We start from the raw sequence: 55,704 nt of genomic DNA, 5'->3' as shown, positions 1-55,704 counted from the left end.
GCTCACGGTTGTGAAGTGGAGCGTGGCCAGGGTGAAGCTGGAGCCCTGTAGTGCATCCAGTTCCAGATTGGTGAGAAAAGAGATCTCTTCGATGTAGAGTGTGCTTGGCGATCCGGCTAGGCCGCTCTCATCGACAAAGAAGTCGGCCTCAAACAGCAGTGGGTCGGTGCTGCCCAGGAACGCCCCGAAGTCGACCGAGTCGTAGCCGAGGATGCTAGAGCCGAAGGCGAGATCCATGGAGAAGGCGCCAAGGGAGTCAGGTCCACCGGCAGTGAGCCCAGAAACAGTGATGTCGAGGCTGATCGGGATGCCAAGTTGTCGGGTCTCCGTGTATGAGGGTTCGACGGAGATGGTGACCGCCGCAGCCGGCGCGCCGAATAGACCGATCAGTAGGGTAAGCAGCAGATATTGAAGGTGCTTGTTCACGTTACCTCCTCCCATTTGCAGTGGTTATTTGCAGGGTGCTCCCCGTGCATTGGTGAATTGAGTGACCAGGAAGCGTGCATCGGCAATATTCACTGAGCCGTCTCCGTTTAGGTCATAGTCGGGAGTTGGTTCGGTGGCGGCGTGGCTGCGGATATAGCTCTGAATGATTCTTAGGTCACTTCGGTCAACACAGCTGTTGTTATCCAGATCTCCGGCAAGAGCAGTGGAGCTGAGCAGCAAAAGCTCAAGCATCGGAGTAATTGCCTGCCGCCATCTTGATGGGTTGTCAGGAAAGGCGTCTTCACCATCTGGCACAAAATCCCCATCGCTATCCGGATACCAGGTTGAGGTCAGTGCCGCTGGCGTGCCCTGGTCCAGGTAGTTTTTGTTGTTGTAAGTGACGTGGGAGAGGTTGCGCCCAAACAGGCCCAGGATATGCCCAGTATGCGCGACCCTGGCGAACAGGAGCTCGGCGTCGGTGGTTATATCACTGTTGTCGATATCAGGTTGCAGATCAGGCACATCGTAGCGGGTTGCGCCTGGATGGCCAGGCTGCCTGGCGATGAAGATGTCTGCATAGTCACCAAAGTCGACTCGAATGCCCGTGTGGCTGCTGCCATCGCTGAAGGATGCGGTGACAGGTAGCGCTTCACTTGAAACGGATGGAAAGAGCAGGGCGAGGTAGTTGAGATTGGCGCTCGACACCTCATGTGCGGCTATTCGGGTGTGCTTCAGGGCCTGTGCGGGATCATTGCTCCAGGCGTTGAAGTGAAGTGCATCAGGATCGGCAGTTACTGTGCTAGCGCCATCGCTACTGCTGTTGGTGAGGTGCAGCAGCAGTTGTCGTTGGTTGGCTGTTGTCCAGAGGTGGCGCTCGCCGGCTGAGCTGTATATGCCATTGCCGTGCAACAGCCAGTCGTATTGATGCGGAGCAGTGGCGCGCAGCTCATCCATCAAGACAAAATAACGGTCGTCGATAAAGAGGGCATTTCTGGTGATATCTGCCCCACCGTATGCAATCGTGACCTCAGCAAAGTCGAGCTGTTCGCTATCGAATGTCTTTTCTACAAAGGCGTCGCTTGTGGGAGTTGGGCCCAGATTATCCACCAAGATCAGATTGTGGTTGCCAGCCTTGTTGACTAAATCCCGCACAGCAAAGCTGCCATAACCACTATCTAGTGCCAACGGCTCGCCAAAAGCATAGAGCATGAAGCTGGTGTTGTCCTCTTGCTGATGCTTGGGGAAGCGAAGCCCGCCGATTGCCTGCTCAACCGACCATTTGCGATCGGCCAGTAGATGCAGGTAGATCGCATCTTCGGTCCATCGATTGCGGAATGCTAGGTTGCCCGTCTCGGCGTTGAGACGACTTGGTGAGGGGAAGAGTGTCTCCGGTGATTGCGCTGCTAGTGTAGGATCAAAGGCGACAAACGTGTCAACAAGACGCCGCCCCAACTGGCTGTGTCGGGAGAAGTCCCAGGCCCAGAGTGCCCTTTGGTCGGTGTCAGAGGCTTTTGCGTTGGCGAGCAGACCACTATAGAAGGCGGCGTAGTTGCCATCTTTGATGTTGGGGCGCAGGCCGTTTGGCATGGAGAGCTCGAGTGACCATTGGTGGATATTTCTGGCGCGCTCGCTGGTGATCAGGTTGGGGATGATGATGGCATTCTGCCGAACCCAGTCATTATTGATGAAAGTTTGATCGGGGGCTGTGCCAAGTAGATTATTATAGGCCCACATGAAGGGCAGGTAGAGATCGGCAGCATAGCTGAGATAGTTTGGACCCTCAGAATAGCCGCTGCCCTCTGTCTCTTTGCTGAAGGTCAAGAAGTCGTTGATCGGTTGGCTTGCCGAGATGCCCAGGCGCTTCCAGATCACCGACATCGCTAGACTGATATTTTCGTAGGCATCCGGGGCCTGGTTGAACAGGAGTGCGGAGATGCCAAGGGCGCCGGCATTGCGCATCGAGATGTTCGGGCTTTCAGCCAGATCCCAGATGTGTGTATGCAGATAGGTCAGATCGCGCAGTCGCTTGAGCTTTCCGTCGATCCGTCTTTTTAGCAGATCTCTTGCACTCTGGGTGTTGCCGATGGAGATGAAGAGGTTGGCGCGCCACCAATCCCAGAATGGCAGTGCAAACTCATTTGCCAGGATCTCGTCTGCCGAGATGTTGTTGGGAAAATTTGTGCCTAACAGCAGATCATAGGCTTGGCTCAAGGTCGTTAATATCTCTGCGGTATGCAGGCTCTTATGTCCCCAGGTCTCGGTAAATAGCCCATCACCAATCTGGTCATGGAAGTTAAAGAGAACCTTGAGCGCATTGTTTCTGAATGCTTTGGCAGAGGGACCTTCCAGGTCGTAGACAAGTGTTGCGCTTAATGCAATATGGGCATTATTAATCTCCATCGGCCAGCCTACGGCCTCATCAACGATGCCCTCGGCGTTTTGTGTGGCGAACTGAGGTGTCTCGCCGGCCTTGGTGTGGATGCTGGTGTACCAATCAACAAGGCCGTCGTTCTTCTTTTGTACGATGGATGCCCTCTCGGTGGCCGAATAGAGCAGGCGGGGGTGGGCTGCCCACTCGGGATGCCAGGCGCCGGTAATGGGGGAGCCGAAGGTAAGCTCAACAATAGGCGTGTCATCCTCGATGGTCAGGCTGTAGGTAATTTTGTTTTGAGCGGTGAGGTGTGTGTAGATCGGGTAGATCAACGGCCCCGATGGTAGTGCGTCGCTGGGGAGTTGTGACGCCAGGTCAAAACTTTCATCGAGGTCTGGCACATTGTTGTGATTTGCATCGTGGCTTAATAGTGCGGTTCTGATCTTTGGCTCCATGATGGCATCAAGCCCGAGCTCTACCAGGTAATCCGCTGCTCGCCAGGTAAAAGGGATGCCAAGGATGGAGTAGTCGATGCTGTTGTTTGTAGAGGTGTTGGCATTTACCCTGAGGTTTTTCAGGGAGAGGGTGTAGTGACCGTTGGTTTCCAGTCTTATGTCGCCGGCTAGGGTGATCTCTGTCGCCAAGTCTGCGTCTGCATTCAGTGTTCCCAGTGAGGCGCGCACATTCAGCTTCCAATAGACAGGTATCTTTACCTCAAATGCCCAGGTGTTTGGTGAGGTGTGGAGGCCAATAGTGGCTGTTGGCAGGTCGGGGAGTGATACGCTTTTGACGCTGTGTTTGATGGAGTAGCTGAAAATCACCACATCAAAGACAGTCCATCGAATCAGCGCTGTTGTATAAGAGCCTGCCGCCTTCCATTGGGCTTCAATGGCGGGTTTCTGGGCGTTCCAGCTCTCTCTGACCTTGGCAACTAATGCATTTTTTGAGCTGAAATCCTGGCCGCGAACCCGAAAAACAAATTCGTCGTCCGCCACGGCATGAGCGATGCCACTCTCCATAAACAGCGTGGGTGTGAGCAGTAGCAGTAAAAACACAAAGGCATTTAACAGACTTAAGACTAAGCCTGTTCCAGTTGGCAGATAGCACATGCTCTTGATTGGATCTGACATGGTGTACCTTCCTGTGGAATATGGGATTTCAGTTGGCTTCGGTTATTGAGTGGTTGGTACTGGCCGGCTGCCCGCTTCGCTTTCAGTGCCTTTCACTCTGCTGCGCCATTCAACAAACCCTGTTCCCTAATGAGAGTGCCTGCCGAGGCTATTTAATAGAGATCGAGACAACCTCACCTTCGAATAGGCCTGTGTTTGGGTCAGGGATTGAGGTTGGCCTATAGTTGATAGCCACCTTTTGGTTCATGCTCTTTGCAGAAAGGAGTGTCGCTAGGAGGCGATTGATGTATGTCTCGGTATTGCCGCGAACGATGAAATAGCTGATCTCTGCTGGCTGGTTGTCGGTATAGAAGAAGAAACCGCCGCGATTTGGGTTCTGCCAGAGCTGGCCCATCACAATAACGGAGGTGACATGCCCATAGTCGGATGCTCGTATTTCATCTGAAGCTCGCACACTGGCTGATGTGACAAGGAGCATCAGGATTAAGATAAAGACGCTATTTTTCATGGCTGACTCCACAGTTCGATGCTGAGCTAGTTCATTGTGTTAGGTCAGAATGATTGGTTGCCTCACTATTTGCAGGCCTTGCCCCGTTTTTTGGTGAACTGGTGGACCAGGAAGCGGAAGTCGGCGACATTGAATGCGCCATCGCGGTTCAAATCGTAGCGGTTCGCTGGTTCTGTTTGGTTGCGCAGGGCGCTGCGCAGCAGCTTGAAGTCATGGCGGTCGACACAGCAGTCGTCGTTGAGGTCGGCGCGTGGGGTCCCTTCGGTGAAGCCTGCGGCGGTGTAGGCATCGAACAACACTCGCTTGTAGGTGGGGATAAGAGAGCACTCTCGCCGCCACCGTTTCAGATTGCTGTTCCAACGCCAGTAGCAGCGGGTTTTGGCATAGTTAGTTGCTTTTATAGCGAGTACATTTTCACCCAGCATGATCAGATTGGAAAAGTCGACCTTGTCGACTTTGTCGGCATTGCCGCCGTCGCTATTGATGTGCGCTGAGACGCCATTGACGAAAAACTCGTAGTCATCGTCGCCGACGATCTTGGCGATCGCCTTAGCCGGGGGATCGTCGGGGGCCGGATTGTAGTTGAAGGTGTAACGGAGGTAGACGGTCTCATCGCCGCTGATGCCGTTGGAATCACCTGCCGGGTCGTGCCACATGTGCTGGGCGGTGGTGCCGGGGATCAGTTCGGTGGGCGGTTTCGGATTGGGGAATGGGGCGCGTGCCGGTGACCAGGCGGAATCGTCGAAGCCGCTCAGGGTCCAGCCCTCTTCCGGGGTGGCGCTGGAGCGCCAGCGGCTGCTGCTGACTACGCGCACACCGGGTGGGCGGGTGAAGCAGAGGAAATTGTCACCCAATTCATCGAATTCAACCACTGAGATGCCGTAGCTGTCGCCGGCGTTTTCGTCGTGGTTGAAGTCGTGCCAGAGATCATTGCCGGTGCCGGGTGGGGTGCCGCTCCCCCAGTTGATCAGCATCCGTAATACATCTTCGTTGCCGACCGGGTTGTTGGGGTTGTTGCCGGGCTCCGGTGGTTGCAGGAAAGTGTAGGACCACTGGCTGTAGATGTCGCCCATCTCCTCGCCGGTGACCCAGGCCCAGTAGCCAGCGGGTTCAATGTCGAACGAGTATTGGAATCCGCCAATCCAGAGCTTGAGCCAGTTGCGGGTCATGTAGGTGGTGGAGATGAAGTCCTGCTCCGGCTGGCTGCTGATGGTGACGAGATGCCCGGGCAGGATGCGACCGTCGGGCAGTTCGAGGCGCTGCTGAGCGGCAACCGCTTGGGCCTGTGCCCAAGTCAGGCCCGCTTCGGGCCAGAGATAGTAGTAGTGCCCATCAAACTCCAGGGTATCGGCAAGCTCAATGCTGGTGGCCGGAATGGTAGTGAAGAGTAGCGCGCAGAACAGCGCGATTCGGATAACTGCTTGTGACGCGGAAGATTTCATCGTGATCCCCCCCAGGAGAGCCTGACGAATTTTCAATCCATACCCGCCGTGGGACGGGTGCCCCTGTTGTTATTATCCTTAGAAAAATTGTAGTTAATGCCGATCAAAAAACAACGTGGATTCTTGGCCGGGCAGGAGCTGCTCATAACTGGTGGAGAGAAAGAAACGGCGGTTTTATGCGATAATCCGCGCTCTTTTTTCGCCCGGGGTGAGCAGTGTCAGGTTCCCGCGACAATACGGTAGTCGAACCCAACTGGTCTGGCTGGAACCGCCAGCGGTTGACGCAGGTGCCTGCCGGGGTGCTGCCCTGGCTGCGCGACGAAGGCTCTTTGACGCGGCGGGTAGTGGCGGCCTGCAGTGGCCGGTTTCGGGTGCGGCTGCTGCGCCAGGCTTGGGGGACGCCGTTCTACAGCGAGGCACAGTTGCTGCGCATGCGTCGCGGCGAGATGGCGCTGGTACGGGAGGTGGAGCTGCTCTGTGATGAGGTCCCCTGGGTCTTCGCTCGCACCCTGATCCCCGCCTCTACACTGCGAGGGGCGGCCCGGCGCCTGACCCTGTTGGGAGATAAGCCGCTGGGCGCGGTGCTCTTCTCTGACTCGCGGATCAAACGAGGCAGAACCCAGGTGGCACGCCTGCAGCCACGACACCGCCTGTTTAGCGCCGCGAGTGTTGATCTGCAGCCTGTGCCGGATGAACTGTGGGGGCGGCGTACCCTGTTCCACGTCTCAGGTCGGCCGCTGCTGGTGAATGAGATCTTCCTGCCCAGGATACCGATGGAGAAAACCTCATGAGTGCGCCAGAGCTGAAGTTGGATTCGTTACAGTCGGGGGCTGTCTCTTGGGGTGAGCGGCTGCGTCGCTACGCCCTGCTGGTGCGGCTCAATCGACCGATCGGTATCCTGCTGCTGCTCTGGCCGACGCTCTGGGCGCTGTGGATGGCGGGGGAGGGGCGGCCATCCTGGAGGGTGGTGCTGGTGTTTATCTGCGGCGTGACGCTAATGCGCTCCGCCGGTTGTGCCATCAACGACTTTGCCGATCGTCACATCGATGGCCGTGTCGAGCGCACCAAGCTGCGCCCGATCGCCGCCGGGTTGGTCAGCCCAAAGGAGGCGTTGGGGGTGTTTGCGGCACTCTCCCTGAGCGCTTTCGCGCTACTCTTCTTTCTCAACCATGAGACCAAGGCGCTGTCACTGGTGGCGCTGCTGCTGGCGGCGGTCTATCCATTCATGAAGCGCTACACTCACCTGCCTCAGGTGGTGCTGGGGGCCGCCTTCGGCTGGGCGGTGCCGATGGCCTTCATGGCGATTCAGCAGCAGTTGCCGCCAGTCAGTTGGGTGCTGTTCAGCGCGACGCTGCTGTGGGCGCTGATCTACGATACCCAGTACGCGATGGTGGATCGGGAGGACGATCTGAAGATCGGTGTTAAATCCACCGCGATCCTGTTTGGCCGGCACGATCTGCTGATCATCGGCCTGCTGCAGCTCCTGATGCTCGGGCTACTGGGGCTGGCCGGTGCGATGGCGGGGCGCGGCTGGATTTTCTTCCTTGGGGTGGCTGCTGGGGCTGGGTTCTTTGTCTACCAGCAGTGGATCACCCGCGACCGCGAGCCGAAGGCCTGCTTCGAGGCATTTCTCAACAACAACAACTTCGGTCTGGTGGTGTTTGTCGGGTTGTTGCTCGACTATCTGCTGCTGGGGTGAGCGAAGCGAGCCGCATCTGTCGGAAAATCATGTGATTGATGCGGTTTGCGGGCTCATCACATCCTACAGGCGCAAGGTTCTGAATCGCACATCCACCGTCACTGCTATCTGCTGCAGTGCCTCTGCGGCGGCCTTGCCCTCCCGGCTGGTGCGGAAGAGGTGCGGTGTCATCAGCAGCAGGTCGGCGATCTGCTCGGCTCCCAGGGGGGCGGTTGCGAACTGTAGCTCTCTGCTGTCGGTCAGCCGGAATCCGGCCGCCTCGGCCTGCTCCAGCCCGGGCGGCGGGCGGCGTTTCAGGGTCGGGTAGATGATCCGGCGCAGCTCGATCAGGTGCTCCGGTCCTGGGTCGACCAGGATGATCCGTCCGTCCGGGCTGAGGCAGCGGCGAAAACTCTCATAAAGTGGAAACCCGAATAGGCAGAGGATCAGCTCCAGGCTCTCCGGCTGCAGCGGTGGGGTCCGGTTGCTGCCCACCAGCCAGCGGATCTGGCGGCTGCGGCGGGCGGCGGCCTGTACCGCCCACTTTGAGATGTCGAGGCCAACTAGGGCCGCAGTGCCTTTGCGGGGCCGAGCCTCCAGTTGCATCATCAGCTGCTCCAGATAGTAGCCCTCACCACAGCCAGCATCGAGGATCCGGGCGCTTTGCGTCTCTGCCAGCTCGGTGATGACCCGCTCGCCCAGGGTGGCGGCGATGGGCGCGTAGACGCCGCTCTGCAGAAAACGGCCTCGTGCGGTAATCATCTCTTTGCTGTCGCCTGGATTCCGGGAACGCTTCTGCTGCACCGGCAGCAGGTTGACATGGCCTTGACGGGCGATGTCGAAGCTGTGTCCGTCGGGGCAGAGCCAGCGTCTGTCATCTTGTCTCAGGGGTTGGCCATCCAGTGGGCAGGCAAGGTTGTCGGCGGGGATGATCTGCATGGTCTGTCTGGCCTGTTGCTGTGATTGAAAAGGCAAGGGAAGTTTACGAGAATGACCGACGTGCGGGAATGGCGTCTGTTGCCATCCTGCTTGACCCGCCAATAAAGAAGAATGACCGAAACCTCTCCATCCACATCGCTTGCCGCTGATTTTTCGCCTGCGGGAACGGCATGGGCGCTCGCGATTTTGTGATCTGGGTTGGGGTTTTTCGGCGGCGGTTTCACCGGGCGAATGGTACGCTTTGCCCGCTAATCCAATAGGAACAAAGAGGATCGGTGATGGCTGAATCAGCAGTGGATAACGTAAGGGCGGTGATTCTGGCGGGCGGCAAGGGGATGCGCCTCAGGCCTCTAACTACGGTGCTGCCGAAACCCCTGGTGCCGCTCGGCAACAAGCCGATCCTTGAGGTACTGATGCGCCGCCTCGGCTCCTTCGGCCTGAAGGATATCTCCATCTGTACCGGCTATCTGGCCGAGATCATCATGGCGGTTTGCGGAGACGGTTCCAAATACGATGCCAGGATCAGCTACTCAGGTGAGGAGAAGCCACTGGGCACCGCCGCACCGCTGGCGCGCATCCCTGATCTGCCAGAGACGGTGATCGTGATGAACGGCGATCTGCTCACCACCCTCGACTTCGGCAAGATGATCGAGTTCCACAAGGCGCAGCAGGCCGACTTCACCATCGGTGTCTACAAGCGCGATGTGAAGATCGACTTTGGGGTGGTGCAGAGTGACGATGACGGCCTGTTCACGGGCTTTATCGAGAAGCCCACCTACCACTATGAGGTGAGCATGGGGGTCAACGTGATCAACCGCGAGGTGATCGCCGGCATCGACCCCGACGAATACCTCGACATGCCTGATCTGATCCAGCGGGTGCACGACCAGGGCGGCAAGGTGGCCCTCTACCGGGAGGATTGCTACTGGCTCGACATCGGCCGCATGGACGACTACGCCACCGCCCAGGAGGAGTTCGCTGGGATGGAGGATCAGTTCCTCGGGATCAAGAAATGAGTCAGACGGTCTGGGTGACTGGCGTGGCTGGCTTTACCGGCCGCCATCTGGTGGCGTTTCTGCGCCAGCTGCCGGAGCCGCCGCGCATCGTCGGCCTGGGGCTGGGGGCGGTCGATGGGGTCGAGCTGGATGCCCACTTCCCCCTCGATGTGACCGACCCGGGCCAGATTGAGGCGGCAATTGCGCAGGAGCGCCCCGATATCGTCTTCCACCTGGCGGCGGTGATGCCGCCCTGTGACGATGCGCTGCTCTGGCATGTAAATGTGGGTGGCACCAACAACCTGTTGCGGGCGCTGGCCAAGGCCGGTTGCCAGCAGACCCGGATCCTGCTGGTGGGGTCCGCCGCCGAGTATCAGATGCGTGAGGATGGTCTGCTCAACGAGGACGATCCGGTCGCTGGCGAGACCCACTACGGCCAGAGCAAGTCGGCACAGATCGAGTGGGCGCGGCAGATCGCCGGGCTGTTCGGGCTGTCGTTGGTGGTGGCGCGACCGTTCAACCTGATCGGCCCTGGCCTGCCGGAGCGCTGGGTGGCTGCGATGCTCTGCGCCCAGTTCGCCGACCCCGGTACCGCCACCATTACCGTCGGCAACACCGCCTCTGAGCGTGACTTCGTCGACGTGCGCGACTGTGTTCAGGCCTATTGGGAGTTGGCGCTGAAAGGCACCCCCGGCGAGGCCTACAATGTCTGCTCCAACCACCCCACCGGGATCGGTGAGCTGATCGATATTCTGCAGGCGCTAACCGATGGCCGCCATTCGGTCGAAGTGGATCGCTCGCGCTTTCGCAGTGTCGATCTCGACCGAGTCTACGGCACCAACCACAAGATCCGCGAGGCGATCGGCTGGCAGCCACAGATCAGCCTGAAGCAGTCGCTGCTCGACATGCTGGATGAGCATCGCGATGGCGAATGATTTCGATATCTGCATCGTTGGCCTGAAGTGCTACGATTTGCTCGCCGGCGAGTCGGTGCCGCGCTATCTGGGCGGCATCGAGAAGGTACTGGTCTCCCTCGCCAAAGGGTTGGCTCAGGAGGAGCTGAAGGTCGCTTTCATCACCTACGACCACGGCCAGCCGGATGCCATCGAGATCGATGGTGTCACCATCTTTAAGAGCTTCGGGCCGGACGAGGGGTTGCCAGTGGTGCGCTTTGTGCATCCGCGCATGACCAAAGTTTGGTCCACCATGCGCCGGGTTGGAGCGAAGATCTACCTGCAGATGGGCGGCGCCAGCGAGACCGGTGTGGTCGGTCTGGGATGCGACTTGGTGCCGGGCAGGCCGAGTTTTATCTTCAATATCGCCAGCGATGGTGACTGTGTGCCGGAGCTGCCGTTTCTTCATCTCGGGCGTGAGATCTGGCTCTACAAGCAGGGTCTCAGCCGGGCCGACCTGGTGATCTCCCAGACCCGCAAGCAGCTGCAGCTGATGAGCGAGAACTTTTCCATCAACTCCACCACTGTGCCGCTGCCGGTGATCGGACCGGGCAATGATTTCAAGCCGCCTGCGCCTCCCGAGTCGGGCCATGCACGGGTATTGTGGATGGGGCGTATCGTCGAGACCAAGCGGCTGGAGTGGTTGTTTGATATCGCTGAGGCTTGTCCCGAGGTCAGCTTCGATGTGGTCGGCACGCCCAACGAAGAGTCCGACTACGCCAACGGACTGATGCAGCGCGGTGAGTCGCTGATCAATGTCACTATGCATGGTCGGGTGGCGGAAGAGGCGTTGCCCGGGCTGTTCAAAAGCGCCTCACTCTTCTGCAGCACCTCCACTCTGGAGGGCTTTCCCACCACCTTTCTCGAAGCCTGGAGCTATGGCGTGCCGGTGGTTACCACCTTCGACCCCGACAACCTGGTAGCCAACAATCGGCTTGGCAGCGTGGTCACCACCCTGCAGGAACAGATCGGTGAGATCCGCTTCCTGCTTGATTCGGATGTGGCCTGGAAGGCAGCCTCGCAGCGGGTGCGACGCTTCTATCTGGAGAGTTTCACCCTGAAGGCGATCGCCTGGCGCTATGTGGAGCTGATCAAGAAACTGGCCTGAAACAGCCGCATTCCAGCTTGATTTCGTTCTGAGTGAATGGCGTTTGTGGGATTGAGCTGGGATCGGTGGACTGCTGGGCGGGGTAACGCCCCTCCAGAGCGGAGGGGCGGCGACTGGCTCAGATGTTGTAGAGCCAGGACTTGTAGCCGGCGATGTTCTTGGGATCTCTGAACCACTCGACGGTCTCGGCGAGGCCGGCGCGCAGGTCGTATTTCGGCTCCCACTCGGTGAGTGACTTGACCTTGTCGGCGGAGCCAAGCAGGCGCTCAACCTCCGACTTGCCGGGGCGGATGCGCTCGTCGTCGGTGATGATCTGGGCGTTGGGGTTGATCAGCTCGATCATGGTCTTGGCGAGCTTGCCGATGGAGACTTCGACCCCGGTGGCGAGGTTGATCTCTTCGCCGATCACATTGTCGGACTTGGCGATCTCGACAAAACCCATCGCCGAATCCTTGACGAAGTTGAAGTCGCGGGTCGGGCTGAGGCTGCCGAGCTTGATCTCTTCGGCGCCGTTCAGCAGCTGGGTGATGATGGTCGGGATCACTGCGCGGGCCGACTGACGCGGACCGTAGGTGTTGAATGGGCGCACGATGGTCACCGGCAGGTCGAAGGAGCGGTAGAATGACTCCGCCAGCCGGTCGGCGCCGATCTTGGTGGCGCTGTAGGGTGATTGCCCCTGGTAGGGGTGGTTCTCATCGATCGGCACATACTGGGCGGTGCCGTAGACCTCGGAGGTGGAGGTTACCAGCACCTTCTCGGTGCCCAGCTTGCGCGCCGCCTGCAGCACGTTGAGGGTGCCCTTGATGTTGGTGTCAACGTAGGAGTCGGGTGAGTGGTAGGAGAAGGGGATGGCGATCAGCGCCGCCAGATGGAATACCACATCGACCCCTTGCATCGCAGTCTCGACACCGTTTGGATCGCGAATGTCGCCGGCGAAGATGTCGAGCTGCTGTTGCTTCTCCCTGGGCAGGGAGTCGAGCCAACCCCAGGAGTTGAATGAGTTGTAGTAGACAAATGCTCTTACGTCGCAACCGAGATCCATCAGGGTCTCGGTCAAGTGGCTGCCGATAAAGCCGTCGGCGCCGGTAACGAGTACTTTCTTACCTTTTATTTCCATGGTTGGCTCTTGGTGATTTTGGGGAGTGAATAAAGAGGCAAGTCATGGTTTTTTCTGGGAAAACCCTATATTTGCCTCGATTTTAAGACGCCGCAGTATAAGATGCCCGGTAAACGGCGCGCAAGATCCAGTCGAAATAGTGGGAAACAGTGCAATTTCTAGGGCTGCGGGGCTTGCGGTGGTTGCCAATCAGGGGCTTGAGTCGGTGCACTTCAACGCTCTGTGCAACAGCAGTAGTCCGGCAATCAGGGTCAGGTTGGCCTGCTGCCCCAGCTGCTCTAGCAGCCGCTGTAGGCGTCGCTCGAATTCGTCACTCTTGGTCGGAGTATCTGGGCTGGCGAGTTCGAAGGGGAGCAGGCGCAGATGCTCCCGGCGGTCCTCAGCTTGTCGGGTTGCGCTGAGGATCTGCGCGAATTTCAGCTCACTGCGCAGATAAAAGTAGAGTTCCGGCTTACCGCCGCGCAGAAACTCCCGCGTCAGGCCGAGACAACGAATTCTCTCTGGCGTGATGCCTAGCTCCTCCCTGACCTCCCTTCGCAGTCCGGCGAGTATGCCGTGCCAGCCATCGCTGGAGTGGCGCAGGTCGTCCCAGTCGAGCGCCCCGGAGACCGAACTGCTGAGGCTGTGGCGACGGTTGGCGACCCGGCCGCTGCGCTGTGGCACCAGCAGTTGACCGTCGGCCGATTCGATCAACCCCACCAGCCCCAGATGGTTGAGCAGTCCGCTGTCGGAAAACCCTCCGAGCCGACCCGATTCGGCGGAGAGGGCCTCGCGCAGTGTCTGCTTCTCCCCTTCCGGTCGGTAGTCCATGGCAAAGTTGCTGGTCAGGCCGTCGAAGTAGTTGCCCCGGCTGAGGCTGAGGCGGGGCTGACTGCTGCTGGTATCGAGCCTGGCTAGGCGGGTTACCTGGCCGTTGTGCAGCTCCGTCCGTTTTTCGCCAGACAGCTGGCGGAGCAGCGGGGCCTGGAAGCGCTCTATGTCGTACCCGATCGGATCACTGGCTGCCTCGATCTCTACCGCTGGTTGCTGCAGCGCCTCGCCGGAGAGCGCAAGGCTCATCGGCAAGCGGTACTTTGTGCCCGCGATCTGTGCGGAGATGGGCGGCTCCCGATGGTAGAAGTCGAGCAGCTGTTGGGCGTCGAGGTGCAGACGGGCCTCCTGACGACTGGCTTCGCCACTCAGTGGTTCGCAGAAGAGTCTGCAACTCTCCTTGTCGGTGGACAACCAAGGCATGCGGGGCTCCTACTTAGGCGCTATGAATAGTTTCGCCACCATACCAGCAGCAGCCGAGAGGTGATGAAGAAGATGGCCAGGGAGATGGCGATAAAACCGATCCCAAACAGCCACTGTGGCTAGCCCAGCAGTGCCACCGACTTGACCTGCATATGCACTGCCTTGCCAGGCTCCAGCCCGAGCAGGTTGGCCGACTTGTGGGTGATGCGGGCGAGCAGGGCGGTGCCGCCGGCGTTGAGCCGCACCGTCATCTGTGAGGGGCTCTCCGGGTAGAGCTCGACCACCTGCGCCGGGAAGATGTTGAGGATGCTGGTGTCGTGCTGGTGTGCCAGGGTCAGGCTCACATCCCGCGCCAGTACCCGCAGCCGTACTGCCTGGCCGACCTCGATCTCGCTGCGGGCGAGGGTGAAGCGGCCGCCGGAGAAGGCGACGGAGGTGAGATGGAAGCGGTCGTCGTGGCCCACCACTCGACCTTCAATAATTGCCTCCGCATCGCTGCCGTGGGCCAGCGGCAGGTCGCTGCGGGTGAAGATCTCAGCGATCGGCCCGCTGGCGCGAATCTTTCCCGCCTCCATCAGCAAAATATGGTCGGCCAGCCGTGCCACCTCCTCGGGGGCGTGGCTGACATAGAGGATTGGGATTGCTAGCTCCGCATGCAGCCGCTCGAGAAAGGGCAGGATCTCCGCCTTGCTCTGCAGGTCGAGGGCGGCCAGGGGTTCGTCCATTAGCAGCAGTTGCGGACTGGTCAGCAGCGCGCGGGCGATGGCGACGCGCTGCCGTTCGCCGCCGGAGAGCCCGTTGGGACGGCGTGCTAGCAGCGGCTCCAGACCGAGCAGGGCGATCGCCTGGTCGAAGTCGACATGGCGCTCTCCCGCTGGCAGCCGTTTCAGGCCGTATTCCAGATTGCCGCGTACCCTGAGGTGGGGAAACAGGCTCGCCTCCTGGAACACGTAGCCGAGCCGGCGGCGGTGGGTGGGCACAAAGTGGCGGCGATCCTGCCAGAGGGTGTCGCCGATCTTGAGGTAGCCATCCCGGCAGCGTTCCAACCCGGCGATCGCCCGCAGCAGGGTCGTCTTGCCGCAACCGGATGGGCCGAAGATGGCGCTCACCCCGCTCGCTGGCAGCGTGAATTCGGTGCTCAGCTGGAACTCACCTCGCTCGATCTGGATGCGTGCCTGGATGCTCATCGCATGCCCACCGCAAAACGTCGGTTGAGGCTGAACACCGCCAGCAGCATCAGGAAGGAGAGCAGCAGCAGCCCGCCGGCAAGCCAGTGGGCCTGAGCATATTCGAGCGCCTCGACATGATCATAGATGGCGATTGAGAGCACTTGGGTCTCGCCGGGGATGTTGCCGCCGATCATCAGCACCACACCAAACTCCCCCACGGTGTGGGCAAAGCCAAGCACCGCGGCGGTGAGAAAACCGGGCCGGGCCAGCGGCAGTGCGATGCTCCAGAAACGGTCGAACGGGGTGGCGCGCAGGGTGGCGGCCACCTCCAGCGGGCGTCGGCCAATGGCGCTGAAGGCGTTCTGCAGCGGCTGTACCACGAAGGGGAGGGAGTAGAAGACCGAGCCGACCACCAGCCCGCTGAAGCTGAAGGCGAGGGGGCGGCCGCCGAGGGACTCCAGCAGCTTGCCGATGGGGCCGTGGGGGCCGAGGGCGATCAGCAGGTAGAAGCCGAGCACGGTGGGGGGCAGCACCAGCGGCAGGGCGATGATCGCCTCGGCAATCACCTTCAGGCGGCAGCGGGTGCGGCTCAGCCACCAAGCCAGGGGGGTGCCGAGCAGTAGCAGGATCAGGGTGGTCAGGCCGGCTAGCTTGAGGGTGATCCAGAGTGCGGCGAGATCGGCCTCATCCAGCATCTGGGGTTCCGTAGCCATAGCCCTGGATGGTGGCCTTTGCCCTGTCACTCTGAAAGAAGTTGTAGAAGGCGCGGCTTGCGGCTGTCTCTCGCAGCAATACCGCTTGTTGTTCGATCGGGGTGTGCAGCGACCCTGGCACCAGCCAGTAAGAGCCGGGGATCGGTTGCCCCGGGCGCTGGATCTGCGATAGGGCGACAAGGCCCAGCTCGGCGCTGCCGCTCTTCACAAACTGGAACGCCTGGCCGATATTTTCGCCGCGCACCATCCGCGACTGCAACGCCTGCCAGAGGCCGTGTTTTTGCAGCAGCTGTTGGGCCGCCCGACCGTAGGGGGCGAGTTTGGGATTGGCGATGGCCAAGTGGCGGAAGCTGCCCTTCTTCAGCACCTCTCCAGCCGGATCGACCTGAGTTGCGTCTGGACTCCACAGGGCGAGGCGCCCCACTGCGTAGGTGAAGCGGCTGTCTGGGACCATCAATCCCTGCTGATCTAACATCTCGGGGCGTCGCCTGTCTGCGGCAAAAAAGGCATCGAAAGGGGCACCGTTGCGGATCTGCGCATAGTGTTTGCCGGTGGAGCCGACCACCAGCACCAGTTTGTGTTCGCTGTTCTCTTCGAACTGTTTGGCGATGCTGCGCAGGGTCTCGGCAAAGTTGGCGGCGACCGCGATCCGCAGCGTCTCTGCCTGGATGATGCTTGAGAAGAGCAGGCAGCTCGCGTAGATCAGTAGGGTTGCCAGTCTACTTGGGTGGGTCATCGCTACTCCTGATAGATCGACGCTGGGTGAACGATATACAAAAACGCCAGTGGATTCATCAACTGGCTGGGGTATGCCGGTTGGCGGGGAGGGTGAGGCTGTGTGACAGCGTCGCCTGGGTAAGTTTCCAGGTTCGCTGTCATGATGGTTCGATTGCTATTCAGTAGAGAAGAAAGGGCTTGGGCTGAGCTCAACCTTTCGACATTTCAGGCCAAGGCCGCGGAAACTGTCATCCTGGGAGTAGATCTGCAGGCCGGTGGCAATATAGCCGTTGGGGCAGCCTACATATTGATGCCATTTTCTGCAGTTGGTGTGTTGCACCTTCTCTGCTGCGGCATTGATGCTGCGCACCAGCGGTGGGCTGGTGGAGAGCGTGGCGGCATAGAGCGCAATCCCCTTCAAGCGGTTTTTGCTACTCTGTTTTTTGTTGGTGGTGCAGACACTGATGCCGTGTACATACTGGCCGGCAGGTAGGCTGACCACTTTTTTGTTACCCGCGCTGCCGGTGCAGATGTTCTTTGACTTAGACGAAGGCTGCTTTTTTACGCTAGCCTTGTTCAGCGCCCGCGGGGTGGCCTTGATGTCGCAGGGTTTGTCGTGATTCTCTTGCCAGCTGACGTCGGTAATGCCGGCATGGGAGTGACGAAGGCGTGTCTCTTCTGAGCCATAGTCTCTGCTAGGTAGCGAGAGTGGCTCTTCATAGCTGAACTCCCCTACGTTGAGGCGTGTGAGTGTACCGGAATAGCCTGAGATCTTGCTGGGTATGTTGGCGTTGCCGAGCTTGAAGTAGGCCTGGTCAGCATAGACCGTAGACCAGGCAGCGAATGCCATGAGGCTTGCAGCGATGATGCGGGTTATTGCCCGCACTATTTTCCCCTGCTCTAGTAAGCGAGGTGAAGCTGCTCAGCCCTTTGGCTTCGTCGCTGTGTTTGGCGCGGGCGCCCATCACCTGATGGGTGTCTTCTCTGCCGAGCGCCCCGCCACATAGCCGCCCAGGCCGATCTGCAGCAGCGTCCAGGCTTCGTCCGCCAATGGGTTGGCGAGCCAGCCGAAGCTGTCGAATACTACCAGTGCGAGAAAGGTCAACATGGTGACCGGCCGCCAGCTGCGCTGCAGCCAGGACTGCCCGGTCGTCTCCGCCTTGATGATTGAGGCCTGGCTCTCCATCAGCTTGGTTTCGTAGTCGAGCACCTTGCCGAGGAACTCGTTTTCGATCTGCTTGACCTGACGCTACATCTCCATCTCCTCAGGTGTTGTTGTTCTGTGGTGGTTGGTTGGTGTTATCTGGGCGCTATCTGCTTTAAGGCGTCGTAGTGCTGTTTTATCCAGCTGCCGTATTTCTGTTTCTGGCCGCTGCCGTTGTAGAGCCCGGCAAAGCTGCTGAAGTCCTGGCGCTGTAACCTCTGAACCATGGTGCGGGAGAAGAAGTCGAAAAAGCCGCGGATCTGGGCTTCGATGTCGTTGCTGAAGGCGTCGAACATGGCCTCTGCCGAGGGGTAGCCGATCTGCTCGTGATGGAAGCCCATGATCTGTGGCGCACCCATGCTGATCGACTTCAGGGCCGCTTCGTTGTCGATGCTGCGGGCAAATTTCAGCACCTCCCACTCGGCGCGCTGGCTGCCGTGAAACTTGTGCCACTCTTCGCCCTGTGTGGCTCGCCACTGGTGCCCCTTCCAAGTCTGGCTCGTCTTGTAGCGGAAGTGGTTGTGAAAGTCATCGGCATGCTGTCGCCCCCAGAACTTCCAGAGTTTGTGGTTCTCAAAACGGATGATCATGCGCCCCTGGTTGCTCTCTTCAAAGCCTTTGCCGGAACTCTCCACGCAGAGCACCGCCACCGCGCAGGCCACGTCGAGCTGTTTTTCGTCACTCAGTCGGGATAACAGGCCGCCGTAGCGGTTCCAGGTGGTTGCTACCTTGCGCGCCTGTGAGCTGCCGCTGATGGGTAGACGTTGCAAGGGCGGGAGTCGGGAGGCCTCGTCAGCTGGTTGTGCTGGTGCCAGTGAGGAGTCCTCCTCTTCCTCCTCATTCTCGGCGATTGGACCGCTCAGCAGCTCCGCCTCCTGCAGGGTCCGGATGTAGGTTGCGGCGACATAGCCACGGCTACTGCCGAAGGGGATCTCGAACCAGTCGCCAAGGCGGCTCTCGATCACCACCCGGCTGCCTGCGGCCAACTGGCCGAGGCTGCTGGCCTGACGTGAGGCCTGACTGCGGACGTGCAGCAGATTCGCATCGACCACGCCCTGCTGGGGCGCCTCGCGCGGGTGCAAATCGACATATTCGCGGGCGACATAGGCGTTGCCCTGATTGAACTCGACCTCCAGCCAGCCCTCCAGCTGGGCGAGCAGCTCGACCCGGTTGCCCGCCGTCAGGGTGCCGAGTATGGCGCTGTTGCTGTCAGGCTGCTGGCGCACGTTGAGCAGGTTGGCGGTGACACGGCCGATGAGGCGCGATGGTTGCTCGACCAGATCGACATAATCGGCATGTAAAAATGCTGGTTGGCCCTGGTAGAGGACCTCGAACCAACCCAACCGTTCGCCGGTGATGTCGATCAGAGTGCCCAGGGAGTACTCGCCCAGCTTTCTCCCCTGCTGGCTGGGTTGGGCGCGGATATTCAGCCGTGAAGCGGTAATGGTACCGATCATGGAGCGCTCCTTTGTTGTGGCCCGGCGAGCGGGTGGTCCTAGTGGATAGGATTGCGGGCGGAGTGGCCGATCGTTGCGGTGAGGCTGGGTGCAGCGGACCCTTCATGATGTTTTTGTTCTCTATTATTGAATAGCCAAGAGGCGGCTATCTTGCAAGTCTTGGAGGCGTGTCTAAAACAGCTCGATGCCCGAATCATCCTCCGACTGCTCGGTCGATTCGGATGCCTGGCTGCTGATGAACGCCTGCACCAGGCTCTCTTGGTTGCTGATGACGCTCTTCAGATTGTGGTTGATAGTGTAGAAGACTTCGCTGATCTCTTGCCCGGCATCCATCTGCTGCATCGCCTCTTCGATGGCGCTGTCGATGCGGTGGAGCAGATACTCCTCCTGATCCTCCTCCAGCCCCATGCGCATCATGTCGTAGCTGATGTCGTGGACCAGATCCTGCAGCAGCTTGTTGCTGTGGTCGCGGTTGACCAGGATAGTTTTGGCCAGGTGATAGAGGCTGCCGCGGATCTGGCTGAATGAGCGTAGCAGTTCATGGTTTTGCTGAGTCAGCGCTGCCTGGGTGGCGAGTACATTGATCTTGGTGTTGACCGCCGAGAGCAGGATCGGGAACAGATCTTTCAAACGCCCGTAGCGATCCATATCCTCCAGCGGCATGTTTTTGACGAGTAGGCTGGCCTGAGGGAAGTTGATGATGGTGCGGGCGCCAAAATCGAAAAAGCGACTATCCTTGTCGTTCATCTCGATCAGCTCTTTTTCCAGCGGACTGATGCTGCCTTGGGAGGAGAACCAGTGCAGCTCATCATTGGCGCTGATCAGTAGTACGCACTCCAGTGAGAAACGAGTGGTGGTGTTGAACAGCCCTTGGGCGATCTCATCGAAGTTGGAGTAGCTGAGGCTCTTCTCCAGAAAATGCATCGCCTGAGCCAGTTCGCTGGTGCCGGTGATGGCGATGATGGCGGTCTGCTGCGCCTGCTGGTAGCGTTGGCTCAGTTCTTTGCGTTCGGCGCCGTAGCGCATCAGCACATTGATGCGGGCCAGCAGGTGTTCTGCCTCGAAGGGTTTGACCAGATAGTCATCAGCGCCGACCTCGTAGCCCTGCAGGCGTTCCCTGAGCGTGCCGTGGGAGGAGAGGAAGACCACAGGGATATCCTGGGTCTCCGGCAGACTGCGCAGTCGGTCGCAGACCTCATAGCCGTTGATGCCCGGCATCTCCACATCGAGCAGGATGAGATCCGGCTGCTCTTGCTGGGCGATCGCGATGCCCGACTCGCCGTCATCCGCCGTTCTGGTCGACAGCCCGCTTGCCGCCAGGGTCTTGCTGATCAGTTTCTGGACGAATCTGTCGTCGTCGATGATGAGGACATTGATCTTGTCTGACATGCTTGTCTTTCTTCGGCAAATAAGGGGCCGGATCCGGTTTGAAGCACCTCGCTCTGTAGATGGGTAGCGGTTGATCCGCCCAAGACTTGACCTGACCGTGCCCCTTGAGTCGGGGCGAACTAGATCAGCGCATAATCGGTTGCAGCCGGATGGTTTCCGGCGGCAGACAGACCTCGTCGCTGCAGGCCTGCAGCTGAAGCTCCAGATCCAATAGCGTGGCACCGCCGTTCCCCGGCGTGCGCTTGTGCTCCAGCGTCGCCTGGAGTTGGATATTGCCTTCATAGACCAGCAGAGGGTCGTGCTGGAAGGTGAGCTTTTGCTGCACTGGCGAGGGATAGGTGACCGGGGCCATGTGCCACTCGTGCTGGTTGTTGGCCAGGCGCAGCTCAGTGGGGATCAGTGACTCGCCGAGGGGGTGGTGGGCATTGATATGCCAGCCTTCGGGGATCTGGATAGCCAGCTCGAGCAGCTGTTTGTTGTCACTCATGGGTTTGAGCCCAGCCTCAAGGCGGATGCCGCCGAGGGCAGCGTAGCCGCGATGGGTGCGTTCGCCCTGGTTGAGATTGTCGACCGCGCTGAGCATGTAAGTGTAGCCGTTGGGTTGCCGTTCGATGTTGGCGGCGAAGTAGGCGATCAGGCTCTCTGCGGCGGTTTTATAATCTAGGTGGCCGCTGCGTAGCCAGAGCCGCTGCAGCAGATGCAGCGCCACCGAACTGCCAGAGGCGATGGCGTTGTCGGAGCCGCCGTCGCGCGGTCGGCCCATGGCGTTAAAATGGTCTTCCCCTGCCTCGCTCATGTAGAAACCACCATCCTTCTCCTGAAAGCGGGCGAGCATCGCATCGGCCAGCTCGCGGCTTCGGCTCAGCCATTTTGGGTCGCCGGTCAGGTCGTAGAGATAGCTCAGTCCCTCGCCGAGGTAGGCGTAGTCCTCCTGGTTGGCGGAGATGGAGGATTTGCCGTCGAGATGGACCCGCCAGAGCTGGCCGGCGCCTTTGCGATTGTGCTGCCAGAGGAATTCGGCGGCCCGTTCGGCGGCCTGGCGGTAGCTGTCTGAATCGAGCAGATCGGCGGCTTGGGCGAAGGCAGTGATCATCATGCCGTTCCAGGCGGTGACGATTTTGTCATCGCGTAGCGGGTGCTCGCGCTGTTCGCGGATCTGTCTCAGCACCTGATTGATATGGTCGATGCGCTGGTGTAGCGCTTCGAGGTTCATCGACTTGGTCTCGGCGTACTCCTCCAAGCTCTGTGGCAGATGCAGGATGTTGCGCCCCTCGAAGTTGCCGCGCTCGCTGATGGCGTAGAGTTCGATCGCCAGGCCAGCATCGCGGGGCTCTAGGGCATCGCGGATCTCCGCCGGGATCCAGGTGAAAAACAGCCCCTCTTCGCCGGCGCTGTCGGCATCCGTAGCAGAATAGAAACCACCGCTGGGGGCGGTCATTTCGCGCAGCACATAGTCGAGGGTCTGGGTCACCACCCGGCGATATTGCTCTTTGCCGGTGAGGCGCCAGGCGAGCAGATAGATCCGCGCCAGCTGCGCCTGATTGTAGAGCATCTTCTCGAAGTGGGGCACCAGCCACTCGTTGTCGGTGGAGTAGCGGTGGAAGCCGCCGCCGGCCTGGTCATAGATGCCGCCGCGGGCCATCGCGTCGAGGGTGACCTCGAGCGCCTGCAGCGCCTCTGGATGAGGCTGGCGCTGCAGCTGGTCGAGCAGCAGGAAGAGCCAGGGTTCATGGGGGAATTTGGGGGCCTGGCTGAAGCCGCCCTGTAGCTCGTCGAAGCTGCGCAGCATTTGCGCCACCGCCTTGTCGGCGGCCTGGGAGTCGAGCGCCTTGGCCTTGCCGCGCTGGCTGTTGGCTGCCTCGACTGCCTTGGCAACCCGCTCGGCCTGCTGGCGGGTGTCTTCGGGGCGCTCTTCCCAGATGGTCTGTATCTGCTGCAGGACGCTGGCAAACTGCTGCGGCGGGAAGTAGGTGCCGCCGAAGAAGGGTTTGCCCTCGGGGGTCAGCAGGCTCGACATCGGCCAGCCGCCGGATCCGGTCATCAGCATCACCGCGGTCATGTAGGTCTCGTCGATATCGGGGTGGCTTTCGCGGTCCACTTTGATGGCGATGAAGTGCTCGTTGAGGAAGCGGGCGATCGACTCATTCTCGAAGCTCTCCCGTTCCATCACATGGCACCAGTGGCAGGTGGAGTAGCCGATGGAGAGGAAGATTGGTTTGTTCTCCCGCTTCGCCTTGGCGAAGGCCGCTTCGCCCCAGGGGTACCAGTCGACCGGGTTGTGGGCGTGTTGCAACAGGTAGGGGGAGTCTTCGAGGATCAGGCGGTTGAGGTAGCGTGGTGAGCCGTCCGCTTCGAGGTGCTCTGTGCGTGGGCGGTAGCCGACTCCCTTGGCGAGGTAGGCGGCTTCGAGTTGTTGTTGGATCTGCATTGGGCGTGTCACCTGGTAGTGGGTTGGGCGCCCCTCCGCGCCGAACGCCTGCCAGGAAAGGGTGAGCAGTAGTGCGGCGAGGAGTTTGGTATGCATCGGTTTAGGCTCCCTCTGCCAGCAGTCTATCGATCAACTGCTCGCCCATCACCGGACTAAAACTGCCGAATTTCTGCAGCCGTATGATGCCCTGCTGGTCGATGATCGCCATCTCCGGGGTGCCGCGGGTCTGGAATCGCTTCATGGTCTCGGGGATCTCTCCTTGCCGGGTTGGTGATGGTCGATGCCGATCAGATGGTGGATCTCTTTCTCTTTGAGATAGCGGCGTAGGCGCTCTGGGGGGTGGTAATTGTGGCCCTCGAACACGGTGTGGATGCCGATCAGTACGGTTCGATCTGGTGCCGGTACTTCTCTCCCCAGCGCCGCATCAGCGGCCCAGAGAAGCTGTTGCAGCCGGGGCACCAGAACTGGAAGAAGTCGATCACCACCACCTTGCCGCGTAGCTCAGCCAGGCTGGTGCCCTCGCCGTTGATCCACTCGCTGATCTGCCATTCAGGGGTGGGCTTGCCACTGCCAAGGGCGCTGCCGGCCATAATTAAAAACAGCAGGCCGAGCAGCGGGTAGAGGGGGGCTGCCGCATCGCACGCCACCTTTAGAATTCGAGCTGGACTTTCTGTTCCATCGGCAGGTTGGCATCTTTGGCCCATTCGGCGGTGGAACCGTCGTAGAGCTGGGCTTCTTCGTTGCCTAGCAGTTCATGGGAGACGAACCAGCCCAGTGCGGCGCGGTGTCCAGTGTGGCAGTAGTTGATCTGTTTGCCCTGCAGCGGCACACCGGCGGCGGCGTAGATCTTCTTCAGGTTGTCGAGGCTCTGGAACTGGCCGCCGCCGTTGACGGTGAGCCAGTCGTAGGCGAGATGGACGGCCTGCGGCAGGCTGCCCGGGCGCTCTTTGTCGCCGCCCCGGTAGATGCCGAGATACTCGGCACGGCTGCGGTTGTCTACCGCCAGCGCACCATTTTCCAGGGCCGCCTTGACGGTCTGGCTATCAGGCCGGAACGCCGTGCGCAGTTTTGCTTTGAAGGCCTTTGGCTTGGGTTGGTTGAGCCCCTTCTGCAGTGGATAGACGCGCTTGTTGGCATAGTTGATCAGGCCGCCGTCGAGGATCGAAACTTGGTCGTGGCCGAGGGCCTTGAAGGTCCAGTAGATGCGGGTGGCGCTGGCCATGTCGCCGGCCCCGGAACCCATCACTACCAGCACCACCTGGCTGTCGTTGTCGATGCCGAGGCTGCCGATCAACTGCTCCAGCCGGGCTGGTGGCGTCATTAGCTGGGGCGTGCCTTTGGGTGATGTCTGACGCCAGTCGCCATAGTTGCTATTGACCGCGCCGGGTACGTGGTAGCGCTGGTAGCTGTTGCGGTCCTGCAGGTCGAGCACCACCAGGTTTTCATCCTTGAGGTGGGCATTGAGCCATTCGGCATCCACCAGGGGGGTGGCGAACAGCGGTGTGAGGGTGAACGCAAGCAGCAGGCCGGTCAGCAGTCGGATTTTCATTGGTGTTTTTTTCTTCTGGGTTGGAGGGAGTGAGGATGAGACACCGAGGGGAACCACCAGGTTCCCCTCGGAGCGGACTCAGGAGCTGATGCTGATACCGCCGATGCCGCTGGCGTTCATCTGCATCATGCGATGTTTGCCGGCGGCTTTTTGCGCCACGGCCATCAGGAACTCATCGACGTTTTCGTACTCCATCTTGTTGGCGAATTCCAGCAGTGTATCGACCAGCTGGCCGGTGGCCGCGATCTCCTCGTGGCTGCGGCCACAGCCCTGGCAGTGGGTGCCGTCCTGGGTGCAGTTGTTGCCGCCTTGGCAGGGATTGAATTTCATGGAAGCCTCCGGTGTCGTGGGAAAGTGAGGCGCTATTCTGACAGCCGAGGCGAGTGGGATAAACACCCTGCAAGCGGTAGGTAGGGAGGGGCGGCTTTTCTTGCATCGCATTGAAAAGCAGTGAATATCCTTATACCGTGCAGCGCACACGGGGGCGCTGTTGGGCCGCCTGTGTGACATAATAGACTCAAAATCTGAAGGGGTTTGTGATGCTCAAGCGAACAGCGGTATTTCTGATGTTGTTGGTCCTGGTGCTGGTGCCACTGGGGGCGGCGGCAGAGCAGGATGCCTTTGACGAGGCGGAGGCGGCGTTGTTGGCTGGGGATTATGATAAGGCGTTCAGGAAGTATCTGCGGTTGGCGCGGGACGGCAGCCCCAAGGCCCAGTATGAGCTGGGGCTGCTCTATCTGCATGGCAAGGGCGTCCGCAAGAAGGTCGACCGCGGGGTGGAATGGCTCAAGGAGGCGGCCAACAATGGCTCCTACCTAGCGGCCAATGAGCTGGGCAATATGTATATCTCTGGAAAGGATGTGCTGCGGGACGAAAAGCAGGCGATCCACTGGCTGCAGCAGGCCGAGAAGATCAATGAATCGACCAATGAGGCCGATGTCGAGTGCGAGTAATTTGCTGATATGAAATTCAGCGACTTCGGTTTCAAGGAGAACCCCTTTTCCATCACTCCCGATCCCCGCTACCTGTTTCTCAGTCGCGGTCATGAGGAGAGCCTTGCCCACTTGATCTATGGGGTCGGGCCCAATGGCGGTTTCGTTCAGCTCACCGGCGAGGTGGGTACCGGCAAGACAATGCTGGTACGCAGCCTGCTGGAGCAGCATCTTGAGAATGTCGAATTCGCTCTGATTTTTAATCCAAAACTCTCCCGTCGGGCGTTTCTCGCGGCGATCTGCGACGAGCTGGGGATCAGCTACACGGGGCCGCCCTACTCGCTGAAACAGCTGATCGACAACCTGACCCGACATCTGCTCGAGGCCCATACCGCCGGGCGCAACACCGTGCTGGTGGTGGATGAGGCGCAGAATCTCAGCCCGCGGGTGCTGGAGACGGTGCGCATGCTGACCAACCTGGAGACAGCGCGCCACAAGCTGCTGCGGATCATCCTGGTGGGGCAGCCCGAGCTACAGCAGATGCTGGAACAGCGGGAGTTGCGCCAGGTCGCCCAGCGCATCACTGCACGTTTCCACCTCTCGCCCCTGAGCCGCAAAGAGACCTCCGACTATATCCGCCACCGGCTTGAGGTGGCTGGTGTTAGTGAGCATCTGTTTACCACGGCGGGGATGTGGCTGACCTACTCGCTCTCGGGCGGCGTGCCGCGCATCATCAATACGATCTGTGAACGAGCCCTGCTGGCGATCTTCGCCACCGATGCGCGCCGCGCCGGCGTGCGGCTGGTGTGGCGGGCGGCGAAAGAGATCAGGGGACGGAAACGTAGGAGGCGGTGGTCGAAGGTGTGGATGCTTGGCTTGCTGCTGGGCGTGGTTGGTGGCGCCAGCTGGTGGTTGGCGCCGCTGATTGGTCCACTGAAATTGGAGTCGCAGCAGTTGCATGTCGTCCCGGAGCTGCCGGTATCAGCAGAAACGATGGAGAGCGGGGAGCAACCACAGCATGAGGCCGGGCCGCTGGATTCCAGGGCAGAGGGGGATGGTTCGGAAGCGTCGCTGAGTGAACACATCAGTCAAACCGATGATGGTGAGTGGGCGGCGCATGCGCGCCTGTTTGCGCTCTGGGGCTTCTCTCTGACTGATGGCCTCGCCCTGCAGCCTTGTGAGTATGCAAAGGAGCTGGGGCTGCGCTGCTTTACCGATGTGGCGGGATGGGAGGATCTGGAGCGGCTGAATCGTCCAGCGCTTTTGTACCTCAATGTGGCGGGAGAGAAACGTTATCTGCTGCTGAAGGCGTTGCATGGAGAGCAGGCGATTGTTGATTATGGTGCTGGGGAGAGAGCGGTATTGCGGAGTGAGATCGCACCGCTCTGGCGGGGCGAATTCACCATGTTGTGGCGCCCTCATGCTGGTGAGGCGCTGATTGGCCCGGGTAGCGATGGGCCACTGGTGACTTGGTTGCGGCGGCGTCTGGCGCTGTCAAACGGGATTAAATTGAGTGCCGATGGAGTGTCGCAGCAGTTTGATGAAGAACTTGGGGTGCAGCTGCGGGAGTACCAGCTGCGAACAGGCCTGAAGCCCGACGGGGTGGCTGGACAGAAGACCCAGATTCAACTCAACAATCTGCAGCTGATGGTGGGAACGCCGACGCTGACAGGCGTGAGCTTGGTGGAAGGGGAGTAGCATGTCGCTGATTCTGGATGCGCTGAAGAAAGCGGAACGCCAGCACCGTTTGGGAGAGGTGCCGCGTCTGGGTGGACGTATGCACCGCATTGATCCTGGGGTTGGGCGTGGGCTGATCTATGCGCTGCTGTTTCTGGTGGCGTTCGGCATGTTGGCGCTGGGGCTCTATCTCGGTGACAGCGAGCCTTTGGAGCCTACGCCCTATGAGACTGCGTCCGGCAGTGAGTGGCAGCCGCCTGCCGCGGACCCGCAGCAGAGGCCGTCTGCGTTGCGCTCCATGCTGCCGCCAGACGGACCTGCCGTTGCCCAGCCAACACCGCCGGTTGCAGCGGTACCGGAGATTCAGCCAGCGCAGCCAGCCAGCGTTGAGGCAACGGAAGAGGCGCCGGCGTCGGTTGCTTCAGGCGAGCCGTTGGGCAGCCCGCCGGCAGTGGCCTCCAAACCTCGGCCGAGACCCAAACAGCTGAGTGAGTTGTCAGCCGGCTTTACGCAGAACCTGCCGGAGCTGAATATCGACATCCACTTCTTCGATGAGCAGGCAGCACGACGTTATGTGTTGATCAATCTGCAGAAGTACCGTGAAGGTGACTATCTCAGCGAAGGTCCGCTGCTCGACGAGATCCTCACCGATGGGGTGGTGCTGGAGTATCTGGGAGAGCGGTTTGTGTTGCCGATCGGCAACCAGTAGCCGGCGCTACTGATCGAGCATTCGCCGGTAGCGTGACCAGTCGAAGGCCGGGCCTGGGTCACTCTTGCGCTCTGGGGCGATGTCGGCGTGGCCGGCAATCCGCTCCGGGGTAATGGCCGGGTAGTGCTGCATGATCTCCCGGCTGGCGCGTGCCAGGCTGGTGTACTGTGGGTCGCTGTAGGGGGTCTGGTCGGTGCCCTCCAGTTCAATGCCGATGGAGAAGTCGTTGCAGCGTTCGCGGCCATCGAAGCAGGAGACGCCGGCGTGCCAGGCGCGTCGCTGCAGCGGCACATACTGCACCAGTTCGCCATCGCGGCGAATCAGCAGGTGGCTGGAGACCTGCAGCGTGGCGATCTCCGCGAAGAAGGGGTGGGCCGCTGCCGGCAACTGGTTGCTGAAGAGGGCGTCGATCCAGGGGCCGCCGAACTCACCGGGGGGCAGGCTGATGTTGTGGATCACCAGCAGGTCGATGATGCAGTCTTCCGGGCGTGCATCCTGGTTGGGTGAGGGGCAGTGCCGTGCCCAGTCGATCCAGTCGTCGCCGTTCTGCTCCAGATCAAGCACCGCCTCAGTTGCTCTTCTTCAGCCCTTTCAGCACCATGTCGGTGAAGCTGACGATGCCGACGATCTCGCCATGCTGCTCCACCACTGGCGCACGCGACAGGTCGAAGCGGGCAAACAGGCGCGCGCAGTAGCGGATGTCCATCTCCGGTGAGACGGTGAGCACCGGCTTGCTCATGATTTCATAGATGTTGACCCGTTCTGGGGCGCGATCCTTCGCCAGCACCTCTCTGGCGATGTCCGACAGCATCACCATGCCGTACTCGTCGTTTTCGTGGCGTTTTTTTACCAGCAGACACTTGGTTTCTACGTGGATCATGGTCTGCAGGGCGGACTTTACGGTATCCATGCCGTCGACCAAATCAAAATGGGTCTTCATCACATCCCGGATGCGGGTGATTTGTTTGTTGTTCATATCTCCTCCTCGATGACCTGGGCCAGAGTCTGGATCTGGTGACTGACGCCGACGGCGTCCTCGATGTTGAGCTGGAAGGCGATGCCGGTGCCGGGGCGCTCGTCGAAGTGGCCGGCCTCGGCGATCCGCTCCAGGATGGTGCGGCTGAGGTGCTCCTCCACCATCAGCAGTACCATGTCGCGCTGGGTCTCCAGGGTAAGGCCGAAGAAGGTCTTAGCCTGCTTCACGCCCTCACCGCGGGCCTGATTGATGACGGTGGAGCCGGTGGCGCCTGCTTTGCGTGCTGCCTCCAGTACGGCGTTGGTCTCGCTGTCTTCCACCAGAGCAATGATGAGTTTGAATCGCATCTCTATTTTCCTGGACGAGTTAACCGTGTTTGCGTTTGCCCCACCACTCGCTGAGCTGGGCATAGGCCATCACCGACATGATCGGGAATAGGCTGGCGAAGGCGATCAGGCCGAAGCCGTCGAGCAGCGGACTACGGCCGGGGATGCTGCTCGATAGACCCAGCCCCAGCGCTGCTACCAGCGGTACTGTCACCGTCGAGGTGGTGACGCCCCCGGAGTCGTAGGCGAGGGCGATGATGGTGCGTGGTGCATACAGGGTCTGGCCGATCACCACGATATAGCCGCTGATTATGTACCAGTGTAGCGGGGTGCCGCTGATGATACGGTAGCTGCCAAGCGCGATGCCTGCCGCCACTCCGATCGCTACCGCGATGCGCAGCCCCCATTCGCTGATGGCGCCGCCAGAGACCTGGTTCGCCTTGATCGCGACGGCGATCAGTGAAGGTTCGGCGATGGTGGTGGAGAAACCGATGGCGGCGGCGAAGAGATAGACCCAGAGATAGTGATGCCAATCGATCTGGCCGTCCTCGTCGAGGCCAAGGAAGACCGGATCGGTCAGCTGAACGGCCATCAGTCTGCCGAGCGGGAACAGAGCCAGGTCGAGGCCCTCGAGGAATAGCGCCAGCCCCAGCAGCACCAGCATGAACCCCATCAAGACCTGCTTTGCGTTGAACAGCGGGCGGCGCAGCACCAGGAACTGGAAGCCAAACAGGATGGCGGCGATCGGCAGCACATCGACCACTGTGCCGAGCAGAGTCTGCAGCAGATGGAGCAGCATCTCCATCAGAGCAGCATCCCGTAACCCATGACGAAAATCATCGGCGTCAGTGAGGCGAAGGCGATCAGGCCGAAGCCGTCAGTCATCGGGTTGCGCCCCTGGATGCTGGAGGCGAGTCCCACTCCCAGCGCGGTCACCAGCGGTACGGTGATGGTGGAGGTGGTGACGCCGCCTGAATCGTAGGCGATGCCGATGATCTCCTTGGGGGCGAAGGCGGTCATGATGACAACACCGAGATAGCCACCGATGATCAGGTACTGCACCGGCCAGCCCTTGATAATGCGCAACACGCCAAGCATGATGGCTATGCCCACTGAGAGTGCCACGGTGTAGCGCAGGCCGCCGGCGTAGTCGGCTTTGGCTGCCTCCTCATTGACGATCATGCCGCCCCCCGCAGCGACCTCGGCGGCCTCCTGGGCGATCTTAATCAGGGCGGGTTCGGCCACCGTGGTGCCAAAGCCGAGGGCAAAGGCGAACAGCAGTAGCCATAGCAGGCTGCCCTTGCGGGCGAAATCCCATGCCATCGCTTCGCCGAGCGGAAACAGCCCGATCTTCAGTCCGTGGATGAACAGGCTGAGCCCCAACACCACCAGCAGGGTGCCGCCAAGCAGGCTGCCCAGGTTGGGGATTGGCTGCTGCAGCACTACCATCTGGAAAAAGGCGATCACCAGAACAATCGGCAACAGATCCCTGGTGCTGTCGAGTAGTGAGGCGACGAGTAGTTGGATGGTCTGCATGTGTGGGGCGTCTGGCAAATGTTGGCAAAACCATACCCCAGGGGAGGGGCGCATGTTAACCTTGTTTGGGTATTGTTGGTGCGGCAGGCGCCCATGATTCGTTCAGAGACTCCCTAGTCAGGCTGTTCCGGGAAGGCTCTGGTGTCAATGGCAGGCTTGGTGGTTACTAGGAAGCCTCGGGCTGGCTTCTCTGAGATGCGATCTTGGCCACAATATCAACTACGATTTGTGTTGCTGGAGGCCGTTTATCGGGGGGGCGGCTTAAGTGATCCGCTGAATGGGCGATAGTAAGTAGTAGGTACAGCATTGAATGCCCTACGGCAAAATGCTAATTTTGTGCGAACCGACGACAGGATCAGGGAGCTTGCTGGTCTGGCTTCAATTATCTGTGAGGCCAATCGCAGTCACACAACAACAGTTGGATTAGTATTCCCGAAAGTGTCTAAGCAACGGATATGGTAGGCCTTTTTAGTTGATCCAGGTAGCTGAGACCAGAAGCGTATTGCATTATGCAACGGCAAGACAACATCATCTCTTTCGACGGGCAAGAGAGCCCAAAACGTCGGATCTCTCTGGACGCGAATAGCCGCAGGCTTATCGATGCGTGTCGAAAACTAGTCGTCAAGATGCTCCCTCAGTTGATGGCGGGGCTGTTTGAGAAGCTCGACGATGCGATGTATGAGCTTGCCGATAAATCCGAACACAACTCCCTTCAAAGCACCTATTTCAACACCATGCGTGACCTGCGCAAGGATCGCGTGCGTATCGACCGCGAATTCTGCCGTGAGGTGCTGGATCGCTACGATCGTTTTTGGGAGACGGGTGAGGTTGATGTATCGCAGCGCTCTTTCGACGAATTGAGCCGTGAATCGGAGATGTCGCTGCTCGACGATAATGAGCTGGAGGATTCACTGGCACTGGTCAACATGATCTCCAAGGGCGAGAACCGTTACTCCCGTGAACTCTATGCCCTGGGGCGGCGCTTTGCCCACATCGCCAATCTGGCCGATGAGGTGTCGAGCCAGAATAACCCGCTCGCCCCGGCGGTGATCTGCACCGCCTTTCAGGAGTCGTTGCGCAGTCTGCCAGTCGAACTGCCGGTGAAACTGATCATCTACAAGCAGTTTGACAAACAGGTGATGCACTATGTTGGTGGGCTCTATGACGAACTGAACCTGCTGCTTGGCAAGGCCGGGGTGATCGCCAAGCTGACTCCGCGGGTACGGCGCAATCCGGTCGCCCCTGCGGTCAAACAGGCCAAGCATGATCTGCACGGTGATTCCGAGCTCAGCGAAGAGGTGGATGAGCTGCAGGCGGAGGTGTTTGAACGGCTGCAGGGGCTGTTGGCCAACCGTCGGGGAAGTTCGTCATATCCGGCGGCTGGTGGAGTCGGCGGCGTGTCGCTGCCAAGTGTAGATACAGTAGAGCTGTTGGGGGCGCTCTCTGCGTTGCAGCAGTCGAATGTGGTGATGGTGCCATTTGGCGCCGCAGAGCAGCATCAGGATGATCTGCGCCGCCGCCTGGATTCCGATCTACGCATGCGCGATGGCAGCGAGGTCCAGCGCGCGTTGGGCGATATGGATAACGACACCATCGATGTAATCTCGATGCTGTTCGAGTTCATCCTCGACGATCACAGCCTGCCCGATGCGATGAAGGCGCTGTTGAGCCGCTTGCAGATTCCGATGCTGAAGGTCGCGATCATCGACAAGACCTTTTTCAGCAAAAAGGTCCACCCTGCCAGACAGTTGCTCAATAATCTGGCACAGGCAGCGATCGGCTGGAATGAGGCCAGCGATCGGAAGAGCGATCTGCTCTACCAGAAGATCGAGTCGGTGGTCAAAGCGATATTAACCGAGTTCGTGGATGACCCCGCGATCTTTACTGAACTCAACGATGACTTCTCAAAATGGTGGGAGAAGGAGCAGCGAGGCGCCGACATTGCGGAGCAGCGCACCACCCAGGTTAGTCGCGGCAAGGAGCAGTTACGGGCGGCCAAGCTGAGGGTGACCGAGGAGATCAACTCTCGCCTGCAGATGCAGCCAGTCATTCCCCATGTGGTGATCGCACTGCTGAAGGATGGATGGAAGGATGTCATGCTGCTCAACTACCTGCGCCAGGGCCCCGACAGCGATGATTGGAAGGAGTCGCTGGAGATAGTCGATAAACTTCTCTGGAGCGTACGCCCCAAAGAGGAGTATGCGGAGCGCCAGGAGTTGCTGCGGAATATTCCTGAGCTGCTGCGTAACTTGCGTGAACGCCTCAACAGCATCTCCTTTGACCAACATAAGATGGCGCGCCTTTTTAAGGAGTTGCAGAATTGTCATATCTCTTGTCTGCGCGGCAAAGAGTTGCCTTCGCCGGTCAATACGGCGATGGCGGTGGCAGAAAAGCAGGTCAGCTTCCCGGACAGCCGCCTGTTAGAGACCAGCTCACTGCTGGCCGATTCGGAGGTAATCGAAACGCCCTCGGTGCCCCATGACGAATTTACCGAGATTGCCGAGAATCTGGAGGTCGGTACCTGGCTGGAGATGGATCAGAAGCAGGGGGATGGCAAGCTAAGGGTGAAGCTCTCCTGGAAGAGCGATGTGAGTGATGCCTACATTTTCGTCAACCGTAAGGGCGTGAAGGCCCTCGACCTGACCGTGCAGGGGCTTGCTGCGCGTTTTCGCGAAGGTTCAGCCCGAATGCTGAGCGATGGCTCGATGCCGATTATGGATCGGGCGCTGGATGCAATGTTGGGCGCCCTGCACGATACTCGTGAAGGCGCGGTATCGGCCTGACTGGTTGACTCTTTCTCGTCCTGGTTTTACTTTCCCTGCCCATCCTCGAGCACCCCGGTAGCGGGGTGATCGATCATCAATCACCTTTTGCCACTAGACAGATGGAGAACTCAATGAGCGATAAGATCACCGATTCCGGTCTGAAATACGAAGACCTGCAGGAGGGCGATGGTGCTGCTGCAGAGAATGGGCAGCGGGTTTCGGTGCACTATACGGGCTGGCTGACTGATGGCAGCAAATTCGACTCCTCCCTGGATCGCAACCAGCCATTCAGCTTCTCGCTCGGGCGCGGCATGGTGATCCGTGGCTGGGATGAAGGGGTTGCCGGAATGAAGGTGGGCGGCAGGCGTAAGCTGACGATCCCGCCGCAGCTCGGCTATGGTGCCGCCGGGGCAGGCGGGGTGATTCCACCCAATGCGACACTGGTGTTCGAGGTAGAACTGCTGGCGGTGGATTGAACCCTATGCCGGAGTTGCCACAATCCCGATTGATCTCCGCCCAGGTTGCGCTGGCACTGGAGGAAGACCTGGGGTGCGGTGATCTCACCGCATTGCTGATCGATGCCGGTTCGGTCTCCCGGGTGGAGGTGATCTGTCGTGAACAGGCGGTGTTGTGTGGCTGCGCCTGGTTTGACGAGACCTTCAGGCAGCTCAATCCGGCCATCGAGATCGAGTGGCTGGCAGCAGATGGCGAGCGGTTGCAGGCCGGTGCGACGGTCTGTCGTCTGCAGGGTGACACCCGTAGTCTGCTCAGCGGCGAGCGTACGGCGCTGAACTATCTGCAGACCCTGTCGGGCACGGCGACCCTGGCGCGGCGCTACGCCGAGCAGGTCGCCGGTACTGGGGTGCGCATTCTTGATACCCGCAAGACCCTGCCGGGACTGCGCTTGCAGCAGAAGTATGCAGTGGTCTGTGGCGGCTGCAGCAACCACCGCATCGGCCTCTACGATGCCATCCTGATCAAAGAGAACCATATCCGGGCGGCCGGCTCGATCGAAGCCGCACTGGAGGCAGCAGTTGCCAGCGTTGCCGAAGGGATCCCGATCGAGATCGAGGTAGAGTCTTTGGATGAACTGCAACAGGCGCTGGCGGCCGGTGCCGCACGGGTGTTGTTGGACAATTTTCCGCTCCCGCAGCTGCGGGAGGCGGTCGCCCTGAGTGCTGGGCAGGTTCGCCTGGAGGCTTCTGGCGGGGTGACGCTGGAGACGATCCGGCAGATTGCCGAGACTGGTGTGGATGATATCTCGGTGGGAGGCCTCACCAAGGATCTGGTTGCTGTTGATCTGTCGATGCTATTTATCTAATGCTCAGGCCTTCTCGTCGAGTAGCGTACCGAGCGTCTCATCCGCGTGCTTGATCACTTGCACAGCGGCACTGCTTTGATGGGCGTGCTGTTTCATCTCGAGCAGGGCGCGTGAGAGATCGCTGGGGTTAGCTGTCTTGTTGCCCGGAGTGGCATTGCTGATGCTGGCGGCGACCCGGCGCATTCCCTGAAAGCTGCGCTGGATTCCCTGCAATGCCGGTGTGACGATCGATTGAATGGGCATGCTTTGCCACCCCCCATCACCTGTTTCATCCCCTATGCCGGCAAGCCGGGCTTGATCTTGAGTGGCTGCGGGTAAGATTGTGACTTTTGTGAGTAAGGCAGGGAAAGCGCTTCGCCTGGCAGGTCTCCTCGTCAGGTCCAGCGGTGCAGTGCTGGAAATACCAGTCGCAGACCACTCAGCTGAAATCGCTGGTCGGGGGGGGCGCTCTGGCGAAAACTGCTGCGCCGTAGCACTCGCTGGGTGTGTAGCGAGCCGCCTCGCAATACCCCCATATCCGGTGTGAAGGCACTGCTGGAGACGCTCTCGTCAGGGAAGGGCTGGAACTCGGGGTAGCCGTGAAAGTCGTTTTTACACCACTCCCAACTACGGCCGAAGTCGCGCAGCACCTTGGTGCGGACTGCTATCTCCCACTGGTATTCGTGCTGTACCACAGCGCCCTCGTAGGGCTTGCCTTGGGACGAGACCCAAGCGGCGAAGGCGCGCGCCTCATGGCGGTTGATGCCGGCAAGCGGTTCATCGGCCATCAGATCGATGGCGCCATTGAGGCCGATCTGGTACCAGTTCCCGTTGGCGTCATGGCGCCAATACTCGGGTGCCTTGCAGTCGGTTTGCGCCAGCCAGTTGCTGCCTGCCTTGTCCCAGTGTTCGGGCGTGGCGTAGCCGCCGGCCTGCATGAACGCAAGGTATTGGCCATTGCTGACTGGTGACAGAGCGATACGGAAGCTGCTCAGCTCCACTAACTGAGGTGGTAGTTCATTATCGTAGGCGGAGGGCAGATGGCGTGAGCCGATGCGATAGTGGCCCTGCGACAACTCCTTGGTCTGCCACTCGATTGGCCTGGGTTGCAGCGGATGCTTGGTCTGGTGGTCCGGTGCGGCCAGCTGCAGCTGGCGCTGGTTGAGCACCAGCAGCATCTGCTCGTAGAGCTTGGCCTGTTCCTGCACCAGAAACCACTGCAGTCGCTCGTTCTCCAGTAGTGGACTGGAACCCAGCATGCTGGGGTTGGCGAGGCGCATCAGATGGTCGTCGCGGACCTCTGCGGCCCAGTTGCGCAGGTGGTCGCTGGGGGGGAGCTGGGCGCACTGCGCCTCGAGAGAGAGATCGCCAGGAGTGAAGAGCTGGCTGACGCGCTGTGTGAGGCTGTCGTCACCGGCGAGCTGCTCCCGCAGCCAGTAGAGTTCCAGATAGACGCCACGCCCAAACAGCCAGTTGAGCGAACCCAATTGCGGATGGTACTGACGTTTGGCCTCTTCAGGCGTTACCGATGCCAGCAGTTCGTCCTGCATCTCGTAGAGGTTGCTGAGGGTTCCCAGTATGGAGGGTGCGGTCATGCGAGGCGTCTCCGTGTCTGTTGCAACCCGCTATGGTAGCGGAACGGCACAGGGATCGGAAATTGGCCGGATACCACTCAGGAGAGATCCTGGTGGTCTGTTATTCAGGTCGGTCGCGAGAGGAAGATGGGTGCGGGTTGATGTGAGAGATTCCAGCTTGGTTTGCGCATGCCAAGCTGGAGTCTCTCATCGGTCTGGGAAGGGATCAGACGCAGCCGGTCGGCTTGGGCAGGCCGCCATATTTGGTGATCGGCTTCATTGGGCCGGTCAACCAGAGCTTGAACATCTCTTTCTGGTTGGCTCCCAGGTATTTGGAAAACTTGCGGATCGGCGGCACTGTTGAGTGCTCTTCGTAGTACTCGCGGGCTTTCAGCATCTGTTCCCAGCGCTCACCAGAGAGGTCGAAGTCGTCCGCTTCGGCCATTGCCTTGGCGATCTCTGGTGTCCAGAGATTCATGTCGGTCAGATAGCCGTCGCCGTCGCGTGTAGGGATTTCAATGCTCATGCTCAATACTCCAGGATGGGTTATAACCAACTAATTTAGTCAGGATTTAGATGAATTCTAAAGTATTTGGTCTGGTTATATCTACCATTAACTTAATGTGGAATTATTTTTTGAGCAGTCAGCCCTGCTCGGTCGGCTTGTTTTCGTCCAGGATCTGCCCCGTGTTGAACCAGCGCGCCGCACCGAAACCGCCGACGAAGTAGAAGCGCTCAGGGATCAGCCGGTAGAAACGGAAGTTGAGCTGTTCGAAATAGGGGCGGCTGTCAGGATAGTGGTGGAAATGGCGCTCCAGTAGTGCTTCTGAGGGGGAGTTGATGGCCTCGGCGCGGGCCAGCGCGGTGAGCCGCGCCAGCTGCTGCACATCCCCCTGGCCTGGCTCAACCAGAGTCAGCGAGCAGCCGGGCTCAGCCTGCAGGTTGCGGGTGTGTTGTGCCAGATGGGCGAGTAGCAGCAGCGGCCGGCCCTGACGATCGAGAGAGTAGGGGGCCAGTGAGCCGAATGGGTAGCCTTTGTGCTCCAAGGAGCGGGTCGAGAGGATGCCGCTGCGACTCTCCTGCCAGAGTTGGTGGGCCAACTGCAACTGCTGTGGTGTGGCAGAGGGGCTGCTCGGCTCCGTGGGCGGTTGAGGCCTGGTCATGGTTGCTCAACTCCTAACCGTGCCAATTTTCTCCTCCACCGAACGGATCTTCTGCGCCAGACGTTGATCTTTTCCCTGGCGGATATCCAGCTTGAGTGAGGAGTAGACACGTCGGCAACCCTGGCGCTCGAGCAGCTGATAGGCACGCTCCACCAGGGCCAGCGCATCGCCCAGCTCGGCGGTCTCGATAATGGTGCCCATCGGTGTTAGCTGATAGTCGACGCCGCTGTCGCGGATCATGGCGATCACCTGGCTGACCTGCTCGCTGACGCTCTCCCCCTGATCGGTGGGAAACATGCTGAATTCCAGTAGTACCGACACTTTCACTGCCCTCCGTTGTTCGCAGGCTACTCTAAACGGCGGCCAGTGTCGGGTGCAAACGGCTAAATTCATCCTTGGTAGCCTGAGGCCAGGCCTGATCAGGCCCGGACTGCGCAGTTCACAAATGTTCACAGGGTTCTGTTTGGGTGGGTGTGGGTGATGCCGTATGCTCAAGCCCATCGTCAGGCTAGGGGGCGGTATGGTCTATTTTTTGATTGTGGGGTTGTTGGCTGGCTGGTTGGCCGGCCTGATCCTGAAGGGGCGCGGGTTCGGGTTGATCGGTAATCTGTTGTTGGGCGTTGTTGGTGCCTTTCTCGGTGGTCTTATGTTCCAGTTTCTGGGATTGTCGAGTGACGGTTTCATCGGCTCGTTGATTACCGCCACGGTGGGGGCGATTGTGATATTGGTAGTCGCTGGCAGGTTGAAACGGGGGTGATGATGGCGGACCAGGGCGGCCCAATCGGCAGAGCGGATGTGTTGCGCATCGCCTGCCTGGAGGATGACCCGATGCAGTCCACACTGTTGCAGGAGTGGCTGCAAGGGGCGGGCTATGTCTGCCGTGCCTTTGCTGCTGCCGATGCCTTTATCCGGGAGTTGCGTCAGGAGTCCTATGACCTGCTGATCATGGATTGGGAGCTGCCACAGAGCAGTGGCCTTGAAGTGCTCGGTTGGGTGCGGAATGAACTCGATTGGAATATCCCGGTGCTGTTTCTGACCCACCGTGACAGCGAGCAGGATATTGTCGAGGCGCTGGAGCTGGGGGCGGATGACTTCCTGAGCAAGCCGATCTCGCAGCCCATCGCTCTGGCCAGGGTTAGGGCACTGGCACGGCGCAATGCCCGCATCAGTGGTCGGCGCGGGGTGCTCGAACTGGGTCACTTCAGGCTTGAGAGGGAGAGCAAGACGCTGCTCTACCAGGGCGAGGATAGGGGCCTCACCGAGAAGGAGTTCCAGCTCGCCTGGATCCTCTTCTGCAACGTCGGCCGGCTGCTCTCCCGCGACCACCTGCTGGAGACGGTCTGGGGGGTGGGCCCGGGGCTGATGACCCGTACCGTCGACACCCACATGAGCCGTCTGCGTCGCAAGCTCGGTCTGCTGCCGGAGAACGGCTGGCGGTTGAAGGCGGTCTACCATCAGGGCTACCGGTTGGAACAGCTGTCCACTGGGATCTGAGCCGGCTGCCAACCCCATAAATCAAAGATTTGTTAGGATACTGCATCGACTGCAGTCATCCTCACGTCTAACAACTATGAAACGCTCTATTCGCTGGCTGCTGCTCTCCCTCGTCCTGTTTTGGCTGTGCGCGCAGGCAGCAGATGATGAGCCAGAGTGGCTCTACACCATGCGCCCGGGAGACAACCTGTGGAGCCTGGCGCAGCGCTATCTGGGGGATGGCGGGGCCAGCGTCAAACTGCAGCGATACAACCAGATCGATGCCGCCACCAAGATCCCACCGGGCACCCGAATTCATATTCCGCTGAGCTGGATGCAGCAGCAACCGGCTGTCGCCCGGGTAGTGCAGTTGCGGGGTGATGTGGTGTTGCAACATTCGGGGAGACAACCTGAGCCACTGACCCTTGGCGGGCGGCTGTGGATGGGCGACAGCCTGGAGCTGGGCGAGGTCGCTTTAGTCACCATCGAACTGGCCGATGGCTCACGCCTGCTGCTCGGACCGGGTAGCCACATCACTATGGACCGGCTCTCCGCCTATGGCGACACTGGCATGGTCGACAGTCGCTTTCGGCTGCAGCGTGGCCGGGTGGAGAGTCGGGTCAGGCCTCTCAAAGGGCCCGGTTCCCGCTATGAGATCTCCACCCCGGCGGCGGTGACTCTGGTGCGTGGCACCGACTTCCGGGTTGGGGTGGAGAGCGGCAGCGGCATCAGCCAAAGCGAAGTGGTGAAAGGGGAGGTCGCAGTGAATGCGGCTGGCGAGTCGGTCAAACTCAAGGCCGGATTCGGCACCCGCATCGAGCCGGGCAAGCCGCCGCTGGCGCCGCGGCCGCTGCTGCCGCCCCCCGATCTTTCAGCCCTGCCTGAGCGGCTCGATGCCGTCGCGATCACCCTCGACTGGCCAGATCAGAAGGGGGCGGTTGGCTATCGGCTGCAACTGCTGGCCAGTGGGGATGATGCCCTGCTTGCGGCGCACCAGCTTGAGCAGTCGCGAATCGACGAGTTGGTGCTGTCACCTGGGCGCTACCAGGTGCGGATCCGCGGCATCGATGGGCTGGGTCTGGAGGGGCTGAGCAGCCGCCATCTGCTTGAGGTGGTGAAGCCTCTGCCTGCTCCATCGCCTGAGCCAGAACCGCAGCTAAGACTTGAGCCGCCGGCGTTTAATGGTGCCTGGGTTAGCTTTCGCTGGAACCAGCCACCCAAGGCGAATCACTATCGTCTGCTGATCATCTCTGAACAGACGGGGTTGCCGCTCTTCTCCCGTCGGTTTGAGACGACAGTGCTGAGCTTGCCACTACCGCCACCGGGTCGTTATCGGGTGTCAGTTGAAGCCTGGCTCGCGGTCGAATCGCGCTGGCTGCGCTCCAACCTCTACCGACTGGTGATCCCCCCGTCCTGGGCGCTTCCATGAGCGTCGCCAATGGCACCTTACGCCAGGTTAAGCGCCTGCTGCTGCCGCTGTTGCTGGCAGGTGTAATGGTGCTGCTGGCGGCCAGCGGTTGGCTCTGGCGCCTGGATAATCTGCTCTACGATCTGCAGCTTGGCTGGCGAGGCTCGGTTGCGGCGGACGACATCATGCTGGTGGCGGTGGACGATCAGAGTCTGGCCGAGTTTGGCCGCTGGCCCTGGCCCCGTGAGCGCCATGCGCAGTTGATCGAGATCCTGACCCGGGCCGGTGCGCGGGCGATCGTGATGGATCTGCTGTTCGCCGAGCCCGATCCCGCTAACCCTCAAGGCGATCGCCGGCTGATCCAGGCGGTTGCCGCCAGCGGCAAGGTCTTCATGCCGGTGGTGGTGGAGGAGCTGCAGCTCGGTGGGCAGCTATTGGAGAGCCTGCCGCTACCGCAGTTGACCGAGGTGGTGGCGGGGCTGGGGCATGTCCATATGGAGCTGGATGACGATGGTATCGCTCGCGGCATCTACCTGCAGGAGGGGCTTGGCGAGGCCTTCTGGCCGCATCTGATGCTGACAGTGTTGCAGAGCCTGGAGCCTGCTCGCTTTCCGCCCGCGGAGCAGTCCGGGCCCGCGACTATGGCAGCGAAGCGCTTCTCCATCGTGCGCCAGGGACACCGGCTGATCCCCTTCGCCGGTCCGCCGGGCCACTTTCCCCGGCTCTCTTACGCGCAGGTGCTGCGCGGCGCGTTTCATCCTGACAGCCTGCGTGATCGCATCGTGTTGGTGGGGGTGACGGCTACCGGTCTGGGGGATGTGTTGCCGACCCCGCTCTCCGGCCGCGGCCAGCCGATGGCAGGTATCGAGATCAATGCGAACATTCTGCAGAGCCTACGCAACGGCGAGGCGGTTAAGCCGCTGGCTCGCCACTGGCAGCTGCTCCTCACTGGGCTGCTGGTGGCCCTGCCGCTGCTGCTCTACTCGCGTTTGCCGCCGCGTCTGGTGCCGCTGTTGGCTCTGGGGTTGATCCTGTCGTTGTTGCTCTTGAGCCTGATGGTGCTGCAGTTTGGAGGTATCTGGTTTGCGCCGTCGGCGGCGCTGCTGGGGCTGGTGCTGAGCTATCCCCTGTGGAGCTGGCGGCGACTGGAGCAGATGGTGCTCCATCTCGATCAGGAGCTACAAAGGCTGAGTCAGGGGCCGCAGCTGTTGCCTGCGCCGAATGATTTAAAGGATCTGCAGCAGGGCTTGGAGTCGATTGCCGCCACTCTGCCTCTGCAGGGGTGGTGTGTGGATGATGCATTAGGTGCGCGGCTGGCCCAGGCGGGGCGCCAGCCCGACCCGTCGGATGACCTGCTGCAGGCCGGCTGCTGGTCGCGGCTGGGGCGTTCATTGTGGACACTGTTGCCGCGCGGTACGCAGTATTGGCGGCTGGGGCTCTGCTGGCCGCCCGGCGAGCTGCCAAGAGGGCGCGGCCAGGCGCTTCTCGACGACTTTGTCCGGCAGTTTTCGATCCCTCCAGCGGCGGCCTCTGCAAAGGGCTCGCAGCGGTTGGAGCAACGCATCCGCGAGGTGGAAGCGGCGAACCAGCATCTGCGCCAGCTGCGTGACTTCATCAACACCGCCCTTGGGCAGATGGATGACGGTCTGCTGGTGCTCGATTCGATCGGCAGGGTGGTGCTGGCCAACCCGCGGGCAGCCTTTTACCTCGGTCTGACGCATGAGTCCGAACTGCACGGCCAGCCCGCGCTGACATTTCTGAAACCGCTACAGATTGTCGGCGATCTACACTGGGAGCCGCTGTTGCGCGAGCTGCTGCTGCGGGGGGACGGCTGTCGCTTCGAGGCGTTGCGGTTGCCAGATACCGAGCTGTTTGTGCAGCTCAGGCCGCTGCACCCTGAAACAGCGGGCATGTTTGGCATGATCGTCACGCTTTCGTTCATCGGCACCCTGAAGCAGAGTGAACGAGCGCGGGCGCGGATGGTGAATTTTCTCTCCCACGATATCCGTTCGCCACTCACCTCCCTGCTGGCGCTGACCCAGTCGGAGCAGGTGCTGCAGGCGGGCAGCCGGGAGTTGGCGACCCAGGTTGCTCCCTATGCGCGCCGTGCACTCAAGTTGGCGGAGGATTTTCTGCAACTGGCGCGGGCCGAGTCGGTGGAGCGCAGCGCGTTTACCGATACTGATTTTGTCTCGGTGGCGCACAATGCGGTGGACGAGGTCTATGTGCAGGCGCAGGCACGCAATCTCTGCCTGCAGCGGCAGTTCGAGGTCGAGGAGGTCTGGCTGCAGGCCGATGCGGGGCTGCTGGAACGCGCGCTGATCAACCTGCTGAGTAATGCGATCAAGCTGGCGCCGCAGGACTCCCAGGTCGAGATCATGCTGCGTTGTGACGGAGACCAGCTCGATTGCTGCGTCAAGGATCGCGGGCCGGGGATTCCCCAGGAGCGTCTCGAGGAGCTGTTCCTGCCGTTCAGGAGCGACCTGGGCCATGAGCCAGTGGGGCGGGGGGGCATCGGCCTCGGTCTTAACTTCGTCAAGCTGGTAGCCGAGCGCCACGGCGGTTCGATCGAGGCGCGCAACCGGCTCGAGGGAGGCGCGAGCTTCTGTCTGCATCTGCCGGTCGAAGTGTGATTTGTCTCGGCTGATGCAATCCGGGGGGTGAAGCAGGCATAATCGGCTTTTGAGCCAACTGCAGACCCGGAGGCCGAGATGCCGCAATACCGATCCCGTACCACCACCCACGGCCGCAACATGGCGGGCGCCCGCGCGCTGTGGCGCGCCACTGGCATGCAGGATGCCGACTTTGAGAAGCCGATCATCGCAGTGGTCAACTCCTTTACCCAGTTTGTACCCGGCCATGTCCATCTCAAGGATATGGGGCAGCTGGTGGCCCGCGAGATCGAGGCCGCTGGTGGTGTGGCGAAAGAGTTCAATACCATTGCGGTGGATGACGGCATCGCCATGGGCCATGGCGGCATGCTCTACTCGCTGCCGTCGCGCGACATCATCGCCGATTCGGTGGAGTACATGGTCAACGCCCACTGTGCCGACGCCATGGTCTGCATATCCAACTGTGACAAGATCACCCCCGGCATGCTGATGGCCTCGCTGCGCCTCAATATCCCGACAGTGTTCGTCTCCGGTGGCCCAATGGAGGCGGGTAAGGTGAAGCTGGCGGGCAAGGGTGATCTAAAGCTCGATCTGGTGGACGCGATGGTCTCTGCGGCTGATCCCGAGCAGAGCGATGCTGACGTGGCTGCCATCGAGCGCTCCGCCTGCCCTACCTGTGGCTCCTGTTCCGGCATGTTCACCGCCAACTCGATGAACTGTCTGACCGAGGCGCTAGGGCTGTCGCTGCCGGGCAATGGCTCGCTGGTGGCGACTCACGCCGAGCGCAAGTCGCTGTTCCTGCAGGCGGGCCGCCTGGTGGTGGAGATCACCAAGCGCTACTACGAGCAGGATGATGAAAGCGTACTGCCGCGCTCCGTCGCTAGTGCTGATGCGTTCGAGAACGCCATGAGCCTGGATATCGCCATGGGCGGCTCAACCAACACCGTGTTGCACCTGCTGGCCGCCGCTCACGAGGCGGGGGTGGCGTTCACTATGGCCGATATTGACCGGCTCTCGCGCAAGGTGCCGAATCTCTGCAAGGTGGCCCCGGCGACCCCACAGTATCACATGGAGGATGTGCATCGTGCCGGCGGTGTGATCGGCATCCTCAGCGAGCTCGACCGGGCTGGCCTGATCCACCACGATTGCCCCACGGTGCACAGCGCCTCCCTGGGCGAGGCGCTGCAGAGCTGGGATATCACCCAGGGCGGTATGGATGCCAAGCGCCGCTTCCTGGCCGGCCCCGGCGGGGTACCGACCCAGGTGGCGTTTAGTCAGACCGCGCAGTGGCCCTCTCTGGATCTGGACCGGGCGGAGGGCTGCATCCGTGATATCGAACACGCCTACTCGCAGGATGGCGGGCTGGCGGTGCTCTACGGCAATCTGGCGGAGCAGGGGTGCATCGTTAAGACTGCCGGCGTCGACGAGTCGATCCTCAAATTCTCCGGGCCGGCGCGCATCTTCGAGAGCCAGGAGGCGGCGGTGGAGGCGATCCTCGGTGACCAGATCCAGGCCGGCGACGTGGTGCTGATACGTTACGAGGGGCCGAAGGGCGGCCCTGGCATGCAGGAGATGCTCTATCCCACCAGTTATCTGAAGTCGAAGGGGCTGGGCAAGGCCTGCGCGCTGATCACTGATGGGCGCTTCTCTGGCGGTACCTCTGGGCTCTCCATCGGCCACTGCTCACCGGAGGCCGCCGAGGGCGGCAATATCGGCCTGGTGAAGGAGGGCGACACCATCGAGATCGACATTCCGCAGCGGATCATCCGCGTTGCGCTCTCCGACAAGAAGCTGGCGTCGCGGCGTGAGGCGATGGAGGCCAAGGGCGATAAGGCGTGGCAGCCGAAGAAGCGCAAACGGCAGGTCTCCCAAGCATTGCAGGCCTATGCGGCGTTGACCACCAGTGCGGCCAGAGGCGCGGTGCGGGATCTCTCCCAATTGAAGCGTTGATCTCCGTTCGTTCCTGCTCCGGCGATGTCTGCCGGAACGATATTTTTGATGGTTGTCAAAGCAGCCATGCCTGGACTGTCTAATACTGTCGGCTTAGACAGAATCCAGACAGAATCCAGACAGAATCCAGACAGAATCCAGACAGGAGCAGACAGGGTAATGAGTGTGATCTCCCAATCCATGACTGAGGACCACCGGCGTTGTGATGAGTTGTTTGCGGATGCCGAATCGGCTGCTGCAGATAACGACTGGTCGCGGGCGCACAGTAATTATGATGCCTTTCGCGAGGCGATACTGCACCACTTCCGCATGGAAGAGGAGCTGCTTTTTCCTCGCTTTGAGCAGCAGACCGGTATGACGATGGGGCCGACCCAGGTGATGCGCAGCGAGCATGCGCAGATGCGTGAGCTGTTTGAGGAGATGGAGGGGGCGGTGGTCGCACAACAGCAGGATCGCTTCCTCGGTCTGTGTGAGACCCTGCTGATGCTGATGCAGCAGCACAACGCCAAAGAGGAGCAGATGCTCTACCCAATGACGGATCAGGCCCTGGGCAATGCCGCTGCTGGCGAGCTGCTGGAACAGATGCGGGCGCTGTGACAGGAGGGGTGAAATGGAGGTCAGTCTTGATGTCAGTATGCTGGAACCCTGCGAGCCCCTGGATCGCACCCTGGAGTCGGTTGAGCAGCTGAAAGAGGGGGACTACCTATTGGTGATCCACCGCAAGGAGCCTTTGTTGCTCTACCCGTTGTTGGCGCAGCGGGGATTTTGTTACCGGCTGCGCAAGGGCGGGCCTTCGGTCTATCAGGTCCTCATCTGGCGCGAACAGGATGCGGCTGCCGAGGCGGCCGTCAATAAACGGCTGGCGGGTAACTAGCTTGACCTCCACCGCCTCCCTGTCGCTGGAGCAGGCGCCACCGATCTCGGTGCCGTTTCGCTTTTTTCTTACCGCACCGCTGTTTTTGCTGCTGGCCTCTCTGTTGCTGATGCTGGAGGGTGCGGCGGTGCTGATGGATCGCTGGTCGCCGCTGACCCTGTCGATGACCCATCTATTTACCCTGGGGGTGTTGGGCCAGGTGATGATGGGGGCGATGTTGCAGATGCTGCCGGTGTTGGCAGGTTCGCCGGTGCCGCGGGTGGTGCCGTTGGCCACCACTGTGCATCTCGCAACCTCGCTCGGCACGCTGGCGCTAGTGGCCGGTTTCCTCGGTGCCGGAGCGCTCTGGATGAAGCTGGCGGTGTGTCTGCTGGCAGGCGGGTTTACGTTCTTCATCAGTGGGGTCGGGATCGCCCTGTGGCGGGTGGTTCGAGTCAGCACCACGGTGATTGCGATGCGCCTGGCGGTGCTCGGGCTGCTGGTGACGGTGCTACTGGGGCTCTATCTGGCGGCAGCTCAGTTGTGGAAGCTGCCCTATGTTGATCTGATCATGCTCACCAATACTCACCTGGCTTGGGGCGGTACGGCCTGGGTGGGGTTGTTGATCGTCGGCGTCGGTTATCAGGTGGTGCCGATGTTCCAGTTGACCCCAGAGTACCCGGTGCGGCTGCAACGGCTCTTCGCGCCACTGCTGTTTGCTGCGCTGCTGGTCTGGTCCCTCGACTACTGGTCGGTCTCGGCTGCGTCCTGGCTGGCATTGCTGGTTGGTTCTGGCTTCATGCTGTTTGCGCTGGTGACCTTGTATCTGCAGCATCAGCGTCGCCGCAAACTGGCCGATGTGACCCTCAATTTCTGGCGTCTGGGGCTGGGGCTAGTGGTGCTGGCCTGGCTGCTGATGCTGACCAGAGCTCTTTCGGATTTTAATCTTGATCTGTGGTTGGGCGTCTGTCTGATCTTCGCCGTGCTCTCGATCATCAACGGCATGCTCTACAAGATCGTGCCGTTTCTCAGCTGGTTCCATCTGCAACACCAGAAGACCGCCTCGCTGGCTGGCGGCGGTCCGCGGATTCCGAGCATGAAAGAGCTACTGCCGGATCGTTTCGCCCGCCGCCAATGGTATCTGCATCTGCTGGCACTGCTGCTATGGGCTGGGGTGCTGGCTGTTGGTGACAGTTTGACGCTACCGGCGGGTCTTTTTTTGGGGCTATCTTCCCTGCTTCTCTGCTACAATTTGGTGCGCGTTGTTCTGAAGTTTCGCCATCTGCAGACTGAACTTCGGGCAGCTGCCCCGGCGGGGGCGGTTGATCAACACTATTAGAATAATGGGAAAGACCGGGAGCCAGCCTTGCCATTTAATCTGCGACAGACCTATCTCTTTGCGCGGCTAGACGATGATCAATTCCAGCAGGTCACTGAATTCAGCCGCACTATCAAACTGAATGATGGCCAGATGCTGTTCCAGGCGGGTGATGCGGCGGATCGCTTCTTTCTCGTCACCACCGGCCAGATTAAACTCTACCGGTTGGCGATGAACGGCAACGAAAAGGTCATTGAGATCATCTCTCCCGGCCACACCTTTGCTGAGGCGCTGATGTTTCTGGAGAGCCCAGGCTTTCCGGTGAATGCCACCGCTATGGGCACGACTGAACTGGTGACGATTGATAACGCCCAGTTTCTGACCATGCTGCGCGGTTCGGTGGATACTTGTTTCCGGCTGATGGCTGATATGAGTCAGCGGCTCAAGCTGCTGATCAAAGAGATCGACGACCTCACCCTACAGAGCGCCACCGGTCGGGTCGCCGGCTTCCTCTGGGGCAAGTGGGATGCGGTCGGCGCAAACATCGAGTTGGAGGCACCCAAAGGGGTGCTGGCGTCGCGGTTGTCGGTCAAGCCAGAAACCTTCTCACGTATCCTGCACAACTTCTCTGAACAGAATCTGATCAAGGTGAAGGGGGGGAGTATCACCGTGCTCGACCCTGAAGGCTTGCATGCCCATGCGGAGTCTGCAGGCATCTGCGGTGGCAGCCTGTCGCCCTGATCATCCCTCGGTGTTTTTCCTTTCCATGTAGGCGCGTTGCTGGCGCGCGGTGCGCTCGCTTGCAAGGTTGGCGTCATCGCCCTTGAAAAACGCCCAATACTCCCCAACTTTGTGGACATCAACAGAGTTTACGGAGTAGTTAGCCATGCGAATGGATCGTTTGACGAGCAAGTTTCAGATGGCCCTGGCGGATGCCCAGAGCCTGGCCGTGGGACGCGATCACCAATTCATTGAGCCGCTGCACCTGATGAGCGCACTGCTCGACCAGGAGGGTGGCACGGTACGCCATCTGCTGGCCCAGGCGGACGTCAACATCAATCTGCTGCGCTCAGATCTGAGCGCAGCCACTGAGCGTCTGCCGAGCGTCGAGGGGGCGGCGGGGGATCTGCACATCTCCAACGACCTCGGGCGCTTGCTCAATCAGACCGACAAACTCGCCCAACAGCGCAAAGATCAGTACATCTCCAGCGAGCTGTTTGTGCTCGCTGCTGTCGATGATAAGGGTGAGCTGGGCGAGATACTGCGTAAAGCAGGGGCGAACAAGCGGGCGGTTGAGCAGGTGATCGATAAGGTGCGCGGCGGTCAGTCGGTGGACGACCCCAATGCAGAGGATCAGCGACAGGCGCTGGAGAAGTATACCATCGACCTCACCGAGCGCGCCGAGCAGGGCAAGCTCGACCCGGTGATTGGCCGCGATGATGAGATCCGCCGTACCATTCAGGTGCTGCAGCGGCGCACCAAGAACAACCCGGTTTTGATTGGCGAACCCGGCGTCGGTAAGACCGCCATCGTCGAGGGGTTGGCTCAGCGCATTATCAATGGTGAGGTGCCGGAGGGGCTGAAGAGCAAACGGCTGCTCTCTCTCGACATGGGAGCGCTGATTGCCGGCGCCAAATTCCGCGGTGAGTTCGAGGAGCGCCTGAAGGGCGTGCTCAACGATCTGGCCAAGCAGGAGGGGCAGATCATCCTGTTCATCGACGAGCTGCACACCATGGTCGGTGCCGGCAAGGCCGAGGGCGCGATGGATGCCGGCAATATGCTCAAGCCGGCGTTAGCGCGCGGCGAGCTGCACTGCGTTGGCGCCACTACCCTGGACGAGTATCGCCAGTATGTGGAGAAGGATGCGGCCCTGGAGCGCCGCTTCCAGAAGGTGTTGGTGGAGGAGCCGAGCGTGGAGGACACTATCGCCATCCTGCGTGGCCTCAAGGAGCGCTACGAGGTGCACCACGGAGTGGATATCACCGATCCGGCCATTGTCGCCGCAGCGACCCTCTCCCACCGCTATATCACTGACCGTCAGTTGCCCGACAAGGCGATCGACCTGGTGGACGAGGCGGCCTCGCAGATCCGCATGGAGATCGACTCCATGCCTGAAGAGATGGACCGGCTAGAGCGGCGTCTGATTCAGCTCAAGATCGAGCGCGAGGCGATGAATAAGGAGACCGATGAGGCCTCGAAGAAGCGCTTGGCCCATCTGGAGAGCGAGATCGAGCGTCTGGAGCGGGAGTTCTCCGACCTGGAGGAGATTTGGAAGTCGGAGAAGGCGGCGCTGCAGGGCACCACCCACATCAAGGAGTCGCTGGAGCGGGCCCGGCTGGAGATGGATACGGCGCGCCGCGCTGGCGATCTGGCACGCATGTCGGAGCTGCAGTACGGTCGTATCCCGGAGTTGGAGAAACAGCTCGATATGGCGGCCCAGGCGGAGATGCAGCAGATGAAGCTGCTGCGCAACAAGGTTACCGATGAGGAGATCGCCGGGGTGGTCTCGAAGTGGACCGGCATCCCGGTCTCCAAGATGCTCGAAGGCGAGCGCGACAAGCTGTTGCGAATGGAACAGGAGATCGGTCGGCGGGTGATCGGCCAGCAGGAGGGTATCAAGGCTGTGAGCGATGCCATCCGCCGCTCCCGTGCCGGGCTTGCCGATCCCAGCCAGCCGAATGGCTCGTTCCTCTTCCTCGGCCCCACCGGTGTTGGCAAGACCGAGCTGTGTAAAGCGCTGGCGGAGTTCCTGTTCGACACCGAGGAGGCAATGATCCGCATCGACATGTCGGAGTTCATGGAGAAGCACTCGGTGGCACGGCTGATCGGCGCACCCCCCGGCTATGTCGGCTATGAGGAGGGCGGCTATCTCACCGAGGCAGTGCGCCGTCGACCCTACTCGGTGATCCTGATGGATGAAGTGGAGAAGGCCCACCCGGATGTCTTCAACGTGTTGCTGCAGGTGCTCGATGACGGACGTCTCACCGACGGCCAGGGACGCACGGTCGATTTTCGCAACACGGTGATTGTGATGACCTCTAACCTGGGGTCAGAACTGATCCAGGAGAAGTCGACTGAGGAACAGTACGGTGTGATGAAAGAGGCGGTGATGGAGGTGGTGCGTTCTGCCTTCCGTCCTGAATTCATCAACCGGCTGGATGAGATCGTGGTCTTCCACCCGCTGGCTCGGGAGCAGATCCGTGCCATCGCCACGATCCAGATCGACTATCTGCGTCGCCGTCTGGCGGATCATGAGATGGGATTGCAGATCAGCGATGCCGCCCTCGATCGGTTGGGTGAGGCGGGTTTCGATCCGGTCTATGGCGCTAGGCCACTCAAGCGTGCGATCCGCCAGCAGTTGGAAAACCCACTGGCGCAGGAGATCCTGGCTGGCAAGTTTATGCCGGGGGATGAAGTTCGGGTGGAGCTGGCGGAAGATGGGCTGAATTTTAGTAAGGGGAGCGGAGCAGACTAAGAGGGGTATTTCTTGTGAAGGTGTGACTCTGTCGCTTGTGGCGGGAAAAAGAATCTCCTAGCGTGCAGGTTCTTAAGAAGGATTTCAGAGGTTCCTGCCGTGAACAGAGTCATTTTGCTGCTTTTCCTGTGCATGTTCTCCCTTTCGGCACAGGCGTTGGAAGGATATGTGGAGGCCCTTCTGGGCTCTGTTGATGTGGAGGGTGTGGAGACGGGCACATACACCTCCACAGAGACAGGAACCATGAGCGGTGCACTAAAGTATGGCTCCACCCTCGGTCTCGGGCTCGAGGTTGGTCTGCGTAATTTCGAAGAGCATAATGTGCTGCGGGCCAGCCTCTCCTGGCATTTCGCCGGGGCCGAGCTGGATAGCGCCAGCATCACGACCAATGGGGGTTCTGAGCTTGCGTCGGGGAGCTATGTGGTATCGAGCGCAGAGCTGAAAAGCGTCGGTCTCAATTTTGATAACGATATTCATGTCGTTCTGGCAAACCTCTATTACGAACTCCCGATCGGGATGGATCTGTTCCCATATGTTGGTCTGGGGTTGGGTGTGGCAGATGTTGAAAATGCCGATGGCACAAGCGCTGCGGGCGCGGTTTCGCTGGGTCTACGTATCGAGAGACCGGATGAAACCTATTGGGCCCTGAGATATCAGCGATTCGCTATCGGCAGTATCACGGACAAGCTGGGTATCACCTATGGGGATATCGGCTTCGACATCATCACTGTGACAGTCGGTATGAATTTTTCGCTCTGAACTGGATGTGGGGGGAGAGCCTAGCGATCTCGGGCTTATCGAGCAGACAGCCGCAGATATTTTTCATGTAGCTGCTCAGTGGCGGCTTTCAGCGCGGCGAGATCGCCGCTGTTTTCGATCAGATCATCGGCTATGGCTCTACGGCTTGCGCGATCCGTCTGGGCAGCAAGAATCTGGCGGATCTGGATTTCTGAAAGCGCATCGCGCTGCCGGATCCGCTTGATCTGTAGCGCCTCAGGCAGATCCACCACCAGGATTCGGTCGGCGCTGTAATTATGTCCGCTCTCCAGCAGCAGCGGGACGACAACGACGGCATAAGGGGTGTCCAGCCTTTGCAGGCGTCGCGCCACCTCGGCCCGAATTCGCGGGTGGAGGATCTGCTCCAGTTGGTGCCGCTTTTCCTGCGCATCAAATACAATCCGTCGCAACCTGGCACGGTTGAGCCGGCCATCGGCGTCAAGCACCTGCTTGCCGAACTGGTTGATGATCTCTTGCAGAGCCGGCATGCCTGGAGCGACCTGTTCGCGGGCGATGAGGTCTGTATCGATCACCGGCACACCCAACTCTTCGAAGTATCGGGAGACGGTGGACTTGCCGCTGCCGATGCCGCCGGTGAGGACCACCAGCATCAGCCAAGCCCCGACCACTGCAGATAGGCATGGTTGATCGAGTCACCCCAGAGCATGGCGATCCAGCCTGCGGCGGCCAGATAAGGGCCAAACGGGATCGGCAGGTTGCGCTCGCGACCACGCAGCAGGATCAGCGAGATCCCGAGCAGGGCGCCGACCAGGGCGGAGGCCATGATCGTTAGCGGCAGGTATTGCCAGCCGAGCCAGGCACCGATGGCGGCGAGCAGTTTGAAATCGCCGTAGCCCATGCCCTCTTTTCCGGTGATTCGCTTGAATATCTGATAGACGCTCCACAGGGTGAGGTAACCGGCGGCTGCGCCTATCACCGCCGACTCCAAGTCGCTGAATAATCCGTCCAGGTTGAGCAGCAGCCCTGACCAGAGCAGTGGCAGGGTGATGTTGTCAGGTAACAACTGGGTGTCGAAGTCGATCATCGTCAGGGCGATCAGGGCCCAAGTGAAGCCCATCGCTGCCAGCACCTGCCAACCGGGATCGAAATGGTAAGCGACGATCAGGGTAAGTAGGGCGGTGGCTGCTTCAACCAGCGGATAGCGGGTGCTGATGGGGGTGGTGCAGTCGGAGCAGCGTCCTCTGAGTAGCAGCCAGCTGATGACCGGGATGTTCTCCCAGGCGCGGATCTGGTGACCACACTGGGGGCAGCGGGAGGGTGGGTAGGCGAGGTCGAGTCGCTCCTCATCGGTGGTGGCTGGCTGCTTTAGCAGTTCCAGGCAGTCGCGTTGCCACTGCCGCTCCATCATCCGTGGTAGGCGCAGGATGACAACATTGAGAAAGCTGCCGATGGTCAGACCGAGCAGGCCGCTGAAGATCAGGTAGATGGCCAGGTTTTGTTGTAGGAAGCTGAGCATGGTGATGTCAGGGTGCCTTTGCGGCACCACCTTGCGTGGTATGAGAACAAAGCACGTGGATGGGGCAGAATCAGCCGAGCACCGCGGAACCCATCTTGAAAATCGGCAGATACATGGCGACCACCAGACCGCCGATCAAGGTACCGAGGATCACCATGATGAGCGGTTCGAGCAGGCTGCTGAGCGCATCCACTGCGTTGTCTACCTGCTCCTCGAAGAAGTCGGCGACCTTGGATAGCATGTCGTCGAGAGAGCCTGACTCCTCGCCGATCGAGACCATCTGGATCACCATGTTGGGGAATATGTGGCGTTGGCGCATGGCCAGCTGTAGGGACTGGCCAGTGGCGACATCTTCACGCATGCGCAGTACCGCTTCGCTGTAGACTACATTGCCGGTGGCGCCAGAGACCGACTCCAGCGCTTCGACCAGGGGAACGCCGGCGGATGACATGGTGGAGAGGGTGCGGGCGAAGCGTGCGATTGCCGCTTTGTTCATGATGGGGCCGATGATTGGAATCTTAAGCAGGATCCGGTCGACCGTATGGCGGAATTTTCGCGAGCGCTTCCATGTGCCGATCAATATGTAACCTGACAGGATGGCGCCGCCAAGCATCGCCCACCACCAATTCTGCACCACATGGGCGATGTTGATGACGACGCGGGTAAACACAGGCAGGTCGGCGCCAAAGCCCCGGAACAGTTGCTCGAACTGGGGGATGACGAAGATCATGATGATCGCGGTGACGATGATAGCGACCAGGACCACCGCGGCGGGGTAGAACAGCGCCTTCTTGATTTTGCCCTTGATTGACTCGGTCTTCTCCTTGTAGAGCGCAATCTTGTGTAGCAGGGTCTCCAGCACACCGGCATGCTCGCCGGCTTTTACCAAGTTGCAGAACAGGTCATCAAAATGGAGTGGGTGTTTCTTGAGCGCATCAGCCAGTGCGGTGCCGCCCTCCACATCGGACTTGACGCTGAGGATCAGATCCTGCATCGAGGGGTTTTCGTGGCCACGTCCGACGATCTCGAACGCCTGCACCATCGGCACGCCGGCGCTCATCATGGTGGCGAGCTGACGACTGAAGACAGCGATGTCGGCGCTTTTGATCTTCCTCTTGCGACTTGTCAGAAATGAGGTCGTCTTTTTTCTGACCTTCAGCGGATTGATGCCCTGACGCCGTAGTTCAGCCCGTACCAGGGCAACATTGGTGGCGCGGGTCTCGCCGGTGATGCGTGAGCCCTTGCGATCAGTGCCTTCCCAGGCGTAAAGACTGGCTTTTGGCTGTGCTTTTTTAGCGGGAGGCGCCATGGTTTAGTCCTTGGTTACCCGGTTGATCTCGTTGAGGCTGGTGAGGCCTGCCTTGACTTTGCGCAGGCCGGAGGCGCGCAGGTTGTCGATCCCCTCCAACTGGGCCTGCTCCTGCACTTGCAGCGAGGTGCAGCCTGCCATGATCAGCTTGCCCATTGCCTCGGAGACAGGCATCACCTGGAATATGCCTATGCGACCTTTATAGCCGTTGGTGCACATGTCGCAGCCGACTGGCTTGTAGACGGTAATGCCTTCGTCGATCTCAGCATTGTTGAAGCCCTCTTCCAGCAGCGCCTCGCGGGGTAACTCTTCGGCGGCCTTGCAGTGGTCGCAGAGCCGTCGCGCCAGTCGTTGTGCCATGATTAACAGCACCGAGGAGGCAATGTTGAAGGGCGGAATGCCCATGTTGGCGAGGCGGGTCAGGGTCTGGGGGGCGTCGTTGGTGTGCAGGGTGGAGAGTACCAGGTGGCCGGTCTGGGCCGCCTTGACCGCGATCTCCGCAGTCTCCAGGTCACGTATCTCGCCGACCATGATGATATCCGGGTCCTGTCGCAGGAAGGCGCGCAGCGCCGTGGCGAAGGTGAGCCCGGTTTTCGGGTTCATGTTGACCTGGTTGATGCCCGGGACCTGGATTTCGACCGGATCCTCGACGGTGGAGATATTGACCTCGGGTTTGTTCAGTAGATTGAGGCCGGTGTAGAGGCTGACCGTCTTGCCGCTGCCGGTGGGGCCGGTGACCAGGACCATGCCGTAGGGCTTCGCGATCGCCTCGAGAAACGCCTTCTGCTGCTCTGGTTCGAAACCGAGTGACTCGATGCCGATCTGCGCGCTGGTGGGGTCGAGGATACGCAGCACCACCTTTTCACCATGCAGGGTGGGGCAGGTGTTGACGCGGAAGTCGATGGAGCGGCTCTTGGAGATCTTCATCTTGATGCGGCCGTCCTGCGGCACGCGACGCTCCGCGATATTCATGCGCGACATCACCTTGAGGCGGCTGGTGAGGCGGTTGGCCAGGTTGGCGGGGGGCGAGGCGACCTCGTGTAGCAGGCCATCAATGCGGTAGCGGATGCGGTATTTGCGTTCGTAGGGCTCCAGATGGATATCCGAGGCGCCGGCGTTGATTGCATCCAGCAGTATCTTGTTGACGTAGCGCACCACCGGCGCTTCGTCCACATCCAGTTCGCCATCCGCCGGTTTTGAGTCCTCACCCCCGGAGATATCCAGGTTGTCCAGGTCAGTATCCAGCAGGTCGTCCATGCTGGTGTCTTGGGCATCCAGAATCAGGCTGATCAGCTTGCTGAGCTTGTTTTCTTCCACCAGGATCGCCTCGGAGGCGAGGCCGGTGTTGAAGCGGATCTCGTCGAGTCCCTGGTGGTTGGTTGGGTCGGAGACGGCGAGGAAGAGGCGGTTGCCGCGTTTGAACAGCGGCAGGGCGTGGTGGTTGCGGATCAGTTTCTCATCCACCAAATCCCGCGGCATCAGGTCGGTGTCGACCACATCAAGATCGAAGATCGGCACGCCAAAACCACGAGAGGCGGAGACCGCGATCTCAAGGCTTGTAAGCAACT

Annotated in this window: 56 protein-coding genes (2 of these 56 cut by a window edge); 22 read left to right on the top strand and 34 right to left on the bottom strand. The window is 60.3% G+C overall.

Annotation, left to right across the window (positions count from 1 at the left end; genetic code table 11):
- The 4 genes from L0Y14_RS14505 to L0Y14_RS14490 form a co-directional block, all read right to left on the bottom strand.
- On the bottom strand, positions 1-426 hold the 5' portion of the coding sequence (locus tag L0Y14_RS14505) for a hypothetical protein (protein ID WP_006474531.1). The gene continues 174 nt to the left of window position 1, outside the view; the window shows 426 of its 600 coding nt (coding positions 1-426); it begins with the start codon at positions 424-426; its stop codon lies beyond the left edge, outside the window.
- A gap of 24 nt (positions 427-450) precedes the next feature.
- Entirely contained in the window at positions 451-3,927 is a 3,477-nt protein-coding gene (locus L0Y14_RS14500) for a dockerin type I domain-containing protein (RefSeq protein ID WP_138921809.1), read from the bottom strand.
- Between the two features lie 148 nt (positions 3,928-4,075).
- The gene (locus L0Y14_RS14495) at positions 4,076-4,435 is read right to left on the bottom strand and encodes a hypothetical protein (RefSeq protein WP_040819385.1); all 360 of its coding nucleotides are present in this window, start codon (positions 4,433-4,435) and stop codon (positions 4,076-4,078) included.
- Between the two features lie 65 nt (positions 4,436-4,500).
- Positions 4,501-5,877 carry a dockerin type I domain-containing protein gene (locus L0Y14_RS14490; protein WP_006474528.1) on the bottom strand — a complete coding sequence of 459 codons (1,377 nt, stop codon included), beginning with the start codon at positions 5,875-5,877 and terminating at the stop codon, positions 4,501-4,503.
- A 215-nt stretch (positions 5,878-6,092) separates the two neighbouring features.
- Between L0Y14_RS14490 and L0Y14_RS14485 the strand changes: the two genes are divergently transcribed.
- Both L0Y14_RS14485 and ubiA read left to right on the top strand, forming a co-directional pair.
- On the top strand, positions 6,093-6,668 hold the full coding sequence (locus tag L0Y14_RS14485) for a chorismate--pyruvate lyase family protein (RefSeq protein ID WP_006474527.1): 576 nt from the start codon (positions 6,093-6,095) through the stop codon (positions 6,666-6,668).
- Positions 6,665-7,576, top strand: coding sequence for a 4-hydroxybenzoate octaprenyltransferase (ubiA, locus tag L0Y14_RS14480; protein WP_006474526.1), 912 nt, complete (start codon positions 6,665-6,667; stop codon positions 7,574-7,576). The genes L0Y14_RS14485 and ubiA overlap by 4 nt, the downstream gene beginning before the upstream one ends.
- Positions 7,577-7,639: 63 nt before the next feature.
- Here ubiA and L0Y14_RS14475 read toward each other — a convergent pair whose 3' ends face one another.
- Positions 7,640-8,494, bottom strand: a complete 855-nt coding sequence (locus L0Y14_RS14475; RefSeq protein WP_006474525.1) for a putative RNA methyltransferase — start codon at positions 8,492-8,494, stop codon at positions 7,640-7,642.
- A gap of 278 nt (positions 8,495-8,772) precedes the next feature.
- Here L0Y14_RS14475 and L0Y14_RS14470 point away from each other — a divergent pair, with 278 nt between their 5' ends.
- Genes L0Y14_RS14470 through L0Y14_RS14460 form a run of 3 tightly spaced genes read left to right on the top strand, consistent with a single transcriptional unit; the run spans position 8,773 to position 11,550 of the window.
- On the top strand, positions 8,773-9,510 hold the full coding sequence (locus L0Y14_RS14470) for a sugar phosphate nucleotidyltransferase (RefSeq protein WP_006474524.1): 738 nt from the start codon (positions 8,773-8,775) through the stop codon (positions 9,508-9,510).
- Positions 9,507-10,424, top strand: a complete 918-nt coding sequence (locus L0Y14_RS14465; protein WP_005962697.1) for an NAD-dependent epimerase/dehydratase family protein — start codon at positions 9,507-9,509, stop codon at positions 10,422-10,424. Before L0Y14_RS14470 ends, L0Y14_RS14465 begins: the two co-directional genes overlap by 4 nt.
- Positions 10,414-11,550: a glycosyltransferase family 4 protein gene (locus tag L0Y14_RS14460; RefSeq protein WP_006474523.1), complete on the top strand. Its 1,137-nt coding sequence runs from the start codon at positions 10,414-10,416 to the stop codon at positions 11,548-11,550. Before L0Y14_RS14465 ends, L0Y14_RS14460 begins: the two co-directional genes overlap by 11 nt.
- Before the next feature lie 118 nt (positions 11,551-11,668).
- Here L0Y14_RS14460 and L0Y14_RS14455 read toward each other — a convergent pair whose 3' ends face one another.
- The 14 genes from L0Y14_RS14455 to L0Y14_RS14390 form a co-directional block, all read right to left on the bottom strand.
- Positions 11,669-12,667 (bottom strand): NAD-dependent 4,6-dehydratase LegB, encoded by a 999-nt coding sequence (locus tag L0Y14_RS14455; protein ID WP_006474522.1) that lies wholly within the window; start codon positions 12,665-12,667, stop codon positions 11,669-11,671.
- A gap of 189 nt (positions 12,668-12,856) precedes the next feature.
- Positions 12,857-13,900 carry an NUDIX hydrolase gene (locus L0Y14_RS14450; RefSeq protein ID WP_006474521.1) on the bottom strand — a complete coding sequence of 348 codons (1,044 nt, stop codon included), beginning with the start codon at positions 13,898-13,900 and terminating at the stop codon, positions 12,857-12,859.
- Positions 13,901-14,019: 119 nt separating this feature from the next.
- On the bottom strand, positions 14,020-15,087 hold the full coding sequence (gene modC, locus L0Y14_RS14445; RefSeq protein WP_006474520.1) for a molybdenum ABC transporter ATP-binding protein: 1,068 nt from the start codon (positions 15,085-15,087) through the stop codon (positions 14,020-14,022).
- Positions 15,084-15,782, bottom strand: coding sequence for a molybdate ABC transporter permease subunit (gene modB / locus L0Y14_RS14440; RefSeq protein WP_305790611.1), 699 nt, complete (start codon positions 15,780-15,782; stop codon positions 15,084-15,086). The genes modC and modB overlap by 4 nt, the downstream gene beginning before the upstream one ends.
- Complete coding sequence (gene modA, locus L0Y14_RS14435) at positions 15,754-16,518, bottom strand: molybdate ABC transporter substrate-binding protein (RefSeq protein ID WP_006474518.1); 765 nt, start codon at positions 16,516-16,518, stop codon at positions 15,754-15,756. Before modA ends, modB begins: the two co-directional genes overlap by 29 nt.
- A gap of 156 nt (positions 16,519-16,674) precedes the next feature.
- On the bottom strand, positions 16,675-17,385 hold the full coding sequence (locus L0Y14_RS14430) for a hypothetical protein (protein ID WP_138921808.1): 711 nt from the start codon (positions 17,383-17,385) through the stop codon (positions 16,675-16,677).
- A 78-nt stretch (positions 17,386-17,463) separates the two neighbouring features.
- Positions 17,464-17,733 (bottom strand): 3TM-type holin, encoded by a 270-nt coding sequence (locus L0Y14_RS14425; RefSeq protein WP_305790653.1) that lies wholly within the window; start codon positions 17,731-17,733, stop codon positions 17,464-17,466.
- Between the two features lie 65 nt (positions 17,734-17,798).
- A complete protein-coding gene (locus tag L0Y14_RS14420) occupies positions 17,799-19,160 on the bottom strand; it encodes an N-acetylmuramidase domain-containing protein (RefSeq protein WP_006474514.1) in 1,362 nt (453 codons plus the stop codon).
- 171 nt (positions 19,161-19,331) lie between these two features.
- The gene (locus tag L0Y14_RS14415) at positions 19,332-20,549 is read right to left on the bottom strand and encodes a response regulator (protein ID WP_006474513.1); all 1,218 of its coding nucleotides are present in this window, start codon (positions 20,547-20,549) and stop codon (positions 19,332-19,334) included.
- 124 nt (positions 20,550-20,673) lie between these two features.
- Complete coding sequence (locus L0Y14_RS14410; RefSeq protein WP_006474512.1) at positions 20,674-23,073, bottom strand: thioredoxin domain-containing protein; 2,400 nt, start codon at positions 23,071-23,073, stop codon at positions 20,674-20,676.
- A gap of 4 nt (positions 23,074-23,077) precedes the next feature.
- Positions 23,078-23,218: a TlpA family protein disulfide reductase gene (locus L0Y14_RS14405; protein ID WP_005964945.1), complete on the bottom strand. Its 141-nt coding sequence runs from the start codon at positions 23,216-23,218 to the stop codon at positions 23,078-23,080.
- 136 nt (positions 23,219-23,354) lie between these two features.
- Positions 23,355-23,624, bottom strand: a complete 270-nt coding sequence (locus tag L0Y14_RS14400) for a TlpA family protein disulfide reductase (RefSeq protein ID WP_006474511.1) — start codon at positions 23,622-23,624, stop codon at positions 23,355-23,357.
- 2 nt (positions 23,625-23,626) lie between these two features.
- Positions 23,627-24,526, bottom strand: coding sequence for a sulfurtransferase (locus L0Y14_RS14395; protein ID WP_006474510.1), 900 nt, complete (start codon positions 24,524-24,526; stop codon positions 23,627-23,629).
- 78 nt (positions 24,527-24,604) lie between these two features.
- A complete protein-coding gene (locus tag L0Y14_RS14390) occupies positions 24,605-24,856 on the bottom strand; it encodes a DUF1289 domain-containing protein (protein WP_006474509.1) in 252 nt (83 codons plus the stop codon).
- Positions 24,857-25,065: 209 nt separating this feature from the next.
- Here L0Y14_RS14390 and L0Y14_RS14385 point away from each other — a divergent pair, with 209 nt between their 5' ends.
- From L0Y14_RS14385 to L0Y14_RS14375, 3 genes are read left to right on the top strand one after another with little or no spacing between them, the layout of a single operon-like run.
- A complete protein-coding gene (locus L0Y14_RS14385) occupies positions 25,066-25,479 on the top strand; it encodes a tetratricopeptide repeat protein (protein WP_006474508.1) in 414 nt (137 codons plus the stop codon).
- A 9-nt stretch (positions 25,480-25,488) separates the two neighbouring features.
- On the top strand, positions 25,489-27,156 hold the full coding sequence (locus tag L0Y14_RS14380) for an AAA family ATPase (RefSeq protein ID WP_006474507.1): 1,668 nt from the start codon (positions 25,489-25,491) through the stop codon (positions 27,154-27,156).
- A 1-nt stretch (position 27,157) separates the two neighbouring features.
- On the top strand, positions 27,158-27,844 hold the full coding sequence (locus L0Y14_RS14375; protein ID WP_005964922.1) for a general secretion pathway protein GspB: 687 nt from the start codon (positions 27,158-27,160) through the stop codon (positions 27,842-27,844).
- A gap of 6 nt (positions 27,845-27,850) precedes the next feature.
- Here L0Y14_RS14375 and ampD read toward each other — a convergent pair whose 3' ends face one another.
- The 5 genes from ampD to L0Y14_RS16540 are packed head-to-tail and all read right to left on the bottom strand — an operon-like array spanning position 27,851 to position 30,682.
- Positions 27,851-28,408, bottom strand: a complete 558-nt coding sequence (ampD, locus tag L0Y14_RS14370; protein ID WP_005964919.1) for a 1,6-anhydro-N-acetylmuramyl-L-alanine amidase AmpD — start codon at positions 28,406-28,408, stop codon at positions 27,851-27,853.
- 4 nt (positions 28,409-28,412) lie between these two features.
- Positions 28,413-28,820, bottom strand: a complete 408-nt coding sequence (locus L0Y14_RS14365) for a CBS domain-containing protein (RefSeq protein ID WP_005964916.1) — start codon at positions 28,818-28,820, stop codon at positions 28,413-28,415.
- A complete protein-coding gene (locus tag L0Y14_RS14360) occupies positions 28,817-29,167 on the bottom strand; it encodes a P-II family nitrogen regulator (protein ID WP_006474504.1) in 351 nt (116 codons plus the stop codon). The genes L0Y14_RS14365 and L0Y14_RS14360 overlap by 4 nt, the downstream gene beginning before the upstream one ends.
- Before the next feature lie 19 nt (positions 29,168-29,186).
- On the bottom strand, positions 29,187-29,951 hold the full coding sequence (locus L0Y14_RS16545) for a DUF1538 domain-containing protein (protein WP_005964910.1): 765 nt from the start codon (positions 29,949-29,951) through the stop codon (positions 29,187-29,189).
- The gene (locus tag L0Y14_RS16540) at positions 29,951-30,682 is read right to left on the bottom strand and encodes a DUF1538 domain-containing protein (protein ID WP_006474502.1); all 732 of its coding nucleotides are present in this window, start codon (positions 30,680-30,682) and stop codon (positions 29,951-29,953) included. Before L0Y14_RS16540 ends, L0Y14_RS16545 begins: the two co-directional genes overlap by 1 nt.
- Before the next feature lie 509 nt (positions 30,683-31,191).
- Here L0Y14_RS16540 and L0Y14_RS14345 point away from each other — a divergent pair.
- The 3 genes from L0Y14_RS14345 to nadC all read left to right on the top strand — a co-directional run bounded on the left by L0Y14_RS14345 (position 31,192) and on the right by nadC (position 34,768).
- On the top strand, positions 31,192-33,465 hold the full coding sequence (locus tag L0Y14_RS14345) for a DUF1631 domain-containing protein (RefSeq protein WP_005964904.1): 2,274 nt from the start codon (positions 31,192-31,194) through the stop codon (positions 33,463-33,465).
- Between the two features lie 113 nt (positions 33,466-33,578).
- Positions 33,579-33,923 (top strand): FKBP-type peptidyl-prolyl cis-trans isomerase, encoded by a 345-nt coding sequence (locus L0Y14_RS14340; RefSeq protein ID WP_006474500.1) that lies wholly within the window; start codon positions 33,579-33,581, stop codon positions 33,921-33,923.
- 5 nt (positions 33,924-33,928) lie between these two features.
- Complete coding sequence (nadC, locus tag L0Y14_RS14335; protein ID WP_006474499.1) at positions 33,929-34,768, top strand: carboxylating nicotinate-nucleotide diphosphorylase; 840 nt, start codon at positions 33,929-33,931, stop codon at positions 34,766-34,768.
- Positions 34,769-34,771: 3 nt separating this feature from the next.
- On the opposite strand, the gene L0Y14_RS14330 is transcribed toward nadC, so the two are convergent.
- The 5 genes from L0Y14_RS14330 to L0Y14_RS14310 all read right to left on the bottom strand — a co-directional run bounded on the left by L0Y14_RS14330 (position 34,772) and on the right by L0Y14_RS14310 (position 37,805).
- Positions 34,772-35,011, bottom strand: coding sequence for a hydrolase (locus L0Y14_RS14330; RefSeq protein WP_040819374.1), 240 nt, complete (start codon positions 35,009-35,011; stop codon positions 34,772-34,774).
- Positions 35,012-35,142: 131 nt separating this feature from the next.
- Positions 35,143-36,342 (bottom strand): SUMF1/EgtB/PvdO family nonheme iron enzyme, encoded by a 1,200-nt coding sequence (locus tag L0Y14_RS14325; RefSeq protein ID WP_006474497.1) that lies wholly within the window; start codon positions 36,340-36,342, stop codon positions 35,143-35,145.
- Between the two features lie 205 nt (positions 36,343-36,547).
- Positions 36,548-36,847: a TusE/DsrC/DsvC family sulfur relay protein gene (locus tag L0Y14_RS14320; RefSeq protein ID WP_006474496.1), complete on the bottom strand. Its 300-nt coding sequence runs from the start codon at positions 36,845-36,847 to the stop codon at positions 36,548-36,550.
- A 118-nt stretch (positions 36,848-36,965) separates the two neighbouring features.
- Positions 36,966-37,484 carry a pyridoxamine 5'-phosphate oxidase family protein gene (locus tag L0Y14_RS14315; RefSeq protein WP_005964884.1) on the bottom strand — a complete coding sequence of 173 codons (519 nt, stop codon included), beginning with the start codon at positions 37,482-37,484 and terminating at the stop codon, positions 36,966-36,968.
- Positions 37,485-37,490: 6 nt separating this feature from the next.
- Entirely contained in the window at positions 37,491-37,805 is a 315-nt protein-coding gene (locus tag L0Y14_RS14310) for an MTH1187 family thiamine-binding protein (RefSeq protein ID WP_006474494.1), read from the bottom strand.
- A gap of 166 nt (positions 37,806-37,971) precedes the next feature.
- On the opposite strand from L0Y14_RS14310, the gene L0Y14_RS14305 reads away from it, so the two are divergent.
- The 9 genes from L0Y14_RS14305 (at position 37,972) to L0Y14_RS14265 (ending at position 47,839) form a co-directional block, all read left to right on the top strand.
- Positions 37,972-38,241: a GlsB/YeaQ/YmgE family stress response membrane protein gene (locus tag L0Y14_RS14305; protein ID WP_006474493.1), complete on the top strand. Its 270-nt coding sequence runs from the start codon at positions 37,972-37,974 to the stop codon at positions 38,239-38,241.
- A complete protein-coding gene (locus L0Y14_RS14300) occupies positions 38,241-38,978 on the top strand; it encodes a response regulator transcription factor (RefSeq protein WP_240991627.1) in 738 nt (245 codons plus the stop codon). The genes L0Y14_RS14305 and L0Y14_RS14300 overlap by 1 nt, the downstream gene beginning before the upstream one ends.
- 76 nt (positions 38,979-39,054) lie before the next feature.
- Positions 39,055-40,386: a FecR family protein gene (locus tag L0Y14_RS14295; protein ID WP_006474491.1), complete on the top strand. Its 1,332-nt coding sequence runs from the start codon at positions 39,055-39,057 to the stop codon at positions 40,384-40,386.
- The gene (locus L0Y14_RS14290) at positions 40,383-42,998 is read left to right on the top strand and encodes a CHASE2 domain-containing protein (protein ID WP_251859219.1); all 2,616 of its coding nucleotides are present in this window, start codon (positions 40,383-40,385) and stop codon (positions 42,996-42,998) included. Before L0Y14_RS14295 ends, L0Y14_RS14290 begins: the two co-directional genes overlap by 4 nt.
- Positions 42,999-43,076: 78 nt before the next feature.
- Positions 43,077-44,927, top strand: coding sequence for a dihydroxy-acid dehydratase (gene ilvD / locus L0Y14_RS14285; protein WP_006474488.1), 1,851 nt, complete (start codon positions 43,077-43,079; stop codon positions 44,925-44,927).
- 159 nt (positions 44,928-45,086) lie between these two features.
- Entirely contained in the window at positions 45,087-45,524 is a 438-nt protein-coding gene (locus tag L0Y14_RS14280) for a hemerythrin domain-containing protein (RefSeq protein WP_005960816.1), read from the top strand.
- 13 nt (positions 45,525-45,537) lie between these two features.
- Complete coding sequence (locus L0Y14_RS14275; protein WP_005960815.1) at positions 45,538-45,801, top strand: DUF2249 domain-containing protein; 264 nt, start codon at positions 45,538-45,540, stop codon at positions 45,799-45,801.
- Between the two features lies 1 nt (position 45,802).
- Complete coding sequence (locus L0Y14_RS14270) at positions 45,803-47,119, top strand: hypothetical protein (RefSeq protein ID WP_005960814.1); 1,317 nt, start codon at positions 45,803-45,805, stop codon at positions 47,117-47,119.
- Positions 47,120-47,146: 27 nt separating this feature from the next.
- On the top strand, positions 47,147-47,839 hold the full coding sequence (locus L0Y14_RS14265) for a Crp/Fnr family transcriptional regulator (RefSeq protein ID WP_005960813.1): 693 nt from the start codon (positions 47,147-47,149) through the stop codon (positions 47,837-47,839).
- On the opposite strand, the gene L0Y14_RS14260 is transcribed toward L0Y14_RS14265, so the two are convergent.
- The gene (locus L0Y14_RS14260) at positions 47,840-47,986 is read right to left on the bottom strand and encodes a hypothetical protein (protein ID WP_010082966.1); all 147 of its coding nucleotides are present in this window, start codon (positions 47,984-47,986) and stop codon (positions 47,840-47,842) included.
- Between L0Y14_RS14260 and clpB the strand changes: the two genes are divergently transcribed.
- Both clpB and L0Y14_RS14250 read left to right on the top strand, forming a co-directional pair.
- Entirely contained in the window at positions 47,985-50,573 is a 2,589-nt protein-coding gene (gene clpB / locus L0Y14_RS14255; RefSeq protein WP_006474487.1) for an ATP-dependent chaperone ClpB, read from the top strand. The two genes, L0Y14_RS14260 and clpB, sit on opposite strands and share 2 nt — an antisense overlap.
- Positions 50,574-50,672: 99 nt before the next feature.
- Positions 50,673-51,332: an outer membrane beta-barrel protein gene (locus L0Y14_RS14250; RefSeq protein WP_005960810.1), complete on the top strand. Its 660-nt coding sequence runs from the start codon at positions 50,673-50,675 to the stop codon at positions 51,330-51,332.
- Positions 51,333-51,367: 35 nt separating this feature from the next.
- Here the strand turns inward: L0Y14_RS14250 and coaE are convergent, their stop codons facing one another.
- The 4 genes from coaE to pilB all read right to left on the bottom strand — a co-directional run.
- The gene (gene coaE, locus L0Y14_RS14245) at positions 51,368-51,961 is read right to left on the bottom strand and encodes a dephospho-CoA kinase (RefSeq protein WP_240991626.1); all 594 of its coding nucleotides are present in this window, start codon (positions 51,959-51,961) and stop codon (positions 51,368-51,370) included.
- Positions 51,961-52,827: a prepilin peptidase gene (locus tag L0Y14_RS14240; RefSeq protein WP_006474485.1), complete on the bottom strand. Its 867-nt coding sequence runs from the start codon at positions 52,825-52,827 to the stop codon at positions 51,961-51,963. The genes coaE and L0Y14_RS14240 overlap by 1 nt, the downstream gene beginning before the upstream one ends.
- Before the next feature lie 70 nt (positions 52,828-52,897).
- Positions 52,898-54,136, bottom strand: coding sequence for a type II secretion system F family protein (locus tag L0Y14_RS14235; RefSeq protein ID WP_005960807.1), 1,239 nt, complete (start codon positions 54,134-54,136; stop codon positions 52,898-52,900).
- A gap of 3 nt (positions 54,137-54,139) precedes the next feature.
- A protein-coding gene (pilB, locus tag L0Y14_RS14230) for a type IV-A pilus assembly ATPase PilB (RefSeq protein WP_005960806.1) crosses the window boundary here: on the bottom strand, positions 54,140-55,704 show its 3' portion. The gene runs 148 nt beyond the window's last position; the window shows 1,565 of its 1,713 coding nt (coding positions 149-1,713); the start codon falls outside the window, past its right edge; the stop codon is at positions 54,140-54,142.

This window comes from Candidatus Endoriftia persephonae (assembly GCF_023733635.1).
Lineage (GTDB): Bacteria > Pseudomonadota > Gammaproteobacteria > Chromatiales > Chromatiaceae > Endoriftia > Endoriftia persephonae.
Note: the sequence above shows the minus strand (reverse complement) of the source record. Positions and strands in the feature narration are given on the sequence as shown.

Coding starts and splice junctions, on each gene's coding strand:
- L0Y14_RS14500 (WP_138921809.1), bottom strand. CDS start 3,927: ATGTCAGATCCAATCAAGAGCATGTGCTATCTGCCAACTGGAACAGGC.
- L0Y14_RS14495 (WP_040819385.1), bottom strand. CDS start 4,435: ATGAAAAATAGCGTCTTTATCTTAATCCTGATGCTCCTTGTCACATCA.
- L0Y14_RS14490 (WP_006474528.1), bottom strand. CDS start 5,877: ATGAAATCTTCCGCGTCACAAGCAGTTATCCGAATCGCGCTGTTCTGC.
- ubiA (WP_006474526.1), top strand. CDS start 6,665: ATGAGTGCGCCAGAGCTGAAGTTGGATTCGTTACAGTCGGGGGCTGTC.
- L0Y14_RS14475 (WP_006474525.1), bottom strand. CDS start 8,494: ATGCAGATCATCCCCGCCGACAACCTTGCCTGCCCACTGGATGGCCAA.
- L0Y14_RS14470 (WP_006474524.1), top strand. CDS start 8,773: ATGGCTGAATCAGCAGTGGATAACGTAAGGGCGGTGATTCTGGCGGGC.
- L0Y14_RS14465 (WP_005962697.1), top strand. CDS start 9,507: ATGAGTCAGACGGTCTGGGTGACTGGCGTGGCTGGCTTTACCGGCCGC.
- L0Y14_RS14460 (WP_006474523.1), top strand. CDS start 10,414: ATGGCGAATGATTTCGATATCTGCATCGTTGGCCTGAAGTGCTACGAT.
- L0Y14_RS14455 (WP_006474522.1), bottom strand. CDS start 12,667: ATGGAAATAAAAGGTAAGAAAGTACTCGTTACCGGCGCCGACGGCTTT.
- L0Y14_RS14450 (WP_006474521.1), bottom strand. CDS start 13,900: ATGCCTTGGTTGTCCACCGACAAGGAGAGTTGCAGACTCTTCTGCGAA.
- modC (WP_006474520.1), bottom strand. CDS start 15,087: ATGAGCATCCAGGCACGCATCCAGATCGAGCGAGGTGAGTTCCAGCTG.
- modB (WP_305790611.1), bottom strand. CDS start 15,782: ATGGCTACGGAACCCCAGATGCTGGATGAGGCCGATCTCGCCGCACTC.
- modA (WP_006474518.1), bottom strand. CDS start 16,518: ATGACCCACCCAAGTAGACTGGCAACCCTACTGATCTACGCGAGCTGC.
- L0Y14_RS14420 (WP_006474514.1), bottom strand. CDS start 19,160: ATGATCGGTACCATTACCGCTTCACGGCTGAATATCCGCGCCCAACCC.
- L0Y14_RS14415 (WP_006474513.1), bottom strand. CDS start 20,549: ATGTCAGACAAGATCAATGTCCTCATCATCGACGACGACAGATTCGTC.
- L0Y14_RS14410 (WP_006474512.1), bottom strand. CDS start 23,073: ATGCATACCAAACTCCTCGCCGCACTACTGCTCACCCTTTCCTGGCAG.
- L0Y14_RS14405 (WP_005964945.1), bottom strand. CDS start 23,218: ATGAAGCGATTCCAGACCCGCGGCACCCCGGAGATGGCGATCATCGAC.
- L0Y14_RS14395 (WP_006474510.1), bottom strand. CDS start 24,526: ATGAAAATCCGACTGCTGACCGGCCTGCTGCTTGCGTTCACCCTCACA.
- L0Y14_RS14390 (WP_006474509.1), bottom strand. CDS start 24,856: ATGAAATTCAATCCCTGCCAAGGCGGCAACAACTGCACCCAGGACGGC.
- L0Y14_RS14385 (WP_006474508.1), top strand. CDS start 25,066: ATGCTCAAGCGAACAGCGGTATTTCTGATGTTGTTGGTCCTGGTGCTG.
- L0Y14_RS14380 (WP_006474507.1), top strand. CDS start 25,489: ATGAAATTCAGCGACTTCGGTTTCAAGGAGAACCCCTTTTCCATCACT.
- L0Y14_RS14375 (WP_005964922.1), top strand. CDS start 27,158: ATGTCGCTGATTCTGGATGCGCTGAAGAAAGCGGAACGCCAGCACCGT.
- L0Y14_RS14365 (WP_005964916.1), bottom strand. CDS start 28,820: ATGAACAACAAACAAATCACCCGCATCCGGGATGTGATGAAGACCCAT.
- L0Y14_RS14360 (WP_006474504.1), bottom strand. CDS start 29,167: ATGCGATTCAAACTCATCATTGCTCTGGTGGAAGACAGCGAGACCAAC.
- L0Y14_RS16545 (WP_005964910.1), bottom strand. CDS start 29,951: ATGGAGATGCTGCTCCATCTGCTGCAGACTCTGCTCGGCACAGTGGTC.
- L0Y14_RS16540 (WP_006474502.1), bottom strand. CDS start 30,682: ATGCAGACCATCCAACTACTCGTCGCCTCACTACTCGACAGCACCAGG.
- L0Y14_RS14345 (WP_005964904.1), top strand. CDS start 31,192: ATGCAACGGCAAGACAACATCATCTCTTTCGACGGGCAAGAGAGCCCA.
- L0Y14_RS14340 (WP_006474500.1), top strand. CDS start 33,579: ATGAGCGATAAGATCACCGATTCCGGTCTGAAATACGAAGACCTGCAG.
- nadC (WP_006474499.1), top strand. CDS start 33,929: ATGCCGGAGTTGCCACAATCCCGATTGATCTCCGCCCAGGTTGCGCTG.
- L0Y14_RS14330 (WP_040819374.1), bottom strand. CDS start 35,011: ATGCCCATTCAATCGATCGTCACACCGGCATTGCAGGGAATCCAGCGC.
- L0Y14_RS14325 (WP_006474497.1), bottom strand. CDS start 36,342: ATGACCGCACCCTCCATACTGGGAACCCTCAGCAACCTCTACGAGATG.
- L0Y14_RS14320 (WP_006474496.1), bottom strand. CDS start 36,847: ATGAGCATTGAAATCCCTACACGCGACGGCGACGGCTATCTGACCGAC.
- L0Y14_RS14315 (WP_005964884.1), bottom strand. CDS start 37,484: ATGACCAGGCCTCAACCGCCCACGGAGCCGAGCAGCCCCTCTGCCACA.
- L0Y14_RS14305 (WP_006474493.1), top strand. CDS start 37,972: ATGCTCAAGCCCATCGTCAGGCTAGGGGGCGGTATGGTCTATTTTTTG.
- L0Y14_RS14300 (WP_240991627.1), top strand. CDS start 38,241: ATGATGGCGGACCAGGGCGGCCCAATCGGCAGAGCGGATGTGTTGCGC.
- L0Y14_RS14295 (WP_006474491.1), top strand. CDS start 39,055: ATGAAACGCTCTATTCGCTGGCTGCTGCTCTCCCTCGTCCTGTTTTGG.
- L0Y14_RS14290 (WP_251859219.1), top strand. CDS start 40,383: ATGAGCGTCGCCAATGGCACCTTACGCCAGGTTAAGCGCCTGCTGCTG.
- ilvD (WP_006474488.1), top strand. CDS start 43,077: ATGCCGCAATACCGATCCCGTACCACCACCCACGGCCGCAACATGGCG.
- L0Y14_RS14280 (WP_005960816.1), top strand. CDS start 45,087: ATGAGTGTGATCTCCCAATCCATGACTGAGGACCACCGGCGTTGTGAT.
- L0Y14_RS14275 (WP_005960815.1), top strand. CDS start 45,538: ATGGAGGTCAGTCTTGATGTCAGTATGCTGGAACCCTGCGAGCCCCTG.
- clpB (WP_006474487.1), top strand. CDS start 47,985: ATGCGAATGGATCGTTTGACGAGCAAGTTTCAGATGGCCCTGGCGGAT.
- L0Y14_RS14260 (WP_010082966.1), bottom strand. CDS start 47,986: ATGGCTAACTACTCCGTAAACTCTGTTGATGTCCACAAAGTTGGGGAG.
- coaE (WP_240991626.1), bottom strand. CDS start 51,961: ATGCTGGTGGTCCTCACCGGCGGCATCGGCAGCGGCAAGTCCACCGTC.
- L0Y14_RS14240 (WP_006474485.1), bottom strand. CDS start 52,827: ATGCTCAGCTTCCTACAACAAAACCTGGCCATCTACCTGATCTTCAGC.
- L0Y14_RS14235 (WP_005960807.1), bottom strand. CDS start 54,136: ATGGCGCCTCCCGCTAAAAAAGCACAGCCAAAAGCCAGTCTTTACGCC.